The 57,671-nt window shown below is 57.1% G+C and carries 53 protein-coding genes, 1 tRNA gene, 1 CRISPR repeat array and 1 riboswitch (1 of these 56 running past the window's edge); of the genes, 31 read left to right on the plus strand and 23 right to left on the minus strand.

What is annotated here, in order from left to right; genetic code table 11:
- Positions 1–139 precede the first annotated feature (139 nt).
- Together IE151_RS10800 and IE151_RS10805 are read right to left on the minus strand one after the other, a co-directional pair.
- Positions 140–1,951, minus strand: a complete 1,812-nt coding sequence (locus tag IE151_RS10800) for an ABC-F family ATP-binding cassette domain-containing protein (protein ID WP_189490034.1) — start codon at positions 1,949–1,951, stop codon at positions 140–142.
- Between the two features lie 3 nt (positions 1,952–1,954).
- Entirely contained in the window at positions 1,955–2,611 is a 657-nt protein-coding gene (locus IE151_RS10805; RefSeq protein WP_189490035.1) for a thiamine diphosphokinase, read from the minus strand.
- 114 nt (positions 2,612–2,725) lie between these two features.
- Positions 2,726–2,831, plus strand: a riboswitch (TPP riboswitch).
- 38 nt (positions 2,832–2,869) lie between these two features.
- Here IE151_RS10805 and thiB point away from each other — a divergent pair.
- Entirely contained in the window at positions 2,870–3,862 is a 993-nt protein-coding gene (thiB, locus tag IE151_RS10810) for a thiamine ABC transporter substrate binding subunit (protein WP_189490036.1), read from the plus strand.
- A gap of 38 nt (positions 3,863–3,900) precedes the next feature.
- On the opposite strand, the gene pyc is transcribed toward thiB, so the two are convergent.
- The 9 genes from pyc to IE151_RS10855 form a co-directional block, all read right to left on the minus strand.
- Positions 3,901–7,359 carry a pyruvate carboxylase gene (gene pyc, locus IE151_RS10815; RefSeq protein WP_189490037.1) on the minus strand — a complete coding sequence of 1,153 codons (3,459 nt, stop codon included), beginning with the start codon at positions 7,357–7,359 and terminating at the stop codon, positions 3,901–3,903.
- Positions 7,360–7,581: 222 nt separating this feature from the next.
- A complete protein-coding gene (locus IE151_RS10820; protein ID WP_189490038.1) occupies positions 7,582–8,715 on the minus strand; it encodes a branched-chain amino acid ABC transporter substrate-binding protein in 1,134 nt (377 codons plus the stop codon).
- A 148-nt stretch (positions 8,716–8,863) separates the two neighbouring features.
- Positions 8,864–9,217 (minus strand): DUF6867 family protein, encoded by a 354-nt coding sequence (locus IE151_RS10825; RefSeq protein ID WP_189490039.1) that lies wholly within the window; start codon positions 9,215–9,217, stop codon positions 8,864–8,866.
- A 42-nt stretch (positions 9,218–9,259) separates the two neighbouring features.
- Entirely contained in the window at positions 9,260–9,988 is a 729-nt protein-coding gene (locus IE151_RS10830) for an ABC transporter ATP-binding protein (RefSeq protein WP_189490040.1), read from the minus strand.
- Entirely contained in the window at positions 9,985–11,040 is a 1,056-nt protein-coding gene (locus IE151_RS10835; RefSeq protein ID WP_189490041.1) for an ABC transporter ATP-binding protein, read from the minus strand. Before IE151_RS10835 ends, IE151_RS10830 begins: the two co-directional genes overlap by 4 nt.
- On the minus strand, positions 11,040–12,434 hold the full coding sequence (gene livM, locus IE151_RS10840; RefSeq protein ID WP_189490042.1) for a high-affinity branched-chain amino acid ABC transporter permease LivM: 1,395 nt from the start codon (positions 12,432–12,434) through the stop codon (positions 11,040–11,042). The genes IE151_RS10835 and livM overlap by 1 nt, the downstream gene beginning before the upstream one ends.
- A gap of 3 nt (positions 12,435–12,437) precedes the next feature.
- Complete coding sequence (locus tag IE151_RS10845) at positions 12,438–13,340, minus strand: branched-chain amino acid ABC transporter permease (RefSeq protein WP_189490043.1); 903 nt, start codon at positions 13,338–13,340, stop codon at positions 12,438–12,440.
- Between the two features lie 312 nt (positions 13,341–13,652).
- Positions 13,653–14,654, minus strand: a complete 1,002-nt coding sequence (locus IE151_RS10850; protein ID WP_189490044.1) for a 4-hydroxyproline epimerase — start codon at positions 14,652–14,654, stop codon at positions 13,653–13,655.
- Between the two features lie 11 nt (positions 14,655–14,665).
- Complete coding sequence (locus IE151_RS10855) at positions 14,666–15,913, minus strand: NAD(P)/FAD-dependent oxidoreductase (RefSeq protein ID WP_189490045.1); 1,248 nt, start codon at positions 15,911–15,913, stop codon at positions 14,666–14,668.
- A 132-nt stretch (positions 15,914–16,045) separates the two neighbouring features.
- On the opposite strand from IE151_RS10855, the gene IE151_RS10860 reads away from it, so the two are divergent.
- From IE151_RS10860 to IE151_RS10885, 6 genes are all read left to right on the plus strand, one after another.
- Entirely contained in the window at positions 16,046–16,708 is a 663-nt protein-coding gene (locus tag IE151_RS10860) for a GntR family transcriptional regulator (protein WP_189490046.1), read from the plus strand.
- Between the two features lie 132 nt (positions 16,709–16,840).
- The gene (gene cysP / locus IE151_RS10865; RefSeq protein ID WP_189490047.1) at positions 16,841–17,827 is read left to right on the plus strand and encodes a thiosulfate ABC transporter substrate-binding protein CysP; all 987 of its coding nucleotides are present in this window, start codon (positions 16,841–16,843) and stop codon (positions 17,825–17,827) included.
- A gap of 13 nt (positions 17,828–17,840) precedes the next feature.
- Positions 17,841–18,665 carry a sulfate ABC transporter permease subunit CysT gene (cysT, locus tag IE151_RS10870; RefSeq protein ID WP_189490048.1) on the plus strand — a complete coding sequence of 275 codons (825 nt, stop codon included), beginning with the start codon at positions 17,841–17,843 and terminating at the stop codon, positions 18,663–18,665.
- Entirely contained in the window at positions 18,662–19,552 is an 891-nt protein-coding gene (gene cysW / locus IE151_RS10875) for a sulfate ABC transporter permease subunit CysW (protein ID WP_189490049.1), read from the plus strand. Before cysT ends, cysW begins: the two co-directional genes overlap by 4 nt.
- On the plus strand, positions 19,549–20,568 hold the full coding sequence (locus tag IE151_RS10880; RefSeq protein WP_189490050.1) for a sulfate/molybdate ABC transporter ATP-binding protein: 1,020 nt from the start codon (positions 19,549–19,551) through the stop codon (positions 20,566–20,568). The genes cysW and IE151_RS10880 overlap by 4 nt, the downstream gene beginning before the upstream one ends.
- Positions 20,569–20,678: 110 nt before the next feature.
- On the plus strand, positions 20,679–22,010 hold the full coding sequence (locus tag IE151_RS10885; protein ID WP_189490051.1) for an FAD/NAD(P)-binding protein: 1,332 nt from the start codon (positions 20,679–20,681) through the stop codon (positions 22,008–22,010).
- Between the two features lie 49 nt (positions 22,011–22,059).
- On the opposite strand, the gene IE151_RS10890 is transcribed toward IE151_RS10885, so the two are convergent.
- A complete protein-coding gene (locus IE151_RS10890) occupies positions 22,060–22,245 on the minus strand; it encodes a hypothetical protein (RefSeq protein ID WP_189490052.1) in 186 nt (61 codons plus the stop codon).
- Between the two features lie 21 nt (positions 22,246–22,266).
- Complete coding sequence (locus IE151_RS10895; RefSeq protein ID WP_189490053.1) at positions 22,267–22,590, minus strand: BRA0787 family protein; 324 nt, start codon at positions 22,588–22,590, stop codon at positions 22,267–22,269.
- Between the two features lie 424 nt (positions 22,591–23,014).
- Between IE151_RS10895 and IE151_RS10900 the strand changes: the two genes are divergently transcribed.
- Positions 23,015–24,073: a siderophore-interacting protein gene (locus IE151_RS10900; protein WP_189490054.1), complete on the plus strand. Its 1,059-nt coding sequence runs from the start codon at positions 23,015–23,017 to the stop codon at positions 24,071–24,073.
- Between the two features lie 7 nt (positions 24,074–24,080).
- Here IE151_RS10900 and fhuB read toward each other — a convergent pair whose 3' ends face one another.
- The 5 genes from fhuB to IE151_RS10925 all read right to left on the minus strand — a co-directional run bounded on the left by fhuB (position 24,081) and on the right by IE151_RS10925 (position 31,358).
- Positions 24,081–26,045: a Fe(3+)-hydroxamate ABC transporter permease FhuB gene (fhuB, locus tag IE151_RS10905; RefSeq protein ID WP_189490055.1), complete on the minus strand. Its 1,965-nt coding sequence runs from the start codon at positions 26,043–26,045 to the stop codon at positions 24,081–24,083.
- Positions 26,042–26,908 carry an ABC transporter substrate-binding protein gene (locus tag IE151_RS10910; protein WP_189490056.1) on the minus strand — a complete coding sequence of 289 codons (867 nt, stop codon included), beginning with the start codon at positions 26,906–26,908 and terminating at the stop codon, positions 26,042–26,044. Before IE151_RS10910 ends, fhuB begins: the two co-directional genes overlap by 4 nt.
- The gene (locus IE151_RS10915; protein WP_189490057.1) at positions 26,905–27,696 is read right to left on the minus strand and encodes an ABC transporter ATP-binding protein; all 792 of its coding nucleotides are present in this window, start codon (positions 27,694–27,696) and stop codon (positions 26,905–26,907) included. Before IE151_RS10915 ends, IE151_RS10910 begins: the two co-directional genes overlap by 4 nt.
- Positions 27,697–27,717: 21 nt before the next feature.
- Positions 27,718–29,892, minus strand: coding sequence for a TonB-dependent siderophore receptor (locus IE151_RS10920; RefSeq protein WP_189490058.1), 2,175 nt, complete (start codon positions 29,890–29,892; stop codon positions 27,718–27,720).
- Between the two features lie 170 nt (positions 29,893–30,062).
- On the minus strand, positions 30,063–31,358 hold the full coding sequence (locus IE151_RS10925) for a PQQ-dependent sugar dehydrogenase (protein ID WP_189490059.1): 1,296 nt from the start codon (positions 31,356–31,358) through the stop codon (positions 30,063–30,065).
- 484 nt (positions 31,359–31,842) lie between these two features.
- On the opposite strand from IE151_RS10925, the gene cas9 reads away from it, so the two are divergent.
- The 3 genes from cas9 to cas2 are packed head-to-tail and all read left to right on the plus strand — an operon-like array spanning position 31,843 to position 36,493.
- Complete coding sequence (gene cas9, locus IE151_RS10930; protein WP_244636714.1) at positions 31,843–35,184, plus strand: type II CRISPR RNA-guided endonuclease Cas9; 3,342 nt, start codon at positions 31,843–31,845, stop codon at positions 35,182–35,184.
- A gap of 27 nt (positions 35,185–35,211) precedes the next feature.
- Entirely contained in the window at positions 35,212–36,147 is a 936-nt protein-coding gene (cas1, locus tag IE151_RS10935; RefSeq protein ID WP_189490060.1) for a type II CRISPR-associated endonuclease Cas1, read from the plus strand.
- Positions 36,128–36,493 carry a CRISPR-associated endonuclease Cas2 gene (gene cas2, locus IE151_RS10940; protein ID WP_244636715.1) on the plus strand — a complete coding sequence of 122 codons (366 nt, stop codon included), beginning with the start codon at positions 36,128–36,130 and terminating at the stop codon, positions 36,491–36,493. The genes cas1 and cas2 overlap by 20 nt, the downstream gene beginning before the upstream one ends.
- 72 nt (positions 36,494–36,565) lie before the next feature.
- Positions 36,566–36,865: direct repeats of the CRISPR family, unit length 36 nt; unit sequence ATTCTAGCAGTTCAGAAAAAGCGGTCCAGCGGCAAC.
- 49 nt (positions 36,866–36,914) lie between these two features.
- On the opposite strand, the gene IE151_RS10945 is transcribed toward cas2, so the two are convergent.
- Positions 36,915–37,322 (minus strand): lysozyme inhibitor LprI family protein, encoded by a 408-nt coding sequence (locus IE151_RS10945; RefSeq protein WP_189490451.1) that lies wholly within the window; start codon positions 37,320–37,322, stop codon positions 36,915–36,917.
- Between the two features lie 211 nt (positions 37,323–37,533).
- Between IE151_RS10945 and IE151_RS10950 the strand changes: the two genes are divergently transcribed.
- The 3 genes from IE151_RS10950 (at position 37,534) to IE151_RS10960 (ending at position 39,871) form a co-directional block, all read left to right on the plus strand.
- Positions 37,534–38,826: an NCS2 family permease gene (locus IE151_RS10950; protein WP_189490061.1), complete on the plus strand. Its 1,293-nt coding sequence runs from the start codon at positions 37,534–37,536 to the stop codon at positions 38,824–38,826.
- Positions 38,827–38,958: 132 nt separating this feature from the next.
- Positions 38,959–39,252: a hypothetical protein gene (locus IE151_RS10955; protein ID WP_189490062.1), complete on the plus strand. Its 294-nt coding sequence runs from the start codon at positions 38,959–38,961 to the stop codon at positions 39,250–39,252.
- A 22-nt stretch (positions 39,253–39,274) separates the two neighbouring features.
- Positions 39,275–39,871 carry an IMPACT family protein gene (locus tag IE151_RS10960; RefSeq protein ID WP_189490063.1) on the plus strand — a complete coding sequence of 199 codons (597 nt, stop codon included), beginning with the start codon at positions 39,275–39,277 and terminating at the stop codon, positions 39,869–39,871.
- A gap of 71 nt (positions 39,872–39,942) precedes the next feature.
- Here IE151_RS10960 and IE151_RS10965 read toward each other — a convergent pair whose 3' ends face one another.
- The 3 genes from IE151_RS10965 to IE151_RS10975 are packed head-to-tail and all read right to left on the minus strand — an operon-like array spanning position 39,943 to position 41,752.
- The gene (locus IE151_RS10965) at positions 39,943–40,440 is read right to left on the minus strand and encodes a peptide deformylase (RefSeq protein ID WP_189490064.1); all 498 of its coding nucleotides are present in this window, start codon (positions 40,438–40,440) and stop codon (positions 39,943–39,945) included.
- Positions 40,437–41,075 (minus strand): class I SAM-dependent methyltransferase, encoded by a 639-nt coding sequence (locus IE151_RS10970; protein ID WP_189490066.1) that lies wholly within the window; start codon positions 41,073–41,075, stop codon positions 40,437–40,439. The genes IE151_RS10965 and IE151_RS10970 overlap by 4 nt, the downstream gene beginning before the upstream one ends.
- Before the next feature lie 8 nt (positions 41,076–41,083).
- The gene (locus IE151_RS10975) at positions 41,084–41,752 is read right to left on the minus strand and encodes an RluA family pseudouridine synthase (RefSeq protein WP_189490453.1); all 669 of its coding nucleotides are present in this window, start codon (positions 41,750–41,752) and stop codon (positions 41,084–41,086) included.
- A 222-nt stretch (positions 41,753–41,974) separates the two neighbouring features.
- Between IE151_RS10975 and IE151_RS10980 the strand changes: the two genes are divergently transcribed.
- The 5 genes from IE151_RS10980 (at position 41,975) to IE151_RS11000 (ending at position 46,659) form a co-directional block, all read left to right on the plus strand.
- On the plus strand, positions 41,975–42,634 hold the full coding sequence (locus tag IE151_RS10980; RefSeq protein WP_189490068.1) for a GntR family transcriptional regulator: 660 nt from the start codon (positions 41,975–41,977) through the stop codon (positions 42,632–42,634).
- A gap of 54 nt (positions 42,635–42,688) precedes the next feature.
- Positions 42,689–43,702 carry an ABC transporter substrate-binding protein gene (locus IE151_RS10985; RefSeq protein WP_189490070.1) on the plus strand — a complete coding sequence of 338 codons (1,014 nt, stop codon included), beginning with the start codon at positions 42,689–42,691 and terminating at the stop codon, positions 43,700–43,702.
- Positions 43,703–43,765: 63 nt separating this feature from the next.
- Positions 43,766–44,536 (plus strand): ABC transporter ATP-binding protein, encoded by a 771-nt coding sequence (locus tag IE151_RS10990; RefSeq protein WP_189490455.1) that lies wholly within the window; start codon positions 43,766–43,768, stop codon positions 44,534–44,536.
- A 4-nt stretch (positions 44,537–44,540) separates the two neighbouring features.
- Positions 44,541–45,377: an ABC transporter permease gene (locus IE151_RS10995; RefSeq protein WP_189490457.1), complete on the plus strand. Its 837-nt coding sequence runs from the start codon at positions 44,541–44,543 to the stop codon at positions 45,375–45,377.
- 10 nt (positions 45,378–45,387) lie between these two features.
- Positions 45,388–46,659, plus strand: a complete 1,272-nt coding sequence (locus tag IE151_RS11000; protein ID WP_189490072.1) for an FAD-dependent oxidoreductase — start codon at positions 45,388–45,390, stop codon at positions 46,657–46,659.
- 89 nt (positions 46,660–46,748) lie between these two features.
- Here IE151_RS11000 and IE151_RS11005 read toward each other — a convergent pair.
- Positions 46,749–46,838: transfer RNA gene (locus IE151_RS11005), tRNA-Ser, on the minus strand.
- 518 nt (positions 46,839–47,356) lie between these two features.
- Between IE151_RS11005 and rplU the strand changes: the two genes are divergently transcribed.
- The 12 genes from rplU to IE151_RS11065 form a co-directional block, all read left to right on the plus strand.
- Positions 47,357–47,746 carry a 50S ribosomal protein L21 gene (gene rplU / locus IE151_RS11010; protein ID WP_189490074.1) on the plus strand — a complete coding sequence of 130 codons (390 nt, stop codon included), beginning with the start codon at positions 47,357–47,359 and terminating at the stop codon, positions 47,744–47,746.
- A gap of 116 nt (positions 47,747–47,862) precedes the next feature.
- Positions 47,863–48,132, plus strand: a complete 270-nt coding sequence (gene rpmA / locus IE151_RS11015; protein ID WP_189490076.1) for a 50S ribosomal protein L27 — start codon at positions 47,863–47,865, stop codon at positions 48,130–48,132.
- A 124-nt stretch (positions 48,133–48,256) separates the two neighbouring features.
- Entirely contained in the window at positions 48,257–48,841 is a 585-nt protein-coding gene (locus IE151_RS11020; RefSeq protein ID WP_189490078.1) for a GNAT family N-acetyltransferase, read from the plus strand.
- Between the two features lie 126 nt (positions 48,842–48,967).
- A complete protein-coding gene (gene obgE, locus IE151_RS11025; protein WP_189490080.1) occupies positions 48,968–50,005 on the plus strand; it encodes a GTPase ObgE in 1,038 nt (345 codons plus the stop codon).
- Positions 50,006–50,011: 6 nt separating this feature from the next.
- Positions 50,012–51,169: a glutamate 5-kinase gene (gene proB, locus IE151_RS11030; RefSeq protein ID WP_189490082.1), complete on the plus strand. Its 1,158-nt coding sequence runs from the start codon at positions 50,012–50,014 to the stop codon at positions 51,167–51,169.
- On the plus strand, positions 51,153–52,433 hold the full coding sequence (locus IE151_RS11035) for a glutamate-5-semialdehyde dehydrogenase (protein ID WP_189490084.1): 1,281 nt from the start codon (positions 51,153–51,155) through the stop codon (positions 52,431–52,433). The genes proB and IE151_RS11035 overlap by 17 nt, the downstream gene beginning before the upstream one ends.
- Before the next feature lie 59 nt (positions 52,434–52,492).
- On the plus strand, positions 52,493–53,092 hold the full coding sequence (locus IE151_RS11040; protein WP_189490086.1) for a nicotinate-nucleotide adenylyltransferase: 600 nt from the start codon (positions 52,493–52,495) through the stop codon (positions 53,090–53,092).
- 62 nt (positions 53,093–53,154) lie between these two features.
- Positions 53,155–53,640: a ribosome silencing factor gene (rsfS, locus tag IE151_RS11045; RefSeq protein ID WP_189490089.1), complete on the plus strand. Its 486-nt coding sequence runs from the start codon at positions 53,155–53,157 to the stop codon at positions 53,638–53,640.
- Positions 53,641–53,787: 147 nt separating this feature from the next.
- On the plus strand, positions 53,788–54,270 hold the full coding sequence (rlmH, locus tag IE151_RS11050; protein WP_189490091.1) for a 23S rRNA (pseudouridine(1915)-N(3))-methyltransferase RlmH: 483 nt from the start codon (positions 53,788–53,790) through the stop codon (positions 54,268–54,270).
- A gap of 133 nt (positions 54,271–54,403) precedes the next feature.
- The gene (locus IE151_RS11055) at positions 54,404–55,744 is read left to right on the plus strand and encodes a murein hydrolase activator EnvC family protein (protein WP_189490093.1); all 1,341 of its coding nucleotides are present in this window, start codon (positions 54,404–54,406) and stop codon (positions 55,742–55,744) included.
- A complete protein-coding gene (locus tag IE151_RS11060) occupies positions 55,734–57,071 on the plus strand; it encodes a S41 family peptidase (RefSeq protein WP_189490095.1) in 1,338 nt (445 codons plus the stop codon). The genes IE151_RS11055 and IE151_RS11060 overlap by 11 nt, the downstream gene beginning before the upstream one ends.
- Positions 57,072–57,249: 178 nt before the next feature.
- Positions 57,250–57,671, plus strand: the beginning of a protein-coding gene (locus IE151_RS11065) for a divergent polysaccharide deacetylase family protein (RefSeq protein WP_244636716.1). The gene runs 820 nt beyond the window's last position; 422 of the gene's 1,242 nt are visible here — the first part of the coding sequence; its start codon is at positions 57,250–57,252; its stop codon lies beyond the right edge, outside the window.

Consider the following 57,671-nt stretch of genomic DNA (forward strand, 5'->3'; position numbering starts at 1 on the left):
GCGCCCCGTCGATGGCCACCTTCTAATCCCACAAACACACTCATGTCAAACACAAAAATCAAAAAAACCCCATGAATTTCGATTTTTCTCGTTAGCCACCTTAGAACCCCTTGCAGCACAAGGGTTCTCGCCCTGATCATCAGCCTTCAATCGCTTCGCGTAGCATTTCGAGCTCGAGCCACTCCTCTTCCATCATCGCTTTACCATCCCGCTCGGCTTCCAGTTGAGCCGAAAGCCCGGCGAAGCCCGACGGATCGCGCTGATAGAGCGTCGGGTCGGCCATCCGACGTTCAATCTCGACGATCTTTTTCTCCGCAGCCTCAATTTTTCCCGGCAACGTCTCCAGCGCAAATTTCTGCTTGTAGGAAAGTTTCCTGGCACCGACCGTGGAGGATTTGACTTGCTCGACCTTCGGCTTATCGTCGCGCCTGCTCTGCTTGATGGCCTTTTCATCGAAGCTCCTCTGCCTGCGCTGCGCTAGCATGTCGGAATAACCACCCGCATATTCGATCCACATGCCATCGCTCTCAGGCGCCAGCACGCTCGTCACCGTCCGGTCGAGGAAATCGCGGTCGTGACTGACGAGAACGACCGTACCGGGAAAGCCCGCAACCAACTCCTGCAACAGATCCAGCGTCTCCATGTCGAGGTCATTGGTGGGTTCGTCAAGCACAAGCACGTTGGCAGGTTTTGCCAACGCCCGCGCAAGCATGAGTCGAGCACGTTCGCCGCCTGACAGTGCCTTGATCGGTGTGCGTATCTGTTCCGGTTTGAACAGGAAGTCCTTCATATAGGAGGCTACATGGCGCTGCTCACCATTGATGACGAGGCTTTCGCCGCGCCCGTCCGTGAGATAATGCGCAACCGTGTCCTCCGGATCAAGCGAGCGGCTCTGATCGAGCGTCGCCACCTCCAGATTGACACCGCTGCGCACACGCCCTTCATCCGGCCTCATGTCGCCGATCAAGAGCTGCAAAAGCGTGGTTTTACCTGCCCCATTTGGGCCGACCAGACCCAGCCGATCGCCACGCTGGATGCGGATCGAAAAATCGGTGACGATCTTGCGTTCCCCATAGGCTTTCGAGATATGCAGCGCCTCGACCACCAGTTTGCCGGACTCCGCCGTCTCGGCAGCAACCATCGAGGCTCCTGCCTCCTGGCCGCGATAGCTCTTGTGCCTGGAACGCAGTGCAGCCAGCTCCGCGACACGACGCATGTTACGCTTGCGCCGCGCCGTCACGCCATAGCGCATCCAGTCTTCCTCGCGGGCGATTTCACGGGCGAGCTTGTGCTGATCGCGCTCTTCTTCCTCGATGACCTTGTCACGCCATTCCTCAAAATGCGCAAAACCTCTTTCCATGCGTCGTGTGGTGCCGCGATCCAACCAGACGGTCGATCGGGTGACATTGTCCAGAAAGCGGCGATCATGGGAGATCAGAACGATGGCCGAGGATGAGCGCTGCAATTCCTCTTCCAGCCACTCAATAGTTGAAAGGTCAAGATGATTGGTGGGTTCATCGAGGAGCAGAACATCCGGTTCCGGGGCCAGAACGCGGGCGAGCGCTGCACGTCGCGCTTCGCCGCCGGAAAGCTGGCCGGGCGCCTCTTCACCGGTCAATCCGAGATGATCGAGCAGATAATGCGCACGATAGGCATCGTCTGCCGGCCCAAGACCCGCGATGACGTAATCATGTACCGTCTTGTATGCGCTCATGTCAGGCGCCTGTTCGAGATAACGAACGGTAGCGGAAGGTTGGCGGAAGACTTCGCCATCCTGGGGCTCGACGAGGCCGGCAGCCATCTTCAATAATGTGGACTTACCCGAGCCATTGCGTCCTACCAGAGCGATGCGCTCCCCGGGGGAGACCGATAATCCTGCATCGGTCAATAGCGGTGTCCCACCAAAGGTGAGCTTGATGGCATCGAGGCGGAGAAGCGGCGGTTGAGCCATATGCTAAAAATCCTGTGCAGGATGCGGGTGAGCGATCAGCATCGCCCTGCCCGCCTTCAGAGTTACAACGAGATGCGTCGTTACCCGATTTGATAAAGTAAGCGACGAACCGAAAACAACATGTCGCTTGTTCAAGGGCCATTTCGCGCCATCGAGATCGAGGCCATCGAGATCGCCGAAAGGTAAAATGGAGAAAATGGTTCCGGGCGCATAATCGAAAGCGCGCGTTTCGTGACGCAGAGGAATACCTTCCTGCCTGCCGCTGGTTAGCAGCACCTCGATCCCGCGCTGCGACAGCCGAAGAGCGCTCGCCAGATGCGAAAAGGCATGATCGCTACGCGCTCCGCCAAAGGCACCTACCAATATAAGTCGTCTCGCACCCAGAGCAAGCGCACGATTGATGGCGAGTTCGCCGTCTGTCTGGTCTTTTTCGGCTGGAAAAGATTCTCGCCTCAGATCTTTATAGGAGTCGATCATTTCGCTGTCGGCAGAATCGAAATCGCCAACCCATGCGTCGACGGCCACACCAAGGGTCATCGCATGACGAATGCCGGAATCCGCTGCGATGACGAAGGCACCGGATATCTGCTCGCGCAGCCGCTCAGTCGGGAAAACCTCGCCACCGAGCAGGATGACGCAATGGGAAACAGGGTCGCTCATGTCGGCGGAAAATCCGGTTGATGTCGTCGATATCGATCTGTCGCAAGCCTCTAGCATGCACAGCCCCACCCGCCAACAGCGCTTGCGCTACGAGGGTACGGGCAGTATTCCTAATAGTGCTAATCGGGGTGCCGTTTCATACGGCTGAGAGGCAACGCGATGCCAACCCGTTGAACCTGATCCGGTTGAAACCGGCGGAGGGAATTAGACGCGCGGTATGACTGCTCGCGCTTTCTCTTCGAAATCTGGAGGATAGTGATGCGAAGATCGATTCCGCTTGCTTTTGCTGGTCTGGTGTTTGGCTCTTCTGCCATGGCGCAGGACCTGACGATCTACACTTATGAGAGCTTTAATTCGGACTGGGGTCCGGGGCCGAAAGTCAAGCAGGCTTTTGAAGCCGAGTGCGGTTGCCGTATCGACTTCGTTGCGGTGTCGGATGGGGTGGCGCTGCTTAACCGGATCAAGCTGGAGGGGGTATCCTCGCGAGCAGACATCGTACTGGGCCTCGATACTAACCTGACGGATGAGGCGCGCAGCACGGGCCTCTTTGTCCCTCACGCGGTCGCAACCGATACTCTCTCGCTGCCAAACCCTTGGATCGACGACACTTTTCTACCTTTCGACTACGGCTATTTCGCCGTGGTCTACGATAGCGAGAAGCTGAAAAATCCGCCAAAGAGCCTGAAGGATCTAGTCGAGGGTGATCCAGGTGAAAAAATCATCTTGCAGGATCCGCGCACTTCGACACCCGGCCTTGGCTTTCTGCTTTGGATCAAGGCGGTGTATGGCGATAGTGCCTCCACTGCCTGGCAAAAACTAGAGGATCGCGTGCTCACCGTGACACCAGGCTGGTCGGAAGCCTACGGCCTGTTCACACGCGGTGAGGCGCCTATGGTCGTCTCCTACACGACTTCGCCAGCCTATCATCTGATTGCGGATAATGAAGATCGCTACAAGGCAGCAGCGTTCGAGGAAGGTCACTATTTACAGATCGAGGTTGCGGCGCTGACGAAGAAAGGTGCCGATAATTCCCACGCCAAGGCCTTCATGACCTTCCTCACCAACCCGCAGTTCCAGGATATAATTCCCCAGACGCAGTGGATGCTGCCGGCCGCCAGGACGTCGAAACCTTTGCCCGCAGCGTTCGAGACATTGGTGAACCCCACCAAAGCATTGGAGATCGCGCCAGGCGAGGTCGCGAGAAATCGCGCTGCCTGGATCGACGAATGGCTACAGGCGATGAGCCGTTAAACGAAGAATGCCGGCAGAGAAATCCACCGGCTTTCTATTCATGCAGCATAAACAACCAGGAGATCTTTCGCGTCAATCTGATCGCCTGAAGAGACAAGCACTTCCGCAATCTCGCCGTCGCGCTCGGCATGAAGGGCAGTTTCCATCTTCATGGCCTCGATCGACAAAAGCACGTCTCCGGCCGAGATCTTCTGGCCGGGCTTGACGGAGAGAGTTGAGACTACGCCCGGCATCGGCGCGCCGACATGCGCCTCATTGCCTGCTTCCGCCTTACGCCGCGCCTTCGAAGCGCCCGCCATATTGCGATCCGGAACCTTGATACGCCGCGGCTGACCGTTCAGTTCAAAGAAAACCGTGACCATGCCCTGATCGTCGGTCTCACCAATGGCAAGGCAACGCACCACCAACGTCTTGCCGCGTTCGATTTCCACGAAGATTTCTTCTTCATGGCCCATGCCGTAGAAATAGACCGGTGTGGGCAAAACGCTTACCGGGCCATATTCTTCTGAGGCTGCGGCAAAATCAGTGAACACCTTCGGATACATCTGCCAGGAGACGAACTCCTGCTCCGTGACCTTGCGCCCGAGCCTTTCCTCCAGATTGGCCCGGTCCCGCGCCATGTCCGCAGCGTCGAGAAGCGAACCGGGACGCACCGTGATGGGCGTCGCGCCCTTCAGAGCCTTCTTCTGTAAGGTTTCTGGCCAGCCGCCGGGTGATTGCCCGAGGTCCCCGCGCAACATTGAGATGACGGAATCGGGAAAGGCGATGTCCTTGGCTGGATTTTCGACATCCGCCACCGAGAGATCCTGGCTCACCATCATGAGCGCCATGTCTCCGACAACCTTGGAAGACGGGGTTACCTTGATGATGTCACCGAACATGAGATTGACATCATGATAGGCCTGCGCGACCTCGTGCCAGCGCGTCTCCAGCCCGAGCGAACGCGCCTGCTCCTTCAGGTTGGTGAACTGACCGCCCGGCATCTCGTGCAGATAAACTTCCGAGGCCGGTCCCTTCAGATCGCTTTCAAAGGCCGCATACTGGTTGCGCACGGCCTCCCAGTAGAATGAAATGCGGCGGATAGCTGCGGGATCGAGACCCGTATCGCGGTCATCGCCGCGCAGCGCCTCGACCAGGGAGCCGAGGCAAGGCTGCGAAGTATTGCCCGAAAACGCATCCATCGCCGCATCAATGGCATCGACGCCCGCTTCGACTGCGGCCAGCACAGTCGCAGCGGCAATGCCGGACGTGTCATGCGTGTGGAAATGGATGGGCAGATCCGTCTCCGCGCGCAGCGTCGCAAAAAGCTTTTTCGCAGCCGCTGGCTTGAGTAGCCCCGCCATGTCCTTTACGGCGATGATATGCGCGCCCGCCTTTTCCAGAGCCTTGGTCATGTCGACGTAGTAGCGCAGATCGTACTTGGCCCGATCAGGGTCGAGAATGTCACCCGTATAGCAGATTGCCGCCTCGCAGAGCTTGTTCTCCTCCAGCACCGCATCCATCGAAACACGCATGTTCTCGACCCAGTTCAGGCAGTCGAATACACGGAAAAGATCGATGCCGCCCCCGGCCGCTTCGCGCACGAAGTTCTTGACGACATTATCGGGATAATTCGTATAGCCGACACCATTTGCGCCGCGCAGCAGCATTTGCAGTAGAATATTCGGCGCCTTTTCACGTACCAGAGCCAACCGCTCCCACGGATCTTCCGTGAGAAAGCGCATGGACACGTCAAAGGTCGCCCCACCCCAGCATTCGAGCGATAGGAGTTGCGGCAACGCCCGGGCATAGGCGTCCGCTACGCCGACAATGTCGAAGGTACGCATGCGGGTGGCGAGAAGTGACTGGTGACCGTCCCGCATTGTTGTGTCGGTTACGAGAACCTGTTTCTGCTTCCTCATCCAGTCGGAAAAGCCGACGGGGCCAAGCGCGTCGAGGCGCTGGCGCGTGCCGTCGAGGATGGGCTTGTCAAAATACGGAGCGACAGGCGCGGCGCAATCCTCCTTGGGCGCATTGCGACCCCGCGTTTCCGGATGACCGTTGACCGAGACATCGGCAAGATAATTCAAAAGCTTGGTTGCGCGATCCTGGCGCTTGACCTGCTGGAACAGTTCCGGCGTGGTATCGATGAACTTGGTGGTATAGGTGTTGTCATGGAAGCTCTGATGAGTGACGATCGCCTCAAGGAAGGTCAGATTGGTGGCAACGCCCCGAATGCGGAATTCGCGTAGTGCGCGGTGCATGCGCGCTATCGCCTCCGACGGAGTAACGCCCCACGCCGTGACCTTTTCAAGCAGCGGATCGTAATAACGGGTGATGACAGCGCCGGAATAGGCCGTACCGCCATCAAGCCGAATGCCGAAGCCAGTCGCGCCGCGATAGGCGGTGATGCGGCCATAATCGGGAATGAAATTCTGTTCCGGATCTTCTGTGGTAATCCGGCATTGCAATGCGTGGCCGTTCAGGCGGATATCTTCCTGAGCGGGAACACCCGACTCCGGCGTGCCGATTGCAGCCCCTTCGAGTATTTTGATCTGCGCCTGCACAATGTCGATGCCCGTTACCTGTTCAGTTACGGTATGCTCGACCTGGATACGCGGATTGACCTCGATGAAATAGAAGGCTTGTGTATCGGCATCCATCAGAAATTCAACGGTACCTGCCCCGATATAATCAGTGGCTTGTGCGATCTTCAACGCATATTCGGCTAATTCCGCCCGTTTGGCATTATCAAGATAGGGTGCAGGCGCACGCTCTACGACCTTCTGATTGCGCCGCTGGATCGAGCAATCCCGCTCGAACAGGTGCACAGCATTGCCGTGCGTGTCTCCAAGCACCTGCACCTCGACATGGCGCGCACGTTCTACGAGCTTTTCCAGATAGACCTCGTCCTTTCCGAACGCCGCCTTGGCTTCGCGCTTGGCTTCCGTCACTTCGCGGGAGAGATCAGCTTCGGCGCGGATAACGCGCATGCCACGACCGCCGCCGCCCCACGACGCCTTGAGCATCAGAGGATAGCCAACTTCGGCAGCAAGCCTTGCGACCTGGCTCATGTCGTCAGGCAGCGGTTCGGTAGCAGGAACGACCGGTACCCCTACTTGTGCCGCGAGATTCCGCGCCGCGACCTTGTTGCCCAGGCGACGCATGGTTTCAGCTTTGGGACCAATGAAGATAATGCCAGCTTGAGCGCAGGCGTCTGCAAATTCAGGGCTCTCGGAGAGCAGCCCGTAACCTGGGTGGATTGCATCGGCACCCGACATCCTGGCAACGCGAATAACTTCCTCGATCGATAGATAGGCCTCGATCGGTCCAAGGTCCTTTGGCAAATGGGGTCCACGTCCGACCTGATAGGATTCATCTGCCTTGAAGCGGTGTAAGGCGTATTTATCCTCTTCCGCCCAAATCGCCACCGTTTTGATGCCAAGTTCATTGGCCGCACGAAATATGCGAATCGCGATTTCGGACCTGTTGGCAACAAGCAGTTTGTTGATCTTCATGCACGCCTCCCACGCGAACTTTAGTATCCACAAAAAATCAATTGTTCAGCGCACTCTAGCGCGCGTTTCGCCCAAGGCAAGGGATATAAGATGATGCGATGGCCGGGACTGCAACGGCAAATCTACAAGAAATGTCGATCACTCGATCAGCAAAGATTACAAACACAAAGAAGCCGCCGCTCGGAAGCGACGGCTTCTTTCATCTTTCTAAACGCTCAGCGGTCAGTTGCTGGCAGCGTCCAGTTCCGCATAGGTGTATCTGCCATCTTCACCCTTTGCCCATTTGTAGAGAACATAGTCGGGCCGGGTGATGTCGCCCTTCGGGGTAAACGAAAGTTCGCCGATTGCGGTCTTGTAGGTGCCGCCCTTCTTGATTTCCTCGGCAACTTTCTGAGGATCGCTAGCGTCACCCACGGCCTTGGCAGCCTCTGCGATGACCTGTAGCGCGGCATAGGAGTAGAGCGTGTAGCCTTCCGGCTCGACGCCTGCTGCACGGAACTTCTCGATCAGTTCTTTGGCATCTTCCCGCTTGCGAGGATCCGGCGCAAAGGTCATCAACGTGCCTTCCACCGCATCACCGGCAATTGAGGCAAGCTCGTTCGAGACGATACCATCGCCCGACATGAAGGTATTGGTCAGTCCCTGATCCTTTGCCTGGCGCATCAGGAGCCCAGCTTCCGTATGCAGGCCACCGTAGTAGATGACGCTGACGCCGGCGTTCTTCATCTTGCCGACGAGAGCACCAAAATCCTTGTCGCCAGGATTGATGCCTTCATAAAGCGCTTCGGTCACGCCTTCTGCGTTCAGTGCCTTCTTGGTTTCATCCGCAAGACCCTGACCATAAGGCGTCTTGTCATGGATGATCGCGATCTTGGCGTCTTTGAAATTATCGGCCAGATATTTGCCGGCGACAGCGCCCTGCTGGTCGTCACGGCCACAAGTGCGGAAGGTGTTCCACAAGCCGCGCTCAGTGTAGGTCGGATTGGTTGAGGCAGGCGAGAAGGAAAGAATACCGTTCTCGGCATAGACTTCCGAAGCCGGGATCGATACGCCCGAGTTGAAATGGCCCACGACGTATTTCACGCCATCCGCAGCGAACTTGTTGGCTACCGAAACCCCTTGCTTGGGATCGGAAACATCGTCGCCGATGACGATCCGGATTTGTTCACCATTAATGCCCCCGGCTTCGTTGAGGTCCTTTGCAGCTTGCTCCGCACCCTTTTGCAACTGCGCGCCGAACGCCGCATTCGGTCCCGTAACCGGGCCACCGACGCCAACAATGATTTCTGCCCATGCCGCACCTGAGAACGCCATCAGCGCACCGGCGGCCACAGCCGACATAAGATAATTTTTCATTGAAACGCTCCCATTGATGAAGGTGAGATTGGTGTTTTCACTTTCGCGTCTCACCCAGCCGCTCCAGTGGAAATCTTGCGCGCTGATCGGCCGTTTGTCACGTGCTCTTTTAGGCGCAAGATTATCTGAAAATTCCGCTTTAAAAGTCTTAACTCGCCGCCTTGTCCTTCCATGACAGAGGCGACGTCTTCTCGTAAAGCCAGCTGTACTGGCTGACCATCTGATGCGTCCGCGTGAAGCGGAACGCGATCAATCCAAAGATCAGAAGGATTACGGTATCCACCAGATAGTAATGCAGAGAGGTCAGAGAGGCCTGAAACAGCGCGTAATGGATGAAGCGCACGAACAGCCCGAGCAGCATCAGGTAAGGAATGAGCTGCACGACCGGCCGCCAGGTCCGGGCACAGGCTCGGCCCGTCATCCACGCAGTCCAGCCGCCAAGGACGACAGTTACGAAAAGAAAGCTCCAGAGAGAGGTTTCTTCGTATAAAATGCCCTGCATGTCAGCGTCCTCCTGCAAGTGTTGAAGTCGAGGGCGAAGCCATCAGTGACGCCCTCCTTCCAGATAGGCGGCGCGGACTTCCGGGTTGGTCAGCAGTTCGCGACTCTGTCCGCTCATAGTGACCCTGCCATTAACCAGAACATAGGCGCGATGTGCCAGCTTGAGGGCGGCAAACGCGTTCTGTTCGACCAGAAACACGGTTAGACCTTCCGTTCGGTTCAACTCACGGATCGCGTCGAAGATTTGCTTGATGATCAATGGGGCCAGCCCAAGCGACGGTTCGTCAAGCAAAAGCAGCTTTGGCCGTGCCATCAGAGCGCGTCCGATCGCCAGCATCTGCTGCTCTCCGCCCGACAGCGTGCCGCCGCGCTGATTGATACGCTCCTTCAACCGCGGAAACAGCGTGAAGATGCGCTCGACGTCTTCATCGTAGTATTTCAGATCGTCGAGGCTCGCGCCCATCTGCAAGTTTTCCCGCACCGTCAGACGCGGGAATATTCGGCGTCCTTCTGGCGATTGCGCGATACGCATGCGCGCAATCTCGTGCATCGGCAGGCGGGTTATGTCCTGCCCCTGGAAGGTAACAGAGCCGCTGCGCGCTTGGGGAGAGCCACAGATCGTCATCATCAGGGTGGACTTGCCCGCACCATTGGACCCAATGAGCGTAACGATTTCACCCTCATTGACATCGATGCTCACCTTATCGAGCGCACGAATGCTGCCGTAATAGGTTTCGATAGCATCAACCTTCAAAAGCGGTGTTGCATTCATTTGTCTTCTTCTCCGCTTTTCTTGGTCGCAGGCGTAGCTCCCTTTTCGACCTGCGCAGCCTTCGATGCGGCCGGCGACGCAGCGGCATCACCGTCGTCTCGCTCGATACTGCCAGCGACAGGTGGCGCGAACATGCTTGCAGAAGCTTGAGGAGCCGCATCGCCCACGGGAACAGATTCGAGTTGCTCCAAAATCTGTTCATCCCCGACTTCGACGAGAACTTCTTCCACCTCCTCGTCCTCAACGCCGAGATAGGCGGCAATAACCTTCGGATCGTTCTTGACGCTTTCCGGATCACCATCGGAGATCTTGCGGCCATATTCGAGCACGACGACGTGATCGGAAATCTGCATGACCACCGACATGTCGTGCTCGATGAGCAGAATAGACGTATCGCTTTGGTCGCGAATGAACCGGAGAAGAACATTGAGTTCCGCCGACTCACGCGGATTCAGACCTGCAGCTGGTTCATCGAGACAAAGCAGTTCCGGTCTGGTGCACATGGCGCGCGCAATCTCCAGGCGGCGCTGCGCCCCATAGGAGAGGTCACCGGCCGGATCATCCGCGCGATCTAAAAGATCGGCCCTTTCGAGCCAGTAGCTCGCAAGTTCGATTGAAGCCTCGTCGGCATTCCGATAGCTGCTAGAGCCGAGCAAACCGAGAATCGTGAAACCCGAAGCCTTCATCAACGCATTATGCTGCGCCACTAGAAGATTTTCGAGCACAGTCATGCCGGAGAACAGCCGTATATTCTGGAACGTCCGCGCCACTTTGGCGCGCGCCGGGATTTCGTAGTCAGGCAAGCGCTCGAGCAGGAAAGCATGGCCATCCTTGCGCTTGAGCGTCAGCATGCCCTCGGTCGGCTTGTAGAAGCCCGTGATGCAGTTGAACACCGTCGTCTTGCCAGCACCATTGGGGCCGATCAGCGCGGTGATCTCGCCCCGGCGAACGTCGAAAGACAGATCGTCAATAGCCTTCAACCCACCAAAGCGCATGGAAAGATGCTCGACCGACAAAACCACGTCGCGCGCAATTGTTACCGTTTCAACCATCAGCCGTGGCCCTCCTTGGTGAAGGCACTGGAAACGGCCTTGCGTTCTTTCAGAAATGCCGTCGGCTCACGACTTGATACGAAGCCGCGCGGTTTCCAAACCATGACGATAACCATGGCAAGACCGAAGAGCAGCATGCGGTAGAGCTCCGGCGTAAAGCCGGGTCCAAAGATCAGCTTGAGGAATTGCAGTTCGCGCAACAGCTCCGTCCCGCCGATCATGATGGCAGCAGCAATCGCAATGCCGGGCAGAGATCCCATGCCTCCGAGAACCACAATTGCCAGAATAACCGCGGATTCGAGAAAGACAAAGGATTCTGGGCTGACGAAGCCCTGTCGGGCAGCAAAGAAAGCACCCGCAAAGCCACCGAACATGGCGCCCAGCGAGAATGCCGTTAATTTCGTGTTCGTCGTATTGATGCCCAGCGAGCGGCAAGCGATCTCGTCTTCACGCAGCGCTTCCCAGGCCCGGCCGATCGGCATTCGCCGCAGGCGGATCGTGACATAGGCGGTCAGCAGCGCCAAAAGAAGGATCAAGTAATAAAGAAAAATCTTGTAATAGACGCCTGAAGGCGGAAGATTCAGGATCTTGCCTATATAGACCGGGGACGAAATGTCGAAGGCGATGAGGCCGAAAAAGTCGACCTTCGGAATGCCCGAGATGCCAGCCGAACCGTTGGTCACTTCGCGCCAGTTGATCAGCACAAGGCGAATAATCTCACCAAACGCGAGTGTCACGATCGCTAGATAGTCACCCCGCAATCGCAGCACAGGGAAACCCAGAATGATCCCCCAGAAGGCAGCCATGATGCCAGCCGCGGGTAGAAGCAGCCAGAAGGACAGCCCAAACTCCGACGCCAGCAGCGCATAGGAATAAGCACCTACCGCATAGAACGCAACATAGCCAAGATCGAGCAGACCAGCGAGTCCCACAACAATATTGAGGCCCCAGGCCAGCATCACGTAGATCAGGATCTGGATGCCGAAATTATCGACCCATTTCAAGGAGCCCTGCAAGCCAAAGAGCATGACCATCAGGGCGGGATAGATGAACAGAAAAAGGATGCCTATGCGGATAAGATTCCTGCGCAGGAAGGTGGCTTCTGTTTCGACGACGACCGTCTTCGCCTTCACTGCCTTGCGTGCCGCAATGGCTGGAGCGATGAACGCAGTGATGACGAAGCGGCCCACCATTACAAGGGCGACCACCACGGCAAGCGTGCCCCAGCGGTAGCGCAAAATCAGCTGGTTCTGCATGTTCTGATCGGTTTGTAGACCAATCAGCATGACGAAGAGACCGAAGGCGATCAGGCCACCCCAGAGAGCATTGCGAAACGCTTTGATATAGATGGAGCCGTCAGCTTTGGCCTGACTGGAAATAGAAGAGAGGGCCATGACTTACACCTTCTCCACTTCCGGTCGCCCGAGTAGTCCGGACGGCATGAAGATCAGCACGATGGCAAGGATCGAAAACGCCGCTACATCCTTGTAATCGATAGAGAAATAGGCGGACCAAAGCGACTCGATCAGGCCGATCAGCAAGCCGCCGAGCACGGCACCCGGTATGGAGCCTATGCCACCGAGCACGGCAGCCGTAAAGGCTTTCACGCCTGGGATGAAGCCGTCTGAAAACACGACGACGCCATAGTAGACGAGGTAGAGCGTACCTGCGACCGCAGCAAGCGCGGCGCCCATGATAAATGTAATGGAGATAGTGCGGTCCACGTCAATGCCGAGCAAAGCGGCCATCTTGCGATCCTGCTCGCAAGCGCGCTGCGCACGACCGAGAGGCGTACGATTAACAATGTACCAGAAAATCGTCAGCAGAATAATGGTCACGACTACGATAACGATCTGCTTGAGCGAGATCGTTAGACCACCGACATTGTAAACCGACGTGACCAATGGCGGGATCGGCTTGTTGCGCGGGCCCTGCGTGACCTGCACAAAGTTCGACAACGCGATTGACATGCCAATTGCCGTGATCAACGGCGCGAGGCGAAACGATCCGCGCAGTGGACGATAGGCCAGTTTTTCAATGACCCAATTGTAGAGGCTAGTCAGAAGCATCGCCACGATCAGCATCAGCAAGATGGCGATGGGAGCCGTGATTGACACGAAAAGTCCGACTAGAACAAGAAAGGTAATGAGGGCACCGAAGGCACCGATCATGAAAATATCGCCATGGGCGAAGTTGATCATGCCGATAATGCCATAGACCATCGTATAACCGATGGCGATCAGCCCATAGATCGAACCGAGCGTCAGCCCGTTGATCAGTTGCTGTATGAAATAATCCATGTTTACGTCGCTCCCCCAGAAATGCGCGGCGCGGCGCACGCAAGCATCCTGGAATGTTCCCCTGATCCAGAGGCGACGTTTACAGGCGCGACATCGATCGACGTAGACAAAAGCTAATATGAGCTGATGTGCCGAACGGTCGTTCCCCCGAAGCCGTTGCCCCTGACTAAGGACCAGCCTCCGCCGGTCGCATTCCCCTTTATTCTTCAAAAACCAGACTGATACGCTTTCTTCTGATGCGCTTTCAATCGGTTTTGTTCCCATTCTTCAGCCTGCACATTTCCAAATGCCGCGCAAGTCCTATTGCATGCCTCAAGCGACCACAAATCCGTGTGCGAACGGGTCGCGATCATCAATAAAAATCGTGTTATAGCCGGTAGTTCGGGCCCATCCGCCGATTGAAGGCGTTATCGCCAGCCTGTCTTCTACTTTCGTCTCATTCTCGATCCGACCGTAAAAAAGCGAGCCGATAATCGATTCATGCACGAAATCCTCCCCAACCTCGAGCCTACCTTTGCCGTGCAGCTGTGCCATGCGCGCCGAGGTTCCTGTGCCGCAAGGGGAGCGGTCGATCGCCTTGTCTCCGTAGAGCACGGCGTTACGCGCATCAGCTTGCTCGTGCTGCGGCTTACCGGTCCATTGGATATGGGTCAGGCGATTAATGTCCGGCCGTGTGGGATGCACGAAGCTGTAGACTTCGTTTAACCTGTCGCGCAGCACACGGCCCCAAGCAACGAGATCCCCCGGTGCGTAATCGGCCATATCGCTGTAATTGGCCTGCGGCTCGACAATGGCATAAAAATTGCCGCCATAAGCGACATCTACCGTCAAACGCCCCAGAACCGGGCATTCCACGGCAAGCTCCTCAGCGTAAAGGAATGATGGCACATTGGTGATGCGCACTTCCTCGACATATTCGCCTTCCTGTCGATACGCGGCGAGCACGAGGCCCGCCGGCGTATCAAGCCGCAGCAGACCCGGCGTCTTCGGACGAACGAGACCATGCTCTAGTGCCATCGTTACCGTTCCAATCGTGCCGTGGCCGCACATGGGCAGGCAGCCGGACGTTTCGATAAAAAGAACCCCCACATCACAATCGTCGCGCGTCGGTGGATAAAGGATTGATCCCGACATCTGATCATGCCCCCGCGGCTCAAACATCAACCCGGTCCTGATCCAATCGAAGTCTCGCAGAAAATGTGCTCGTCTCTCCATCATCGTCGCCCCGTCGAGTAGAGGGCCTCCGCCGGTAACGAGACGAACCGGATTGCCGCAAGTATGGCCGTCGATGATATGGAAAGAATGCTTTACCATGAGATGAGCTTTCAGAAGCGGGTGGCGGAGAAGGGAGAAAGGTCAATGCCGGCAACTTGATTGGTTGCAAGTTCGCTGACAAGCTTGGCAGTCGCAGCCGCCTGTGTCAGGCCAAGATGGCCATGACCGAAGGCGTAGATGACTGCCCTCGAGCGCGAGGCGTAATCAATGACGGGAAGCGAATCCGGCAGGGAAGGACGATACCCCATCCATTGCCTGCCTCCGGAAATGTCCAGATCGGGAAGAAAGGTTTTCGCCTTCGTCAGCATGGCTTCCGAACGACGATAGTCGGGTCCGCGTTCCAGCCCACCAAGTTCGACTGCCCCACCAATCCGGATGCCGATGGAAAGCGGGGTCATGACAAATCCATGTTCAGAAAAGATCAGCTGTCGCTTGAGATCCAGAGCCGAAAGCGGCAGCGTGCTATTGTAACCGCGCTCCGTCTCCAATGGGATCCGATCACCAAGCTGTCGCGCCAACTGGTGAGACCATGCTCCGGCGCAGATGACGACTTTGTCTGCCGTGAGCGTCCTGCCATCCGCCAGATGCAGGTTGGCATATGTCTGCCCCGTCGAAAGTCCGGCGACCTCCGCCTGCTCGAACACTGCGCCAAGGCTTTCGGCATATTTCCAAAGCACTTCGCCTAATAGCTTCGGATCGTCGACAGTTTCCCAGCCTGGCACGAACGTGCCGCGCCGAAAGCGCTTGTCGAGACCAGGTTGAAGCTCGGCCAGGCGCGCTCCCGACACATGCTCGAAAGAGATGCCGTTACGTACCCGAACATCCCAACCTGGAAGAGACGCGCGAAATCCCTGTTCCGTCTCGTATAACTCCAGCGAGCCCTCTGCGCGACGCATGCCACTTGTGCCCGAGCGCTGCATCAAGGCATACCATTCTTCACGGGCAAGGGCCATCAACGAAGCCTGCGCCGTGATTGATCGCTCGCGGTTCTTTACCTGACTAGCGCGCAGGAAGTGCCCGAACCACGGCAGAAGCTTCGGGAAGTATGCAGGCGGAATTGAAAGTGGCCCGAGCGGATCGGCAAGCCATTTCGGTATCTTGGTCAGCACCCCCTTCTGCGCCAGCGGCAGGAGATCGCTGAAAGCGAAGGCGCCTGCATTACCCGAACTGGTTCCCTCGCAGATTCCGAGGCGATCCACGACACGTACCTGATGACCACGGCTCGCAAGGGTGCACGCGCTTGCAATGCCGATAATGCCAGCGCCGGCGACCAAGACCGACGGCTTCAATTCTCCCATATCATCCCCGCTTCCGGCGACATCCGCCTTCTATGGTTTGATATATTCTTGAAAAGGATCTCCACGGAAAGAGGTGCACGTCGAATATTTTTGATATATCATTGCCAAGCAGATGTTTCGAAAGTGTACCGCATGCCCTCATCCCATAGCCCGACCCCCGGCACGGTCGCAGCCTCGGAAATTGCCTATGTTCGCCTTCAGCAGATGATTGTGCGTCTTGAGCTCCTGCCCGGAGCGCTGATGACGGAAGGAGCCCTCATTGAGCGGCTCGACATGGGACGAACGCCCGTTCGTGAAGCGCTGCAACGCCTCGCCCTTGAGGGCTTCGCGGAAATTCGCCCGCGTTCAGGTATCGCAATTAGCCCACTGCACATTTCCGACTGGCTTCAGGTTCTGGATGCGGCTTTTGGGCTAAAGATCGTTCTTGCGCGGTCGGCCGCACGATTCCCGCCCTTGGAGAACGACCTTTTTCGCAAAGCCGCTCTAAATATGCAGCGTGCCACCGTCTCAGGCAATGTCGTCAGCTACCTGGAAGCTGAGTCCAATCTCGATCTGGCGATCGCTCAGGCATCCGCAAACGGTTTCGCTGCACGCGCCGCCGCCCCACTTCAAGCGCATGCGCGACGCTTCTGGTATCGTTTTCGTTCAGAACAAGGCTTGGCGAGCGTCGCGGAAAAACACCTTGCACTCATAAATGCGATCATGAGCGGAGACGTGACTGGAGCTGGTCAGCGCGCGGAGGAGTGTCATCTGACCGTACGTCGCATGGCCGAACAGACCGCCTCTGCACGCTGAGAGAATAGATTTCTAAAATTCCTTCACATTGAGAACTCTATTGCGAAGATAGATTGGAAGGCGCCAAATTCGATCTCTTCCGCAGGGAAATCATTTTCTATCTTAGAAAAAATTGCTTTCCCGGAGTTCTCGATGAAACGCACTCTTCTCGCGTCTGCCCTTCTGGCGGCATCCTTGGTTATTCCTGCCAGTGCGCAGGAGAACACCAAGCTGCTCAACGCCTCCTATGATATCGCCCGCGAACTCTTCGCCGCCGAGAACGAAGCCTTTACCAAGGGGCATCCAAACATCACCATCGATCAATCCCATGCCGGCACCTCCAAGCAGGCTCGTGCCATCGTGGAAGGACTCGAGGCAGACGTCGTCACCTTCAATCAGGTCACAGACATCGACTTCCTCGTCAAGAACGGCTTCGTCTCCGAAGACTGGCAGGCAGATTTTCCGAACAACGCATCACCCTACTACTCCTTCCCGTCTTTTCTGGTGCGCCCCGGCAACCCGAAAAACATCCAGAACTGGGACGATCTGGCCCGCGAGGACGTGAAGGTCGTTTTTCCGAACCCGAAGACATCCGGCAATGCACGCTATACCTATCTGGCTGCTACCGCTTACGCCAAAGAAGCCTTCAACGACGACCCTGAGAAGGTTCAGGATTTCGTAAAGAAGATCTTTGCCAACGTTCCTGTCTTCGACACTGGCGGCCGCGCCGCCACAACCACTTTTGTTGAGCGCAATATCGGCGACGTTCTTGTGACCTTCGAAGCGGAAACACGTGGAATCGCGCGTGAGTTTGGGGCGGACAAGGTCGAGGCCGTTGCCCCGCAGGTCAGTCTTCTTGCCGAGTTTCCGGTCGCAATCGTCGACAGGGTTGCGGAGAAGCGCGGCACGCAGGAAGCTGCAAAAACCTATTTGGATTTCCTTTACACGGAAGAAGGCCAGCGCATCGCTGCCCAGCAAGGCCATCGCGTACACGATGAGAAAGTTTCCGCCGAGTTCAAAGAGCAATTCCCGGAAATCCGTCTCGTCAACGTGGACGATGTTTTCGGCGGATGGGACAAAATCCAGGATGAGCATTTCGCTTCCGGCGCTCAACTCGACCAGATATACGGCAACCGCTGAGTAAGGATCTGAGGTGAAACGTCGCATTCTGCCGGGTTTCCCGCTGGCCCTCGGCATAACCCTCTTCTATACAGCCCTGATCGTCGCTTTGCCGATCGGGGCACTGCTGTTCAAGGCCGCGAGCCTTGGGCCTGAGCAATATTGGAACATTGTCTCTTCCGCACGTGCCGTTGCGACCTATCGAGTCACCGTGACAAGCGCCCTTTTCGCTACCCTTTTCAACCTTGTATTCGGCTTGGCACTGGCATGGGTTCTGGTACGCTATGAGTTTCCCGGCAAGCGTCTCGTCGATGCGTTGGTCGATCTGCCATTTGCGCTGCCTACGGCCGTGGCCGGCATTGCGCTGACGACGCTGTTTGCCTCGAATGGCTGGTTCGGGTCGCCGCTGGCGGCGATCGGTATCAACGTCGCCTATACACCACTCGGTATAATGATTGCGATGGCCTTCACCAGCCTGCCCTTCATCGTGCGCACTGTGCAGCCAGTTCTGGAGGAACTCGATCCGGCGCTGGAAGAAGCCGCACAATCACTCGGCGCATCCGACGGAACGATCTTTTCAAAAGTCATGATGCCCATTCTTCTGCCTGCTCTTCTCGCCGGCACTTCCCTGTCCTTCGCCCGCGCCCTCGGCGAATTTGGTGCAATCATCTTCATTGCCGGAAACCAGCCCATGGAGACGGAGATCACCGCTCTGCTAACCTTCATTCGACTTGAAGAATATGACTACGCTTCTGCATCGGCAATCGCCTCGGTCATACTGATATCGGCCTTCGTGATGCTTGCAGTGACCAACATGGCGCAGTCCCGGGCCCTCCGCTATACGGAGAACAGCCAATGAGCGCCATCAAACGCAACAGGCCACCACGCGTCGGCGATGATCCGCGTACCAGAGGCTTCCTGCTCGCCTTCGTGTTACTGACAGGTGCGATCATCGTGGTGGGGCCGTTGGCCATTATCTTCAGTCAGGCCTTTGGGCGCGGTGTGCCGGTGTTTCTTCAGGCCATCGCGCATCCCGATACGCAAAGCGCCATCGCCATGACGCTCATTACTGCGCTGATCGCCGTTCCGGTCAACACGATCTTTGGCATCGCGGCAGCCTGGGCTATTACCAAGTTCGATTTCATGGGCAAGCGCCTGCTCTTGCTCATCATCGAAATCCCCTTTTCGATTTCGCCGATCGTTGCCGGCGTGGCCTATCTCTTCGTTTATGGTTTGCAGGGCCTGTTCGGACCCGCTTTGCAATCCGCAGATATAAAAATCCTCTTTGCTCTTCCAGGCATCGTGCTTGCTTCCATGTTCGTCACAGCACCCTTCGTTGCCAGGGAACTGATCCCGCTGATGCAGGCGCAGGGGCGCGATCTGGAGGAAGCTGCAACGTCGCTTGGCGCCTCGGGCTGGCGCACATTTCTCATGGTTACCTTGCCGAACATTCGCTGGGCCCTGCTTTACGGCGTAGTACTCTGTAATGCCCGCGTAATGGGCGAGTTCGGTGCCGTCTCCATTGTCTCCGGCAATATTCGCGGCCAAACGAATACCCTGCCGCTGCACATCGAACTGCTTTATCACGACTACCAGACGGTGGGCGCCTTTGCCGCCGCGACAATATTGACATTGCTCGCACTCGTCACCATCGCCGCCAAGCTGCTGCTTGAGCGCTACGGAGCAGGCCACCGCACCCGTCCCATTCTGGTTGCGAAACCGGCTGCCATCGAGGAGAAATCATGAAAATCAAACTCGATCGCGTCGAAAAGACATTCGATACGTTTCGCGCCGTAAGAGGCGTTTCACTCAATATCGAAAGCGGCGAACTCGTCGCGTTGCTGGGCCCTTCCGGGTCCGGCAAGACGACAATACTGCGCATGATCGCCGGGCTGGAATATGCCGATGCCGGACATATTTATTTCGGAGAGCAAGACGCAACCGAAATTTCCGTTGCCAACCGCGGCGTTGGCTTCGTCTTCCAGCACTACGCACTTTTTCCGCACATGACGGTGGCACAAAATATCGCCTTCGGCATGAAAGTCTCGAAGACCAGGCGCAGCAAGGACGAAATCAATCTTCGCGTCGCAGAACTTCTCGACCTTATGCGTCTGAAGGGCCTCGGGGAACGCTTTCCCGCTCAGATCTCCGGCGGTCAACGTCAGCGTGTCGCCTTAGCGCGCGCTCTCGCCGTGGATCCAAAGGTTCTTCTCCTCGACGAGCCCTTCGGCGCACTCGACGCCAATGTCCGGCGTGAACTGCGTCGCTGGTTACGCGAGATTCATGACGAACTTGGCATTACGACGCTTTTCGTCACGCATGATCAGGAAGAAGCACTAGATCTGGCCGATCGCGTGGTCATTTTGAGAGAGGGCGAGATCGTGCAGCACGGCAGCCCCTATGAGATTTGCCGCCACCCGAATTCCGCCTTTGTGACGCGTTTCCTGGGCGACGCGAACCGTCTGGAGGTACGCGTTCACAATGGCGTCGCGCATATTGCCGACCTGCGTATCGCAGCACCTGGTTGCATTGACGGCCCGGCCGAGCTTTATGCGCGTCCCGGTGATCTGGCGTGGGACGGAAAAGGCATTGCTGCAACCGTATCTCGCGTCATCGATCGCCCTGGTTCGCGACGCATCGTAGCCGATCTCGACACCGGCGAGACGGTTGAGCTCGATGTCCCCCCTGATGTTCCGGTCAATGCCAAGGATCGCGGTGCAATTGCCGTTACTCGCGCCAGCATATTTCCATTGGCAATGTGAGATAACGGCATTCTGAGGAATTGCATCTTCCGTCGGGGAAAGAAGTGGAATAGGTAGAATAAAATCCAACGATGATTGCGTTCCTGGAACGCAGAGCGGGCAGTACGTGCATGAGCGAGATCGAGACGACCACTATCGCCATTGTCGGTGGCGGTGCGAGCGGCGTCATTCTCACCAATCACCTCCTGCAAAGCGACCGGGATGATTTGCGCATCGTCCTCATCGAGCAGAACAACGAGGCCGGGTTAGGCCTCGCTTACGGAACCAATCAGCCAGAGCACATCCTGAATGTCCAGGCTGCCCGGATGAGCGCACTTGAAACTCGTCCTGACGATTTCATCGATTGGCTACGTGATCACGGATATGATGACGTCGACCTTCCCACCCGCTACATGCCACGCATGCTCTACGGCAACTACCTTAAATCCATCATCGAGCGGCACAAAGCTGATCCGCGATTTTGTATTTTCAAGGCGAAATGCGTCGCGATAAAGGAAAATGACACGCAGGCAGAATTAATTTTCGACGACGGCACCAAGATGGGCGCGACGTTCGTTGTACTTGCGACAGGCCATGACGAGACACCCTCGCCGGCTTTCAAACATTCGGTCAAATTGGGACGCGCCGGCGACAACTCGAGGCCCTATGATGGCGATACGCTTATTGTCGGCACAGGCCTGAGCATGATCGACACCTGGCTGGAATTAGAGAGCCGTAGTCAGGCCGGCGTCATTCGGGCCGTATCGCGTCGCGGCCTGACGCCGCTGTCGCACGGCCCGACAAAACCGACTCCTTTGGAGGACGACGAGATACCTTTTGGCGCACCGCTTTCCGCCATCATGCGATGGCTGCGGACAAAAGCGTCCCTGCACATGGAGAATGGCGGCAGCTGGCGTGACGTGGTTGATGGGCTTCGCCCCTTCACGCAACGCCTCTGGAAAAGCCTCTCGATCGCGGATCGCAATCGTTTTCTACGGCACGGAAAACCCTACTGGGATGCGCACCGACATCGCCTCGCTCCGCAGTTACGCGACCGTCTGGATGCAGCGATCGCCAGCGGCCGCGTAGAACTCATTGCCGCTAAGCTCGGAGAAATTTCGCCAGGTGCGAATGGTTATGAGGTCGCTTTGCGCCGACGTGGTGCGACAAGAGCTGAAAAGATCGACGCCGGCCGCATCTATGATTGCAGCGGCATCATTCGCAATCTGGGGCAGAGCCCCAATCCCGTGATGCGTCATCTGATCGAAACCGGGATGGCCAAACCAGATGAGGTACCTATAGGTCTTGCGCTCAGCAAGGATGACAGCTTGCTCAACCACGGGAACACCTCGTCCAGGCGTCTGTTCGCGATAGGCCCGCTCGCCCGCGCTTCCTACTTCGAAATCGATTCCGTGCCAGACATCCGCCCTCAATGCGAGGCCCTGGCGAGACGCCTCCTATAGCCTCAGGCGCAATGCCACTTGTTCGCGGCATTGCGATTAGGCAAGGCGATCACTCGCCTTGAGGCGTGAAGCTTGCCTGATGCACCGGCCCACCAGCAATGCTATGCCCTGAGGATGCAGGATCGGCTCCTGGCAGAAGTCCCGATACAAGAGCAACAGTGAAGCCGACGGCCATGATAAGCCCGGCGATGGGCTTCAGGCGCCCCGGTCCAATGAGTTTTCGAACGGAAAACATGACGGCTCTCCTCGATCATAATCAAGAGACATGCCGCAGACGTTCCACGCAACGCGTGCGCAAAACGGCGGCAAGCTGATCATAAGTGACGCCATAGGCGAGATCGTCGCCATGTTCTCCAAGAACATCCTTGGCTGGAGCGAAAACCGTCTCCGGCACGATATCAGTGCAGGTGCGCATACGTCCGAAGACCGAACTTACCGGCACGTTCTTCTGGTCGATCGGCACCGATGGCTCATCTTCGTAGATGTTCCAATTCTCGAATGCCTCGACTGCGTTCTTGAATGCTTCCTGCAATGCGATGGGTGCATGACCTTCATGAAGTGGGGGCAGTACACGTTCCATGTCCGTCTCCTTTCAGGGTTGCAGTCATACGCAAAACTGTTTTGACAGCTGTGGTCGCTCTTCTCGCTTTCGTTCAATGGACGATGCGGTGACGTAATTTACGTTCTTCGAGTTCGAATGTTCCTCTGGATCATAAAGTCATCTGCATCGAGTGTGACACTCGAACCTGGAGATGAAAACCTGCCTAAGGTTGAATAGAGATTTCGAAAGGTTAATGATGGACGAACCGGAGCCACTTCGCAAACGTGCATTTTCCCCTATTACCGGGGCATTTTCGACAAGAGGATTTTTGACGAGCCCTCATTTCTGGAAACGCTTTTCCTAAATATGTCCAGACCGTCTACAACCTTGCGCCGAGCGTAGAGGAAAGTTGACAGCCAATGTCATAAAATCTATCCGTTCCCGTAAGTGATGGGGTTGTTCTATGCTTCAGGCTGCTAGTGAGATTTATCTCGATGATCCGGTTGGTATCGCTGAACGTCTTTGCCGCCATTATAACGAACATGGCACGGCATCGATGGCTGGCACAAAAGGGCTGATCGAAACCATCTACGGTCGGGCGTTCCTGGTTGCCGATGATGGTCGTTTGTCTTTTCGGGTTGAGGCGGATGACGACACATCGCTAATCTACATGAAAATGGGCATGATACATCATCTGCGGGAGTTCGCGGGTGATGACATGGCCACGCTGGCATGGACAGGCGACGGCCTGACGGGTGGTTACCCGCCCTTCTTCCGGGAAATGAAGGTCGTTGAAGCCTATGATATCACCCCGAAGATGCGACGGGTTGTGCTCAAGGGAGAAAATCTCGAGCGCTTCACACACAACGGCCTGCATATACGCCTGATCTTTCCGCCCGAAGGACGGAAGCCTGTCTGGCCGGTTCTCGGTACTGATGGTTGCCCGATCTGGCCGGAGGGCGAGGATGCACTGACGGCGCGCGTCTATACGATCCGTTCGCTCGATCTGGTCAAGAGCGAGATGGCGGTCGACATTCTGCGCCACGATGGTGACAGTACACCCGGCTCTGCCTTTGCGATCGGTGCTAAGCCCGGTGACGTCGTGGGCGTTACCGGGCCCGGTGGCGGCGGCATTCCGGATTCGGGGTCGCTCTTCCTGTTTGGAGATGAGACGGCCATTCCTGCCATAGCCCGCATTCTCGAAGATGCCGGCCATAATTCCAGCATCCGTGCCTACATAGAGGTGGCGGACGAATTTGAAGAACAATCACTTACCTGCAAGGGCCGGTGCGACATCGAATGGTTGTATCGCGCGCGGGGCGAACGACTTGTCGATGCCGCTACGGCAGTGACACTCGATCAAATCGGTGACGACACGTTCTTCTGGGCCGCTTGCGAGTTCTGTGATTTCAAGACGATCCGCAAGCACTGCCGCACAACGCTGAAATTGCCGCGCGAACGGCATCTGGTGGTTGCATACTGGCGCAAAGATTTGCCGGCGCGTCCCGCAAAAGCAGCCTGACGAGGGTCTATCGTGCTCGACGATTGAGTGCCCAGAGAAGATAAGGCGCCCCAATCAGCGATGTCATCAACCCCATCGGCAGCTGATAAGGAAAAGTCAGGTTGCGCGCCATCCAGTCTGAAAAGATCATCAGCAGAGCGCCGGCCAGTATGCTGGCAACCAATTGTTGCGCCGGACGCACAAACCCGGCCAGCCGGGCCAGATGCGGCGCCATCAGCCCAACGAAGGACAGCGGTCCGACGAACAAAGTCGCAGCCGCCGTCATGCACGCAGCAAACGCAATGAGTACACCGGTTGCCAGACTATGCTTCAGCCCAATTGCCTTTGCTACCGGTGCGCCCAGTGGCAGGATAGCGAGCCAGCGCAGCAAAAAAAAGAGCGGCGTGATGAAGGTGGCAGCCAGCCCCGTTACCAGCACGGCCTCCCACGGCGTAACGTTCTGCGTCGACCCGCTCAGCCAGGCAAGCAGGAGCATCGACTCCGGCCCGCCACGGGCGATCACGATGGTGATGATCGATCCGCACAGGGCACCGACCGCGATGCCTGATAGAAGCAGGCGTTCCGACCCAAAGCGATAGCGAGCCGAGAGGAAAAGCACAATCGCCATTGCCGCGAGCGCACCGACGAAAGCGCCGGAGAATTGTGCACTACGCCCAATGTCCTGAGAGAAAATCAGAAGGGTTGCAAGACCAACGCCGGCGCCGGAGGCAACGCCCAGAACTTCCGGGCTAGCCATCGCATTACCGGTGATGCGTTGCATGGAAAAGCCTGCTGCGGCCAGCATACCACCCGCAACCGCACCGGCTAGCACGCGCGGCCACCGCCACTCGAAGAGAAGATCGAACATCTCGCCCTGAGCTATATGCCAGCCTGTGCCGCTACGCCCAATCAATATCGCAGCCACTGCAAACGTGATAATGGCCAGGGTCAAAGCAGCAATCATGCCTCGCGGGTGACCTGTCCGGCTTACGACGTTCAACTGCCCCGAAGGTTGCAGCTGCGTTTTTAGCCGCGGCAGGAGCCAAAGCAAGAACGGGCCGCCAAGAAGCGCAGTCGCAGCTCCCGTCGGCAAAAGCTGGGTGCCGCCAAAGGAAACGCTCTGCACGACCCCATCGGCCAGAAACAGGATTGCCGCCGCAATCAGCGGCGAAATCACCAACACCTGTCGTAGAGTGCGTGCTCCAGCTAGCCGCGCCATATTGGGTGCTGCCAATCCGACGAAACCGATCAGCCCGACCTCGGACGAAACGCTCGCAGCGAGAAACACCGCAACGCCCAGCGCACAGAAACGGGTCGCCGTAACGCCCAGACCAAGAGCCCGTGCATTGGCATCGTCCAGCGCCAGCAGAAGCAGAGGGCGATACAGCAATGCAACTGCTATCGCCGCTAACACGAGCCGAATTGCTAAATTGTTGGCCGGGGTCCAGCTCTGCTGCTCCATTGCGCCGCTGCCCCAAATGAACAGCGACATCATGTACTCGCCATTAGCAAGCACAATAGTGGAGCTGATTGAAGCGGCCACCAGCGAGATCAGCATGCCCGAAATCACTACGGTGACTGGATCGAGCGAACGTCGCCATGACAATGCGAGCACAAGCCCGAGGGCAATCGCTCCACCGGCGAAGGCGACCGGTTCGCGCGCATATTCCATCCATGTGGGCGCGTAAATTGTCGCTGCCGTCATTGCAAGTTGCGCACCAGAGGCAACGCCGACCGTCGAGGGATCCGCTATAGGATTACGCAACACGCGTTGCATCAGTGCGCTGGCCAAGCCCAATGCCGCCCCCGCAAGCAATGCAACCGCGCCACGCGGCAATGTGCTGTGGTAAAATACAATAAGACGCAGCAAATCGCCGTCGCCCGGCCAATCACGCCACAGAACATGGCCAAAGAATACAAGCGCTAAAGTTCCGACGCCAAAGAGAATGAGCCGCACCGGATTCTCGCCCCCGGTTCTGATGTCCGCGCTCATGCCGCAGCCCTCAGTGCTTCCTCCAGAAGTCGCGCAAATCGGCGCGCTGCCGGAAGACCACCGAACGGATTGATCGGCTCCAGCACGAAAGATCGTCCTTCGCGCACCGCCGGCATTACTTGCCAGAGCGCACTTTGTGGCATCACACGCTTCGCGTCGGGCGGAATAGGCGAGATCATGATGACGATCGCCTCTGGATAATCCGCAAGCACCTCAAGTCCCACCGGTGCTGTCGCGCTATAGCTTGTCTTTATGCCCCAAGCATTCTCAAAGCCCATTTTCGTGGCAACATCCCCGAACATGGAATCGCCGCCGAATGCACGAAAATGACGCGGATCGCCAATATTGATAATGAGGAGCGGGCGGCTTCTATGCTGCGCCAGCCTTTCTCCGCGTTTCGCCAGCTCGGCATCGGTGGCACTAATATAATCTTCGGCTTCCCTTTCCAGAGCGAAATCCGCCGCCATTTTGCGCATGGCAGCTTGCGCCTTGGCAAAAGGCTGTTCGCCGCTCACGTAGATCGGCAAGGATCTGACCGGTGCGATCCGCTCCATTTGCGGATGCGCCCAGGCGCTGTAATTGCTGCCATAGATCACATCGGGTGCGACGGCAGCGAGAAGCTCGAAGTTCACCGATCCGCGAAGCCCCAGATCCAGCACTTCGCCTGGCACGGCGGGCTCGATGACGACCTGGCGATAGAGCATTAGTTCGACCGCTGCCGCCGGGACGATGCCAAGCGCCAGTGCTGTTTCCAGCAAAGCCCAGTCCACAATGGCGATTTTCGGTGCAGCCATAGCGGCGTGCGGCGCAAGCGCCGCTGCGCAAGCAGCACCAGCCAGAAAACTGCGCCGTCCGAGCATCATAGAACGTAGCCCACCGGCGTACCGTTTGAGGGATTGGTGAAGATACCCATCGAGATGCCGTAGATGCGCTCAAGTACTTCGGTCTGCATAATCTCGCTGGGTACACCGTCGGCCACCAACCTGCCATGCCCGAGCGCCACCAGTCGATCGCAAATTCGCGCCGCCATATTGATATCATGCAAAACGATGACAACGCTCAAAGCTCGCTCATGCGCCAGCCGATGAACCAGTTCCAGCATCTCCGCCTGATGAGAAATATCGAGCGCCGAGGTCGGCTCGTCGAGCAAGAGACACTTTGTATCCTGCGCAAGCAGCATAGCGAGCCATACGCGCTGGCGCTCGCCCCCCGAAAGCGTATCGACAATGCGGTTGCGAAAGGCCTCGACGCCCGTTTGCGCCATTGCTTCCTCGACTTTGCGCGCGTCTGTTGCGGTGAAGCGTCCAAATGTTCCATGCCAGGGAAAACGTCCCAACGCGACGAATTCTTCCACCGTCATGCCATCAGTGGTCGGCATGAATTGCGGCATGTAGGCAAGTTTGCGGGCGAATGTGCGATCTGTATCGACCCCAATATCCTGTCCCAGGAAACGTATGGTGCCACGATCCGCCGCCTGTTGACGAGCCAGCATCTTGATCAGCGTCGATTTACCCGAGCCATTCGGCCCGATCAGCCCCGTAACCTCGCCCTGTTCGATTGTCAGGTTCAGGTTCTCGATGATTGAACGTCCAGGCACACGGAAATGTGCAGCCTCCACTTCGAAAAGCGAAGGCCGCACATCTTTGCTCATAGGAACGCCCGACAAATCCACTTACCACTTATAGCTCAGGTTGCCCACGACGGTGCGGCCCTCGCCATAGAAGCAACCGAAGTTGCAGCTCGCGACATAGTGCTCGTCGGCGATATTCTGCACAGCCAGCGATGCCTTGAAATTTTTCTTTTCGAAAGCGACTGAAGCATCGAAGACGATGTTATCGGGAAGTTTGACCGTGTTTGTATTGTTGCCATAACGCTCGCCGACATAGCGCGCGCCCGCGCCGAGCTTCAGACCTGCCAGCGTCGTATCCTCCCGGAACGTATAGCCAAGCCAAAGCGACGCGGAATGAAGCGGAATATCTTTCAGCCGATTGCCGGTCGTTGGAAGCAATGTTCCATTCGGGCCATCGAGTTCGTCTCCGCCATCCATGATGCGCGTATCCGCATAGGTATAGCTTGCAATCAGATCGAGACCAGCCGCCAGATTTGATTTTGCCTCCAGCTCGAAACCACGCGAGCGGGCCTCACCGACCTGCGTTGTGACAAAATTCGTAGTCGTGGCGATGTTCGTCTTCGTTAGTTCATAGATGCTGGCCGTCAGAAGCGTATTCGAGCCTTCCGGCTGATACTTGATGCCGCCTTCGATGATTTCCCCTTTGCTGGGGTCCAGTGCCCGCTGCGTCGCCGTAACAGTACCTGATTGCGGGTTGAACGAAGTCGAATAGTTGACATAAGGCGCCCACCCACTATCGAAAAGATAAAGAACACCGACACGTCCGGTCAGCGCCTGATCCTTGACCTCGGAAAGAGTTGTGGTTTTCGTTATGCCCTTCAACGAGCTGTTGTCGATGTCGAACCAGTCCTGGCGCAGACCGAAATTCAAACGCAAACGATCTATCGCGACCTGATCCTGAGCATAAATGCCGAGGGTACGGATCCGCGAATTGGTTATATCCGCCAGGCTGGTATCCACGCTCGGCACCGCACCGTAAACGGGATTGAAGACGTCGATCGGTGTAATCGTTCCGGTAAAATTAGACGAACGCCATTGCTTGTTACTGCGATAGTCGAGACCAAGAAGAGCTGTATGCGCAGCGATTCCGGTATCGAATTTTGCTTCCAACTGATTATCGACAGCAAAGCTATTCGTCGTTTCCGACTGGACATTCACGCCGCGGTTCACCGTCCGATTGTCCGCAGCCAATGAGGAGAAATAGAGATTGTTGAAGTCTGCATCGAAATGTCCGTACTGTACATTCTGACGGAACTCGAACGTCTCGTTGAAACGGTGCCGGAACTCATATCCGAGATTGCCATAAAGGCTTTCGGCATCGTTGAACCCAGGTTCGCCAATATAGCGATTAATCGGAATCACACCGTTCGGGTTGAAATCGAGCGTTCCGGACTGTGGCAATCCCAGAGGAGACGTGCCCGTATCATATTGAAGCGCGCCCAGAATGGTAAGCGAAGTGTCCTCGTCTGGCGCCCAGGTCAGGGACGGCGCAAAATAGAAGCGGTCATCGCTGGTGAAGTCCTGCTGACCATCGGCCAGACGCCCCAGAGCCGTCAGTCTATAGGAGAGAACGTCGTTATAGGCGTCACCACCGTCGAATTTAAGAACATACCGATCATTGGTGCCCACTTCCGCGCCTGCCTCGATGAAGCGTTCAAAGGTTGACCGTTTTGCCACCAGATTGATCAGCCCGCCCGGCTCCCCCTGACCATAGAGGACGGATGCCGGTCCCTTGATAACATCGATACGCTCCTGGCCGAACGTCTCGAAAGCGATAGCGCTGAAGTCACGGATAAAACGGAAGGAATTGAGATAGACGCTGTCCTTTGCGTCAAAGCCACGGATGATTGGGTTGAAATAGCGCGCGTCGGTGCCAAAAGGGGACGCAACAACGCCAGCAGTATATCCGAGAGCCTGATCGAGATTCTGCACCCCACGATCTTCGAGCTGCTGCGTCGTGATGACGGAGATCGACTGCGGCGTCTCGATCAGCGGCGTCGTTGTCTTGGTGCCCGTCGCGCTCTGCGCCGCAACGTAGCCTTCAACCGGTCCCGTTACAACGGCAGCGTTGCTGAACACCGAAGCACCGCCCTCGCCTTCAATGACGATGCGATCCAGCTCGACCGGGTCGTCGCTTTGCGCGTGTGCGCCCGAGAGGAAGACAAGAGAAGACGCCGAAAGACCGAAAAACGCTTTGAAGGAAATGAGACGGGACACGGAAGATATATCCTTTTGAAAAATATCGCTCCTTATGTCAGATGAAAGATGAACTAGAAACTCCTCTTTTACGCTTAAATCGTTTGTTTCTCCCGCTGTGACCGACTTGCCACAAACTGGATACGAAGTGCGCCGTCTGGATGGGCGCACAGCGAACGCAGATATTGAGCTTACTTTGCTTTCGTCAGCTTGATGATGGTTGAGCCTCCCATCATGCGCGACTCGGTTACGGCATAAACGGCGCCATCCGGCCCAACCTTCACGTCACGGATACGCGCATCAAGCGGCACCCGCTCCTCGTAGACTACCCGATCTCCGTCGAGATGCACGACGACAATACCCTGCGTGCCTAGCCCACCGATCAGAAACGCGTCCTGCCATTCAGGAAACGCATCACCCTGATAAAGTGCCATGCCTGACGGTGCGATAACGGGATCCCAGTAATAAACTGGCTGTTCTGTACCTTCGCGTGCCGTCTCGCCCTCTCCGACCGGGCTCCCGCTATACTCGATACCATAGGTCACCTCCGGCCAGCCGTAATTTTTGCCTGCCTCGGGACGGTTCAACTCGTCGCCGCCTTTCGGTCCATGCTCAACAATCCAGAAACGCCCCTGAGCATCGAGCGCTGCCGCCTGCGTGTTGCGATGGCCGTAGCTCCAGATCTCGGACAGCGCATTCTCCTGATCGGCAAAGGGGTTGCCCTCAAAGGGCTCGCCGTCTTGCGTCAGGCGGAAGACCTTTCCAAGACCGCTGGACAAATCCTGCGATTGAATACGGGGCTCAACATCCGAGCGCTCGCCGACGGTAACAAACAACGCACCATCATTGTCAAAGACGAGACGCGATCCAAAATGCTTGTCCCCGTCATAAGTCGGCATCTGCTGAAAGATGACCTTCACATCTTCAAGCCGATCACCGCCATTTTCATCGCTCACAAGTGTTGCGGAGGCAACGGAGGTGCCATTGCCGCCATCGCGCGGCTCGGAAAACGAGAAGAAGATACGATTCGAGCTTTCGAAATCAGGGGCCAAAGCCACATCGAGCAGGCCGCCTTGTCCGCGGTCATCGACCTCGGGCACTCCCTCAATGGCAGGCCCCACTTCCCCATCAGCCACAATATGAATCGCGCCCTCCTTAGCCGTCACCAGCATGCGGCCATCCGGCAGAAATTCCATCGCCCAAAGCTTAGGCAGCCCTTCTGCCACCACCTCAACCGTAACTTCCGGCATGATCTCAGGTTGTGGAGCGCGGGTCTGCCCCTGGAAGGCGGGCCGTTGATCCGGGGCATTGGCGGCTTCCCTTTCCGCCGGTGTACCACCCGGACGCTGCTCAGCACCTGAAGCGGGGGACTCGCCCTCGGCGCTCCCTGTAGCAGCCGCGCCGCCATTGGTCTGCGCATATGCGCCACCGAGAGCAATAGCGGCAGATAGCATCGTGCCGGCGAGAAGGAGAGAAAACTTGGTCATGAATGGCTCCATCGATACACGAGCGGCTTCTTGCAATGAGACGCTCCTACGAAAAGTGCACGGCCCGCCGGACGGTCGGTCGCAATCAGCTTGCAACACCAACCGCCAACGCGTCCATTGGTTCACGCCCAATGATTCAAGAAAAATTTATCACCCCTGCAGATCATCGGGTTTGCAAAGCGCATGAAATATGCTTAGAAGAACTATACATAGCAGTTCAGAAAAAGCGGTCTGGCCGTTAACAAGCTTAGACAGCACCAAATAAGGCGCACCCTCCGGGGTGCGTTTTTTGTTATAGAATACTGCACAGTCGAGACCGCACAGTATTCTATAAGTTCAGAAAAAGCATGTCTAACGGCAACTACGCGAACAATTTTTGCTTTAAAAACAAAACATATCGTGTAATCTCCATTTTATGCCAGTGAGTTGTTGCGCAACGCAGAACGATGGCGCAACAATTTCATATTATTATGGAGAATCTGGCATGAACATCCATGAATTTCCCTATGCGAATAATTTGCGCTCCATGAGCGCTGCACCTCTCTTACTGGCATTTGATCTCGGGACTTCTTCCGTAGGCTGGGCGGCCTTCGACATCGACACCGCAGGCACCCCCATTCGTCTTCTCGATGCCGGCGTGCGCCTATTCGGAGATGGCCGCGAACCGAAGTCGCGCCTGCCGCTCGCTGTTGGCCGCCGCATCGCACGCGGCATGTCGCGGCGGCGCGACCGCTACAAGCGCCGCCGAAAAGCCCTTTTGCGCACGTTGATCGAATTCGGACTCATGCCAGAACATCGGCCGGCTCAACTCGCCCTTATAGCAGAAACACGAGACAGCGCCCTGCCTTCCGATGTCTATGCATTGCGGGCCCGCGCGCTTGACGAGGCCCTGAGCTTATATCAGATCGGCCGCATATTCTTTCATCTGAACCAGCGCAGAGGCTTTAAAAGCAATCGCCGTACTGACAGCCGAGACAACGAACAAGGCATGATTGCGCAGGGAATCGCCCGCCTGCACCAGGAACTGCTCGCCCATGACGCTCGAACGCTTGGCGAGTTGCTTTTCAAGCGCCGCGGCACCGATCCGAAAAACCGCGGCACAGTGCGTGTCCGCGCACAGACCATAAATGTCGAAGGCAAGGATGAGCAGGGGTACGGCTTTTATCCCGAACGCAGCTTTTTGCAGCACGAGTTCAATGCGATTTGGGATGCGCAAGCGAAATTCTATCCCGATCTTCTGACCGAGGAACGGCGCGCTCATCTTCATACGGTGATTTTCTACCAACGGCCGCTGAAACCTGCCAAACCCGGCAAATGCAGCTTCTTTCCTGATGAGGATCGCCTGCCGAAAGCGCATCCGCTATTTCAGGAGTTCCGCCTCTTCAAGGAAGTGAACGAGCTGAAGCTAAAACCGGACTTCGGGGATGCGTATCCCTTGACGCTCGAGCAGCGCGATCTTCTGATTACCGTTCTTCGTCCAGCGCATTCATCCAAGTACACGGCATTGCGCAAGAAACTGCTGAAGGCGTCACAAGGCATCAAGTTCAACAAGGAAAGCGAAAGCCGCCTTTCCATGAAAGGTGACGAAGTCTATGCCACTATGAGCGACAAGAGCCGTTTCGGCGCGCTCTGGAGCGGCTTTTCAGTCAAGGAGCAGACGCAGCTTGTCGAGAAATTATATCAAGAAGACGATCCTCTGGCACTGGATACTTGGCTGGCCAACCGCTACCCGCTGCTCGAAGCGAGCCAGCGCGACGCGATCTCGGGTGCGAATCTGCCTGAAGGTTTTGGACGCCTCGGCGTCTCTGCGCTGGAGACCCTGCTTGTCGAGCTTAAAGCTGATGTCATCACTGAATATGAGGCCATTCAACGAGCCGGCTTGAAAAATGCAGAAGTGCATGACGGCCACGCGCTTCTGCCGCCCTATCAGGAAGTTCTTGCCAAGCGCATTCCCGCCGGCACCGGGGATGACGACGATCCTTATGATATTCGCATGGGCCGCATCACCAATCCAACGGTGCATATCGCGCTCAACCAGCTGCGTCGCGTCGTCAATCTATTGATCCAGCGATTCGGCAAACCGGAGAAGATCGCCATCGAACTGGCGCGAGACCTGAAACTCTCCGAAGAACAGAAGAAGCAGGTCAACCATACCATCGCGAAGAATACGCGCGCCAATGAGTTGCGGAGCGACAAGCTGCGCGACCTGGAAAGAAAAGGCACCTATTTCAACATCGACAACGGCTATAATCGTTATCTTCTGAAACTCTGGGAAGAACTCGATCCGGCCCAGCCGCTAAATCGCAGATGCATCTATTCCGGCAAACCGATCAGCATCGAAATGCTTTTCAATGGTGAGGTGGATGTCGATCACATCCTGCCTTACTCACAAACTCTCGACGACAGTCAGGCCAACAAACTGCTCTGCCTGCGAGATGCCAACCGGATCAAGAAGAACCGCCCTCCTTCAGAAGTTGCGGAATGGGTGCACGAGTATGACGGCATCCTCGACCGGGCCAGCCGCCTTCCTGCCAGCAAGCGCTGGCGTTTCGCTCCCGGCGCGATGAAACGCTTCCGCGAGGAAGAAGGCTTTCTCGCGCGCCAGCTCACCGATACCCAGTATCTCTCGCGTCTCGCACATGAATATTTGGCCGCGCTCTACCCGGATGAAGAACCGGATCAGTGGGGCGTCTTCGTCAAAAAAAATCACGTACGCATCAATCCCGGACGCATGACGCAGATGCTGCGCCATCACTGGGGACTAAACGAACTGATCGGTAAGGCCGATGCGAAAAATCGCAATGACCACCGCCATCATGCCATAGACGCGGCGGTGATCGGCGCAATCACGCCGGCCATGCTCAATCGCGTTTCAAGAGCAGCAGCCAGCCGCGAGGCGCAGCAACTAGAAAAGAGCATTGGCGACATCGACCTGCCTTTTCCGACATTTCGTGAAGAATTGGAGAGAATCGTCAGCCGCATCGTTGTCAGCCACAAGCCTGATCATGGCACTTTACCCTCAACGGAAAGCGCCAGCTCCACCGCGGGCCGATTGCATAATGATACGGCTTACGGTTTGACTGGCGAAACCGATGCGAAAGGCGTGCCTATCGTCGTGCGCCGCAAGAGCTTCCTTAACCTACAACGCAAGGACATCGCCACTATTCGCGATGAAGAGCTGCAGGCCGCCATCCTCAAAGCAACAGACAGCGTTTCCGACAAGGACTTCCCAGCAGCACTTGATCACTTCCGCAAGCAGGGGCCGAAGCAGTTTCGTGGCATCCGCCGCGTGCGCGTCATTGAAACACTGAATGTCATCCCGATCCGCGACGAGCATGGTCGCGCCTACAAGGCCTATAAAGGCGATGCCAATTATCGCTACGACGTCTGGGAACTGCCCAGCGGCAAGTGGGTTGAGGAACTCGTCTCAATGTTCGAAGCACATAAGCTGGGCTGGCAATCCGAGATACATAAGAATAATCCGGCGGCGCGGCGCGTGCTCAGCCTCCATAAGGACGATATGGTTGCCTACCGGAATCACGACAACGAATACACGGTCGGTCGAGTGGTGAAATTCTCGAAGGGAAGTATCTGCTTTGCCAGCAACCGTGAAGGTGGAGCCCTGAAAGCTCGGGACGCGGATAAGACGGACCCATTCAAATATTTCATAAAATCAGCCAGTTCGTTGAAAGACGCCCAGGCACGCCAAATCCGTGTGGATGAAACAGGTCGTGTTTTTGATCCTGGTCCGCAAGACCGTCAGAGCCGCGCCATCCGAAAACAGAATGGAAACATTAACAATAAAACCGAAATCTCTTTTTCTTGACCAAGAAGAGATGGCATATTTCGCGTTATGGAGCGGGTAATAGACATACAAACGGACGGAGTTTTTCTTTCCGTCCATCGGGGTTTTCTTATAGCTGATTTAGCCGGTGAAAACTTCGGGCGTATCGCGCTGGACGATATTGGTGCGCTCATCGTGCACGCACACGGCGTGAAATGGTCGAACACCGTCTTTACTCGCATGAGCGAACGCGGCGTACCCGTGGTGATTTGCGGCAGCAATCATGCTCCGATCGCCTGCATCTGGCCTCTTGATGGGCATCATCGGCAAGCTGCACGCATGCGGGCTCAGATTGCTGCACCGAAGCCGCTCACCAAACAACTATGGCGACAGGTAGTCACAGCAAAAATCCGCATGCAGGCCGCTGTGCTGCAACGTTATGACGTTGAAGCCGGCGGCCTCTTGAGACTCGCTCGCACCGTGCGGTCAGGCGATCCTGGCAATATTGAAGCTCAGGCCGCCCGCCGCTACTGGAAAGCACTGTTCGGCCCCAATTTCTCACGCGATCAGAATGCAGACGGCATCAATAGCTTGCTCAATTACGGTTACACGGTTCTGCGGGCGCTTGTCTCGCGCGCCATCTGCGCTGCCGGCCTTCATCCCACCATCGGTATTTTTCACGCCAACAGCGCAAACGCCTTCGCGCTCTCTGATGATTTGATGGAGCCCTATCGCCCGCTGGTCGACATGCTTGTCCGCGATCTGGTCGATAAGGGGCACGACAGAGTAACACCGGAGACCAAGCAACAACTCGCCAGCATCGGCACGCTCGACCTCATAACAGAAATTGGCACGTCGCCCCTTTCCATTCAAACGCAACGATTTGTCTATTCCGTTGTCACCAGTTTCGAAATGAAGGTGCCGATGCTCGACCTACCCGATCCCTCCATTATCGCCACAAGCTCGGTCGTCGAGGAGGTCCCCCATGACGCGCTGGGAACATAAAGCAACCTCTGGCCTCACCCATCTTAACGGATATCAGCTCATGTGGATGCTCGTAACGTTCGACCTGCCGGTCGAGACCAAGGTGCAACGTGCCGCTGCCTCGAAATTCAGGCTCAGCTTACTGGACATGGGTTTTGAAATGAGTCAACTTTCCAACTATTTGCGCTTTTGCAACGGCAAGGAACAGTTCGAATCATATGTGCGCAAGATAAGCGCCATCCTCCCTGACAAAGGCGACGTCTATGTCTTTCAATTCACAGACAGGCAATATGAGAACATCGTCCGCTACAGCGACCAGAGACGCAAGGCACGTCAGAAAAATCCACAGCAGCTCATTCTTTTCTGACTGCCTCATTCCGTTTTTCAAAAATGAAACGGCTGATTCTCTTTTTAAGATCAGAGAGATCAGCCGTCATCTATTCTAGCAGTTCAGAAAAAGCGGTCCAGCGGCAACAGGAACGATGGAGGAGCGCCGCACGGATATATTCTAGCAGTTCAGAAAAAGCGGTCCAGCGGCAACTGAATAACCTTTAACTGCTTGTCAGACATAATTCTAGCAGTTCAGAAAAAGCGGTCCAGCGGCAACCTAACGATGCGACAATTCAAAATCCAGTTGATTCTAGCAGTTCAGAAAAAGCGGTCCAGCGGCAACGTTGTCCCCGATGTCGTAGTTTCCTGCGAGATTCTAGCAGTTCAGAAAAAGCGGTCCAGTGGCAACCTTCCGAGTTTGTCGTCGCGGTGGCCCACTCCCTTTCGTTGGCAGATGATCAGCGCGCAGGGACAGGACAGCTGAGATCGCCTTCCTCACAATTGGCATAATATTTCAGCTGATCGACGCGCTGCTTGGTAAGATCGGCCATGCATTGCAGCTTGACCATCGGCTGGGAACTGCCGCCTTCCGTCAGGTTCGCTTGAAAAGCGCATTCCTTATTGCGGAAGGTGATCCAGGCGCGTTGTGTGTCGGCCAGCATGTTGCGCGTGTCGCTGCCCTTCTCCAATCGGTGGACGATCTCGGAGTAAAGCGCATTCAACTCCTTATCCGCGGACTCATACGCTTTTGCGGCGCAGGCATTCATGTCGCCTTGTGTCTGAGCGTTGGCGCAATCCTGCGGTTGCGCGGAAAGAAGGGATGTCGAGCTCAGAACAATAAGCGGGAGAAGCAACCGGTAAAGCATCATGACCTCCTTTGATCTGACATTTTTGAAACAGTAGCGAAATAAATGTCCCCGTAACATCGAATGCGGGACAAAACCGGTTAATTTTCTACCAATTTCGTATGTCGTCCCTTTGCACAGCCGTTTATAGAGGCTTGATCCTCCTGTTTGAAACATGCTGGAGGACGGCTGCCCGCATCCTCCTGTCTCATGCGGGCCTTGAGGGGATCCTATGCTCGAAAAACTCTTCCAACTGAAGGAGAATGGTACCACGGTTCGCACCGAACTCGTGGCCGGCCTCACCACCTTCCTCACCATGTCTTATATCATCTTCGTCAATCCGAATATTCTTTCGACGACGGGGATGGATGCAAACGCAGTCTTCGTTGCCACCTGCCTTGCGGCGGCCCTTGGTTCGATCGTGATGGCACTGGTCGCCAACTGGCCGATCGGCATGGCCCCCGGCATGGGGCTAAACGCATTCTTCGCCTTTGGCGTCGTCGCGGGCATGGGCTTCACCTGGCAGCAGGCACTTGGTGCGGTCTTCGTTTCCGGCATCATTTTCCTCATTCTGACCATTACCGGTATCCGATCCTGGCTCATTGACGGCATTCCGCAGGCGTTGCGGAGCGCCATTGCTGCCGGTATCGGCATGTTCCTGGCGATCATCGCATTGACCGGTTCCGGCATCGTGGTGGATAATCCGGCAACGTTGGTCAGCCTTGGTGACCTCCACCAGCCCGGCCCTCTTCTCGCGATCTTCGGCTTCTTCCTCATGGCCGTGCTGGATGCGCTGCGTGTTCGCGGCGCGATCCTGATCGGCATTCTCGTTGTCACGATCCTGTCGATGCTGCTCGGCGTCAGCCAGTTCAATGGTGTCGTCTCGGCTCCGCCAAGCCTTGCACCCACATTCCTGCAGCTAGACATTATGGGCGCGCTTGGCACCGGCCTTATCCATGTCATTCTTGTGTTCGTTCTAGTCGAAGTTTTTGATGCTACAGGCACGCTGATCGGCGTCGGCAAACGCGCCGGTCTCATTCAGGATGAAAAGAAGAGCCGCCTCGGACGCGCCCTCTTCGCCGATTCCACCGCCATCGTCGGCGGCTCGCTCCTCGGAACATCCTCAACGACCGCCTATGTTGAAAGCGCCGCCGGCGTCCAGGCAGGGGGTCGCACCGGCCTTACCGCCCTTGTCATCGCCGCACTCTTCCTCTGCGCACTGTTCTTCTCGCCGCTCGCCAGTGCCGTTCCGGCACATGCGACAGCACCCGCGCTTCTCTATGTCGCAACGCTAATGATGCGCGAGCTTTCCGAGATCGACTGGAAGGACGTCACCATCGCCGCCCCGGCAGCCCTGACGGCGCTCGGCATGCCGCTGACCTACTCGATCGCCAACGGTCTCGCCTTCGGCTTTATTTCCTACGTCATCCTCAGGGCCGCAACCGGTCACGCGCGCTCCATTCACATCGCCACCTGGGTCATTGCGGCACTCTTCATTATCCGCTTCGCCTTCTTCCCTGAATAAGCAACTACCGGAAATTACAGTACAAAAGGGCTGGAGCAATCTGGCCCTTTTGTTTGAGCGCTATCCGATTTTAAGGACTGGACATCTCTTGCACAGTCGTTACGAAGGCAGCAACAAGGAATGGAGATATTCATGAAACGACCTGTTCGCCTACTCATCGCCGCAGCCGCAGCTCTCGTCGTCGGCTTCGGCTTCATGCAAGTGGACAAGATGCGGGGCGCCGAATGGGTCGTATCTCCCGAACAGATAGAGCAGGCCAAAGCAGGCGGTCAGGCAGGCGTCGAATCACGTCCCGGGACGGTCACGGTCTTGCCTATCCGTAGCGAGACCGCGGATGCATTGCCGATTAAATGGGCGCTCGCTGGTCTGGCCGCAGGATTTATTGCGTTCCGCGCAACCGGCAAGAAGAAGACTGCGACAGCCTGACCGGGCGGAGGCAAAAAGCACGATGACAGAGCGGTTCACCCTGCGGAAGCCGCATGAAGCGCGCCAGGAAATCAAGAGAAGCCGCTTCGCCACTTTTGCTGCACCCGTCGCTGACGAAGATACGGCAAAAGCCTTCATCGCAAAACATTCGGATCCGAGCGCCACACATAATTGCTGGGCCTGGCGTCTCGGTCAGGCCTATCGGTTCAATGATGATGGCGAACCGAGTGGCACGGCAGGCAAACCCATCCTGCAAGCCATCGACGGACAATCTCTGGATCATGTCGCCGTACTGGTCATACGCTGGTTCGGCGGTATTCTTCTCGGCAGCGGCGGCTTGATCCGCGCCTATGGGGGCAGTGCCGCTCTTTGTCTGCGGGAAGCGGAGAGAATACCCCTCGTTGAGAGCACTGCCGCAACGCTTGACTGCATCTTCTCAGACCTGGCGCTCCTACAGGCGAAGCTGTCTGCATTGCCACATGTTGCCATTGAGGCGCAGACCTTTACCGCGACCGGCGCCATTTTATACATGCGCATCCACACGGCCATGATCGAAACCGTCGCAGCACTGATCAACGACATGACGAGCGGACGCAGCCAACTGCGATGTGACGCCTAATGCCACACGTTCTTTCCTGAGAGGTTTTCCCGCTCAAATCGTAGATAATGAGCTCAGGTCGTCGCCGATTATCAAGCCTTCGCCATTTTCTGGTAGCGCCTCAGGACGCGTTCACGTCTCAGCCGCGATAGTCTCTGAATCCAGAAAATGCCATCGAGCTGGTCGATTTCGTGCTGATGACAGACTGCGAGAAGACCCTCGGATTCTTCTATGTGCTCGCGGCCTTCGAGATCCTGATAACGCAGACGGATGGATGCTGCCCGCTCCACTTCCTCGACCACTCCGGGCATCGACACGCTGCCTTCGGGGTGACGAACCCGCTCCTCCGACATCCAGATGATCTGCGGGTTGACAAACACTTTCACACCCGTTTCAGGAGACAGCTCGAGCACAACGACCCGCTTTTGAACGTCTATATGCGACGCAGTGATTCCGATGCCGGGAGCAGCACGCAGCGTATCGAGAAGATCATTCGCCAGTTCACGCAGCGACACGTCGAACACGGTCACCGGTTGCGCCACGATCTTCAGACGTGGATCGGGATATTTAGTGATCGTGCGAATGGTCATTCCTCATGCTCCCCGGCAAGTGGAATCTTGGCCTTGACGAAGACGTCATAGCGCGTGCTTTTTCCAAGAATTTGGTGCGACGGTCTGCGCAGACCGGCCATCGGTTCAGCCCGCAGGGGCCACTTCAGCACCACACGAGCCTGCGCCGCTTCGAGCGCAACCTGCATGAGCTTTTCAGCATCCGGATCGGTACCGACAATTTCGCGGATCTGGCGCATTTCCTTTTTCACTAGCGCAGTGTTGCCACGCGGCGGATGCATCGGATCCACCAGCACGACCTGCGGCTTCAACTCAGGCAAAAGCAGACAGGAGTCGCCGCGCAGCAAGGTCATGCGCGCCACAGTATCGGCATAACGACCGCCTTCTGCGGATGCGCGCTCAAGACCTTCCGCAAGCAGCGCATGCATTTTCTCCGAACGTTCGATCAACGTGACGGCGGCCCCCAGCGAAGCGAGAAAGAACGCATCGCGCCCCAGCCCAGCCGTCGCATCAACGATCTGCGGGGTTACTCCCTTCGTAAATCCTGCCGCCTTGGCAAGCGGTTGGCCACGTCCCTCGCCGGAACGGAAGCGATGCCCCACCGCCCCGCCGACGAAATCGACTACCAGCTCTGATGAATCAACTTTCTGCGCCATACATGATCTCAGAAAGGGCAAGGAACAGTGAAGGTCATGATGGACCCGTCGGGATGCTGAAAACGCAGCATTTCAGCGTGCAGAAGCAGCCGCGCCGAAGCTCCCAGCGCCTCGCCCTCGGCATAAAATGCATCCCCGAGAATCACATGCCCCGCCGCCTTCATATGCACGCGCAGCTGATGCGTACGTCCCGTCAGAGGAAAAAGCTGTAGGCGCGTGGTCCCGCCGCCCCGCTCCAGAACACGCCAACGCGTTTGAGCAGGCTTTCCATTTGCGTGATCTACACGATGACGTGGTTTGTTTTCGGGGTCGATTGCCAGCGGCAGATCGATCAGCCCGTCATCGGCTTCCACGATCCCCCAGACAATGGAAACATATGATTTTTCCGTCTGCCGCGCCTCGAACTGCGCAGCAATATGCGCATGGGCGCGCCGATTGAGCGACATGAGCACAAGGCCCGATGTATCCTTATCGAGCCTGTTGATCATCTGGCTTTTGGGGAATTGCGCACGTACGCGGGTCGCCAAACTATCCGACAGCGCCGGATCTCGCCCGGGCACGGACAAGAGTCCGCTCGGCTTATCCAGCACAAGAATATCCGCATCCTGATGGACGATCGAGACATATGGCTCGAGCGGCGGGTTATAGACAGGCGATTGGGCTATCGAGGCACTCATGAGCGGCATTTAACACAGCCGCCATGAAAACGAGAAGCATACATAGAGGAAAACACCACCTGTAGCAGCCGATACGCCCGGAATATCTGCCGCTCATCCCACTAGTTCAGTTCTTGGCGCCCGCATCTCCACCGCCTCCTGCGACCCGTCGCTTGACGGCACCACGCATAATCCATAACAGGCGAAATATTGAATATTTTCTCGCGCGTTGGAGGAGAATGCGTGTTCGGGAGGAAAAGCTCCGATTCTGGAACGGTCGTTCGGGTGCTTGCTGAGCAAGTCCGCCGCGATATCTCGACGGGCCGTCTCGAGCCCGACGCGAAGCTCAAGATCGATGAGTTGCGCCAGCGCTATGGCGGATCGGCGCATTCGTTTCGGGAGGCGTTGACTCAACTGGTCAACGAAGGTCTCGTTGAGGCCAGTGTCCAGCGGGGCTTTCGCGTCGCCTCGGCTACCCGGTCTGACCTTGAGGATATAGTGCGATTGCGTGCCGAAATCGAAACGCTCGGACTCGGTTGGTCGGTCAAGCATGGCGATCTGGCATGGGAAGGCGCGGTTCTCGCAGCCTTCCACACATATTCGCGCCTATGCGAAAAAACCGCTTCGGATCGAACCGGGCTGGCTATTGAGTGGGACGAAGCCGGACGCCATTTTCACGCTGCGCTTGTCTCGGCCTGCCGCTCACCGCGACTGATTGATTTTCAGGCCCGCCTCTATATCCAGAGCAGGCGGTTCCGCTATGTCGAGCTAATTGAGGGGCGGGTCGATCTCGACGTAGAAAAGTCCGACCTTCGCGAGGTAGTCGACGCTGCCATAGCCCGCGACGCCGCGGCGGCGCGCCATGCCCTGTCGCATCATATTCTCGGCGCTCTCGGGCGCTGAGCATCCGGCCATCACGGCCATCCGAGTGAAAGCACCGTCTCAGGGAGGAAATTCATGCTTTCGATGACACGTAGAACCTTCGGTCTCCTGGCCGCAACGACAATGCTCATGGCAACGAGCGCTACCAGCGCAGAGCCGGTGAAGATCGGCATCCTGTCACTGACATCGCATTCGCCATCGATCATCGCCGAGGGTAAGGGCTATTACAAAGAGGCCGGTCTGGACGTCGAGTTCGTGCCTTTCCAAGCGGCGCAGCCGATGGCTGTCGCGATCGCATCCGGCGATGTTGACTTCGGCTTGACGGCTATGACGGCTGGTTTGGTAAGCCTTGCGGAGCGCGGTGCAGTCAAGATCATCGGAGGGGCAATGGCCGAGGAAGAAGGTATCGAGGGTCACAAGATTCTCGTATCGAAAGCGGTCCACGAGGACGGCGCCACGACACCAGCCGACCTCGAAGGCAAGCGCTTCGGCATTACCACAGCGGGTTCGTCCTTCCACTATATGGCGCACAAGATTGCCGACGGCGAGGGCTTTGACCGTTCATCCATGCAACTAGTGCCCCTCAACAGCGTATCGGCAGTGATCGCGTCTCTGCGTTCGGGCCAGATCGACGCGTGGTCAATCCAACCCAACATCGCCGATGGCCTCATCGCCAGCGGCGACGTGTTTGAGGTCGGCCGTATCGGCGATTATATCGACAGCTATCAGGTCACGACGCTCTTCACGTCGAGCGACCTTGCTGCAAATAACCGCCCCCTGGTTGAAAGCTTCATTTCGGCGTTTTCAAAAGGCGTAGCGGATTATAATGCGGCCTTAGTCGACAAGACCATGCCGGAAGAGGAAACTGCCGAGTTGGTGGCGATGATCCATAAGCGGGTTTACAGCGACCGCCCGCTGGCCGATGCCGATCCGGCGATACGTGCTGGAGCAATGCGCATCAACCAGGGCGCAAAACTTAATCTAGCGAGCATCGAGGACCAGCTCGAATGGTTCAAGTCCGAAAACCTCGTACCGCAGAGCGCCTCCATGGAGAAGCTTGTCGATTCGAGCTTCGTCGAAACCTACTGATTTCAGGCGGCCGGCCTCAGGCTTCTGCTCGGAGCCGGCGCTGCCACAAACGCGGAGGCAATGATGGATATTGTGATCAACGATATCACCCATCGCTACGACCAGACGGACGTGCTGGAGAATGTGAGCTTCGAGCTGAAGAGCGGCGAGATCGTCTGCATCATTGGCCCGTCCGGTTGCGGAAAATCGACGCTGCTCCGGTTCATCGGTGGCCTGGAACGGCCGACATCGGGGCAGGTCCTGATCGCCGGGGAACCGCCTGCCGGTTCACTCAATCCGCTCACCTATATATTTCAGGATTTCGCCCTTCTGCCGTGGCGGACCGTCGAGGGCAATGTAAGTCTTGTCCTTGAGGATCACGGGATCCGAGGCCGAAAGGCCGAGGCGATCATCGAGGACGTTCTTCGCCGCACGAAGCTTCTCGACTTCCGCACCGCGCTACCGCGCCAACTCTCTGGCGGAATGAAACAGCGTGTCGCGATTGCTCGGGCGCTTTCCGTCAATCCCGCTGTCATGCTCATGGATGAGCCGCTGTCGGCGCTCGACAGCCAGACTCGCGAGCTTCTCCTCGACGATCTCGTCGAACTATGGGCGCGCGAACGGTTCTCCGCCTGCTACGTCACGCATAACCTTGCCGAGGCGGTACGCCTCGGCCACAAGATCATTGTGCTGTCACGCCGTCCAGGACGCATCCGGCAGGTGGTGGAGATCGATATGCCGCTTGGCGAGCGCGCGAACCGCCTGGCAGAACTCGAAGAAACGCAGCGCCATCTCTGGAACCTGATGCGCGACGAAGCGCGCGCCGCCGACATGGAGCTTTCCGATGTCGCTTGATGCCATGAACGCGACCCCCGACACGAGCACCGACGGAAAACACGCCGCGAGGCGCGATGCCCGACCAGTTCCCTTTCGCGGTGGGGGATTCCGTACGAAGAAGTTCGGATATGTGGGTCCGCTCATCTTCATCATCCTGATCGGCCTTTGGGAACTCGGTTCGCAGAGCGGCATCATCAGTCCTATTGCGCTGCCCGCCCCGAGCGAGGTGTTCGGCGCTTTCAAGGACCTGGTGCAAACCGGGCAAATATGGACACATCTTCAGGCTAGCCTCTATAGGCTCTCCGTCGGATGGTTCTTCGGCTCGCTGCTGGGCGTGGCTGCCGGTCTCGCCATCGGCCTTTTCTCCGTGGCCCGCGCCGGTATCTCGCCCATCGTTTCGGCGCTGTTCCCGATTCCCAAGATCGCCCTCTTGCCGCTCTTCATCGTATGGTTCGGCATCGGCGAAGGCTCAAAAGTCGCCACGATCCTTTTCGGAACTTTTTTTCCCATGGTTATCGCTACCTATGGCGGCGTCGACAATGTCGATCGCAATCTCATCCGCATGGGGCAGTCTTTCGGATTGTCGTGGCTCTCCATCGTTCGCAAGATCATCATTCCCGGCGCACTGCCGGCGATTTTGTCGGGTTTCCGTATCTCTGCCTCCATCGCGATCGTCCTGCTCGTCGCTGCGGAAATGATCGGCGCACAATATGGCATTGGTGCCTACATACTGACGGCCGGCGCGATTTTCGCGACCGACCAGCTCATTGCGGGCGTTGCGATGCTTTCGGTGCTCGGGCTCACAGTCGGCTGGCTGATCGGTCGGGCGGAGCAATATTTTCTCAACTGGCGCACGTGACGAACCGGACATGACCAAGAGAGTTGAAGCCGATTACGATGTCGTCGTATGCGGTGGCGGAGCGGCAGGCGTTGCAGCAGCCATTGGAGCGGCCAAAACCGGGGCTAAAGTCTGCCTCGTCGAGAAGTACGGCTTCCTAGGTGGAGCAGCGACAACCTCGCAAGTCTACGCCTATTGCGGTCTTTATCAGCAGGGCAGTCGCCCCATAAAGGCCGTTGAGGGGATAGGTATGGAGGTGATCGATGAGTTGCGCCGTCACGGCCTTGACGGCGAACCGTTCCGCTCCGAAACGACGGGCAATTGGATCGTTCTGCTCGATGGCGAAATCCTTAAGTTTGCTCTCGACAATCTCGTTTGCCGTTATGGCGTGGACGTGAAGCTACACACGCGTATCGCGTCCGTAGCACGCACTGCGAACCGATTGGAAGCCGTGACCCTTGCCGGCATGGGTGGGCGCACGCGCGTGGTGGCCGAAGCCTTCGTTGATGCGTCCGGTGATGCCAACTTGGCCATGCTTGCAGGCGTGCCTTTCCGCACAGGAGACTGCGAGGGCAAGCTTCAGGCGCTCACCATGCCGATCCGCGTCGGAGGTATCTCTCCCGAACTGAACATTGATCGGGCCGCTTTGAAGACTGCCATTGAGCGCTATAACGAGAAGGGCGCGCATCCTATCCAGAGAACGGACGGCGGCATCATCATCCGCCTGCCGCTATCTCATGATATGCTGTGGATGACGGTCGATGTGGATTTGCCGGATCTGACCTCGGAGAGTTTTACATCTGCGGAAATGGAGGCGCGTGTCCGAGCCCACGACTATGTCGCGATGCTGAGGCGCGAGATATCCGGCTTCGAGCGCGCCTATCTCGTTGCCACTGGTCCACAAATCGGTGTGCGCGAGACGCGTCATCCCGCGGCGCGCTACGAGATGGCCGGAGAGGATATTGTATCAGGGCGATTGCGGGACGACGGCATTGCACGCGCCGCCTGGCCGATCGAATTGCACGGGGAGGCTGGCAAGCCGAGTTACACGTCGATTGGCGGAATTGGCTATTGCCATATTCCCTATGATGCCATTCGCGCCAAGGATCTCGACAATCTCTGGTATGGCGGCCGCGTTATCGGTGCCGACCCAAACGCCTATGGTTCGATCAGGGTGATGGGTACTGCTTTCGCGACAGGCCAAGCCGCAGGTGTCGCGGCTGCCGATCATGTCGACGCGGATCATCGCGATACAGTTACAAGTGTTCAGGCGCGGCTTCACGGGCAGAACGCTCTCATATAGCGAATCACAGACAAAACGCTGGAGCGGCTTTAGAGGATGCAAATGGAGGTCAGACGCCCACAAGATAAGACGGCGGGAGGCGAGTAAACTGGCGGAGAGGGGGGGATTCGAACCCCCGATGGAGTTGCCCCCATGCCGCATTTCGAGTGCGGTGCATTCAACCGCTCTGCCACCTCTCCGCAGGGTGACGCGTGGAACGCGCTCGGCGGGTCTCTTAGCGAAGAGCGCAATGCGGCGCAAGTCCCAATTCAACAAGCCGGCTTGTTTTGTGCCGGCTGTTTGTGAGGCATGATCGATTCAGCCACCGGCGTGTATGTTTCCGGAACCGCAAGAAAGCTCTCGTACTCTTCATCTGCTGGCTTTGAAAATGGCCAAAGCGGCGCGCACATGTTCATGCCTTGCTCTGGAAGCCAGCCATGCCTCTTATCTGAACTTGACGGCAAGCCCAAGAAGCCAGACCAGCACCGGCGCGTACAACGAAGCCCGGCCCCACCGCCAAAACGCCAAATACAGGTGCTTTTGTTTGACTCCGTGGAAAGCTTCCTGTATGCGCTGGTTTGTTCTGGCTGGTTTATTCTCGCCGGAGATGTCTTTTCGTTCGCGAATGCGACCATAGAGACGAAGCTCGTAACGACTGATAAAAAGACGGCCTGGAGCGCATACTTCAAGAGCCGGACCGAACGTGAAAGGTTCAAAAATGTTCGCAGTCATCAAAGCGGGCGGCAAGCAGTATCGCGTTGTCGCCGACGATGTCCTGAAGATCGACCGTATTGCTGGTGAAGTGGGCGATGTCGTCCAGCTTGGCGAAGTTCTTGCCGCAGGCGAAGGCGAAAAGATATCGCTGGGTCTGCCTTTCGTTTCCGGCGCGACTGTCGCTGCCGAAATCGTAGAGCAGAGCCGCGGCGAAAAGGTCATCGCTTTCAAGAAGCGTCGCCGCCAGAATTCCCGCCGCAAGCGCGGCAACCGTGCGCTGCTCACCACGCTGCGCATTACCGAAATCCTGCTCGACGGCGCAAAGCCTTCGAAAAAGGCCGCTGCAAAAAAGGCTCCTAAGGCTGAGGCAGCTGCTGCGGAAGCAGGCGAGTAATTGAGCGTAGCGCAGCTGGGCGAGCAGAACAGGCTTGCCGGAGGTTGCGCCATCTAACGTATTGACGCATTGGTTACCGAAATGGATTTTCGAGCCAATGCCGAAGGAGAACAGCAATGGCACACAAAAAAGCTGGCGGCTCGTCGCGTAACGGTCGCGATTCAGAATCCAAGCGCCTTGGCGTAAAGAAGTTCGGTGGCGAAAAAGTCATTCCGGGCAACATTATCATTCGTCAACGCGGAACCAAATGGCATCCGGGCGCAAACGTCGGCATGGGCAAGGACCATACCCTGTTTGCAGTCGTTGAGGGCAATGTGGCCTTTGCGAAAAAAGCCAATGGTCGCACTTTCGTTTCGGTCCTCCCGATGGCCGAGGCAGCGGAATAAGCCGGATCCGCGATCACCAACTCCGGCACCCCTCTTCCGAGGACCGGCGTTGGAAAACCAAGCAGGATCAAAAAGGGAGATGGGGTTTCCGTCTCCCTTTTTTCATGCCTGCGAGGTGAATGCCATGATTGCAAGGAACGTCCCCGACCTCGAAACGTCGCTGGTCATCGACTGTCCTGTCCTGGTCACGGAGCGGCTCGTGCTGCGTCCACCCCATGACGAGGACCTGCCGGAACTGATCGTCTATGCCAATAATGCGGAAGTCGCGAAGATGCTCTCCCGCATGCCGCATCCCTACGGCGAAACGGAAGCGCGTGCTTTCATCCAGGCTGCGAAAGCCGAACGCAGAGCGGGCATTACTTATGCCGTGACACTTGCCGACACGGGCGCCTTTATCGGCACTGCCTCCCTCATCCCGTCGAAGAGTGGAGGACTGGAACTGGGCTACTGGATCGGCCAGCTCTACTGGGGTTTCGGCTTCGCCTCGGAAGCCGCCCAGGCGCTGACCGAGCTTGCCTTCCGTACGACGACGCTCGACGTCCTGGAAGCAACGGCGCGCACGATCAACCCGGCCTCGCGCCGCGTTTTGGAAAAGTGCGGCTTCGTTTATAGGGGCGAAGGTGAAGTGTACTCGACCATGGCGGGGCGTGTAGCGGTCGATAAGTTCCAGCTTACGCGAGAGCACTGGCTCGACTTTGTGGCGACATGATAATTCGTTTGCGGGACGGCTTTGCTCCCGCAACGACTCGAAATGATTTTCAGTTTGCCGCAAGATGCTTTAGAGCAAGTCGGCAGATAATTGACACGGCGAAAGACCGGCAGAGTAGTTGAAACGATGAAATTTCTCGATCAGGCAAAAGTCTATATAAAATCAGGTGATGGTGGCGCGGGCTCCGTCTCCTTCCGCCGCGAGAAGTTCATCGAGTTCGGCGGGCCGGACGGCGGCGATGGCGGACGCGGCGGCGATGTATGGGCTGAAGCGGTAGACGGCCTGAACACGCTTATCGACTATCGCTATCAGCAACATTTCCGGGCCAAGACGGGCGTGCACGGCATGGGTCGCAATCGTACGGGAGCCGGTGGTACCGACGTCGTGCTGAAAGTTCCTGTAGGCACGCAGATCTTCGAGGAAGACAACGAGACGCTGATCTGTGATCTGACCGAGATCGGCCAGCGTTTTCGCCTTGCCAAGGGTGGCAATGGCGGCTTCGGCAACCAGCATTTCAAGACCTCTACCAATCAGGCACCGCGCCGTGCCAATCCCGGGCTGCCCGGTGAGGAACGCACTATCTGGCTGCGCCTGAAGCTGATCGCCGATGCGGGCCTTGTTGGCCTCCCCAACGCTGGCAAGTCAACCTTTCTTGCCTCGGTGACAGCTGCAAAGCCGAAAATCGCCGATTATCCATTCACGACACTGCATCCCAACCTCGGCGTTGCGCGGGTTGATGCACGCGAGTTCGTCATCGCAGATATTCCAGGGCTCATCGAGGGCGCACATGAGGGTGTCGGCATCGGCGACCGCTTCCTCGGCCATGTTGAGCGCACGCGTGTGCTGCTGCATCTCGTTTCCGCCCGTGAAGAGGATGTCGCGGAAAGCTACCGCGTGGTGCGCGGCGAGCTTGAAGCCTATGGCGAAGGTCTGGAGGAAAAGATCGAGCTGGTGGCATTGTCGCAGATCGACCTTCTTGACGAGGACGAGCGGCTCGAAAAACTCAAGACGCTGGCCCGAGCTTCGGGAACCCGCCCCTTCCTCGTTTCGGCCGCCACACAGGAAGGCGTCGAAGCTGTATTGCGTGAACTGATGAAGGTGATTGGTGAAGCGCGCGAGAAGGAAGCGCCGCCCGTCGAAGACGATCGCTGGTCAGGGATCTAAAAATCGATGCGTGCCCTGTCGAGCTACAAGCGCATCACCGTTAAGATTGGCTCCGCCCTTCTGGTCGACCGCAAGACGGGGCTTCGCGCCGAGTGGCTGGCAGCCGTGGTGCGCGATCTTCGTCAATTGCGCGAGGCTGGCGCTGACGTGCTCGTAGTTTCTTCAGGCGCCGTCGCGCTCGGACGCACCGTGCTCGGGCTGCCTGCGGGCCCATTGAAGCTCGAAGAAAGTCAGGCAGCCGCAGCCGTGGGCCAGATCGCTCTGGCAAGCGCCTGGTCGCAGGCGCTTGCCGAGCAGGACATCAAATCGGGCCAGGTCCTGTTGACACTTTCTGATACGGAAGAGCGCCGTCGCTATCTCAACGCCCGTGAGACGATCTCAACGCTTCTGCGGCTCGGCGCCGTGCCGATCATCAATGAGAATGATACCGTTGCCACCAGCGAAATCCGCTATGGAGACAATGACCGACTGGCTGCCCGCGTTGCCACCATGATGGGTGCCGACATGCTGGTGCTTCTTTCCGACATTGACGGGTTATATACGGCCCCGCCTGCCCTCGATCCCACTGCCAGACATTTGCCGGTCATCGAACGCATTACGCCGCAGATCGAAGCGATGGCGGGCGGCGCGGCCTCTGAACTGTCGCGGGGCGGCATGCGCACGAAGATCGATGCAGGCAAGATTGCGACAGCTGCCGGAAGCGCCATGATCATTACGCGCGGCGATCGCATGAATCCGCTGGCAGCCATTGATGCGGGCGAGCGCAAGAGCCTGTTTCTTGCGAGCAAGAGTCCGGTCAATGCCTATAAAAGCTGGATTTCCGGCCATCTTTCACCAGCAGGCAGGTTGATTATCGACGAAGGCGCGCTTGTCGCGCTACGTTCGGGTAAGTCACTTCTTCCGGCAGGCGTGAAGGATGTAGAGGGTGCGTTTTCACGCGGTGATACAGTTGCCGTTATTGGCCCGCGCGGGCTGGAGGTTGCCCGAGGACTCGTCGCTTATGACAGCGCGGATGCACACAGGATCGCCGGATTGAAGAGCGCCGAAATCGAGGCAACGCTTGGCTATCATGCACGTGCAGCGATGATCCACCGCGACGACTTGGTAGTGCGGTTGGTGGATGGAAATGAGGAGCGGGAGGAAAGCGATGCTGGTCACGTCTGAAACGCAAACCGTCGCAGCTCTGATGGCCGGCATCGGTGGTCGGGCGAAACAGGCTGCCCGAATTCTAGCGCTCGCTCCGACTGCGCAAAAGAACGATGCCTTGATTGCGATTGCCGACATACTGGTCGCCGACAGTGCCATCATTCTCGCTGCAAACGCACGCGACATGGCGCGCGGTTCGGAGACTGGTCTGAGCGCTGCTTCGCTCGACCGGTTGAAGCTCGATGAGAAGCGCGTAACGGCCATGGCCGAGAGCGTGCGCGCGATTGCGACGCTCGACGATCCGGTCGGCACCATTATTTCGCAATGGACGCGTCCAAACGGGCTTTCTATAGAGCGCGTTCGCACGCCGCTTGGCGTCATCGGTGTTATCTTCGAAAGCCGCCCGAATGTGACTGCGGATGCGGGCGCGCTTTGCTTGAAATCCGGCAATGCCTCGATCTTGCGCTGCGGCTCGGATTCGCGTCATTCGAGCGATGCGATTCACGCTGCTATAGTCAAAGGATTGATGAAGGCTGGCCTGCCCGCTCATGCGATCCAGCTAGTGCCCGTCAATGATCGTGCGGCGGTGGGCGAAATGCTCTCCGGCCTCGGTGGAGCCATCGACGTAATCGTCCCCCGTGGCGGAAGGAGCCTGGTCGCACGGGTGCAAACGGAAGCGCGCGTGCCAGTGTTTGCGCATCTTGAAGGTCTTTGCCACATCTATATCGATGCCTCTGCCCATCTTGGCATGGCAAAGGCCGTGACCTTGAACGCCAAGATGCGCCGTACCGGCATTTGCGGCGCGGTCGAAACACTGCTTGTTGATCGCCAGGCGGCCGGAACACATCTCATACCGGTGCTAGAAACGCTCAGTCATGCAGGATGCGAAATTCGAGGCAGCAGCGAAGTATTGGCGTTTCATCCGTTGGTCAAACCCGCCAGTGAGGCGGATTGGGCCAGCGAATATCTCGATGCGATCATCTCTGTGAAGCTGGTGGAAGGTATAGGCGGCGCGATCGACCATATCGCGCAATGGTCATCGCATCACACGGAAGCGGTGATTGCCGAGGATGAAAAGGTCGTGGAGCGCTTCTTCAACGAGGTCGATTCCGCTATTCTCTTGCACAATGCCTCGACGCAGTTTGCCGATGGCGGCGAGTTTGGCTTCGGCGGCGAAATTGGTATTGCGACGGGTAAGATGCATGCGCGCGGGCCGGTCGGAGTCGAACAGCTGACCTCCTTCAACTACCGCGTTCGCGGGACGGGACAAACCAGACCTTGACGCATCGCTTCGCCCCGACAGATCCTTTGTTGCAAGGTCTTCATCATGAGGATCTGCGTATGCCGCACGTGGAAAAGGGCATGGCGGTGGGTCTCTTTGGCGGCTCATTCAACCCCGTGCATGAAGGTCATGCGTTAGTCGGCGAAATCGCCTTGATGCGACTTGGGCTATCCCAGCTCTGGTGGATGGTGACGCCCGGTAATCCCTTGAAAAGCCGCACCGAGCTTAGGCCATTGGCAGAGCGGATCGCGCAATGTCGCCACGTCGCTTCAGACCGGCGTATCAAGGTCACGGGTTTCGAAGCGGCTCTGGGGCTGCGCTATACTGCTGACGTACTCAAGACTATTCGCACTCGTAATCCGGGTGTCCACTTCGTCTGGATCATGGGCGCGGACAATCTGAAAAGTTTCCACCGCTGGGAGCGCTGGCAGGAAATTGCCCGAACATTCCCGATCGCGGTCGTCGACCGGCCGGGATCGACGCTCTCTTATCTCTCGTCGCAGATGGCCAAGACTTTCGACTATGCCCGCATCGATGAGGATGATGCGCCCCGCCTGGCGAGGCTTTCGCCGCCGCGCTGGACCTTCATCCATGGACCACGTTCCTCGCTTTCCTCGACGGCACTGCGTGAGGCAGCCAAACCAGGAAGAGACCTTTAGCCTATCACGATCTCCTTGGTGACAAGATGTGATCGGCCCTCTGTCTTGAAAATACTACATTCATGAGCCAATCTTTATGCATCCGTCAAAATGAAGACGGGCAGGATGCTCTCAAACCGAAAGGAAGTACGCTGAGAACCGCATTCCGACAGAAGGACGAAACCGCTCCTTCACCAGCAAGCACCGCCTATGATCCGCTGCTTGCTCTCAAAACCGTCGTTGATAGCCTGGACGATTCCAAGGCTGAAAACATTGTCTCCATCGACATTCGCGGCAAATCGAGCCTGGGTGACCATCTGGTCATCGCGTCGGGTCGTTCGCACCGTCACGTCGCTGCCATCGCGGATCATCTGATTCAGGCGATTAAGGAACAGGCGAAGGAAGACGGGCGCGAGGTCTCGCTGCGTGTCGAAGGGCTGCAAAGCGCCGATTGGGTACTGGTTGATACCGGCGATCTGATCGTGCACATTTTCCGCCCGGAGGTCCGCGAATTCTATAATATCGAAAAGATGTGGCAGGCTCCGGACCTGGAAAACACGCGTCACTAGGACGCCGGGAGTCCGATGGCTCCCCCGTCGCGACGGCATCGTTCGCGCCGCCTGGATTGCAAGTCTGGCGGCGCAGGAGTTCGGATGTGTGCGCCAAAGGCACAAAACTAATTCCGTCCTTCGAACCGGTGGTATAGAACATACCTCATGAAAATCACCCTGCATGTCGTCGGCCGTATGAAGGCCGGCCCGGAGCGCGAGCTTGCCGAGCGCTATCTCTCCTTGTTTTCAAAAGCTGGACCTTCCCTCGGGCTGGATTTCACGGGCGTCTCTGAGCAGGTGGAAAGTCGTGCCCGTACGGCACCGGAACGCAAGAAAGAAGAAGCAAAGAAGCTCGAAGCCGCTTTGGCTGACGGCGCTCTGCTCATTCTTCTGGACGAGACGGGCAAGAGCATAGGATCCATCGAGTTCGCCGAACAGCTCGGAAAATGGCGCGATGCGGGCGAAAACCACCTTGTCCTGGCGATCGGAGGCCCGGATGGGCACGACCGCGCCCTGAAGGATGCCGCGCGCCTCGCGCTTTCATTCGGCGCCATGACCTGGCCGCATCAGCTCGTCCGTGTCATGGCGGCAGAGCAGCTTTATCGCGCCGCCACTATCCTCTCCGGTCACCCCTATCATCGGGCGTAGGGACCTCCCTATGCACATCTCTCATGGTTGATGAAACCTTAAGGAAATAGAGATAGTCTCAAACCAAAATCTGCATCAATTTGCCGAAATCGGCTGTCATGCGATGCAAGAACGGCTCGGGGAAGCTTAGTCGATGAAGTTCGGATACAAACGCATTCTGCTTGCAGCGGGCTTTTGCCTGACGGCTGGCTATGCGTCGTTTCCGGCCCATGCCGAGGATGAAGTTCCGGCACCGGACACAATCCGGGCCTATGAGGAGCGGCAAGCCGAAACGCGCACTCAATTCGAACAGGTAGCGCGCGATCTTGCCTCCTCGCATGGAAAGCTCGAGAAGCTGCGCGGCGAGATCGACGGCATCAAGAAAGACCACGCGTCACTGACAGCCGCCATGATCCAGGCGGCAAAGACCGAAAAGAAGCTCTCCGCCGATGTTGATGAAATCGGCGAACGCCTGACCGGTCTGGCAGACCAGGAAGAAGCGATCTCCCTTTCACTGGAATCGCGCCGCGAAGTACTGGCAGAAGTGCTCGGTGCGTTGCAGCGCATGGGACTCAATCCGCCGCCCGCCCTTCTCGTCACGCCGGACGATGCGCTTTCCTCCGTGCGTAGCGCTATTTTGCTGGGCGCCGTAGTCCCTGAAATGCGGGCCGAAACGCGCATCCTGATGACGGATCTTGCTGATCTCGGAAAGGTGCGGGCAAGCATTGAGGAAGAGAAGGAACGGCTCGGCAAGACCATTGAGGAGCAGGTGGCCGAACAACAGAGGCTCACCATGCTGATCGAGGAAAAAAACGCGCTCCAGGCGCAAAATCAGGAGACGCTCGAGGCCGAGCAGCTGCGCGCTGCCGAGATGGCCGAACGTGCGGTGACTCTCAAAGAATTGATCGCTGCGCTCGATACGCAAATTCTCGATGCACGCAGCGCCAAGGAGAAGGAATTACGCGCAGAGGAAGAGCGTCAGAAGCGCCGCGAAACGCTCGCAGCCTTGCCCGTTCCGGAGGCAAACCGTCTATCGATCGATATTCCTTTTTCACGTCAAAAAGGTAACATCCCGCTGCCCGTTTCCGGTCGTTTGGTTACCCGCTTCGGGCAAAGCGACGATCTCGGTCAGCCATCTCAAGGCGACACGCTTGCGACACAATCCGGTGCAATCGTAACGTCCCCGGCTAATGGCGATATTCTGTATGCTGGTCCGTTTCGTTCCTATGGTCAGCTCTTGATCCTGGATGCGGGCGACGGGTATCATATCGTGCTTGCCGGGATGGATCGTGTTAATGTTACGCCGGGCCAGGCGGTTCTGGCTGGGGAACCGATTGGTGCAATGGCAAATTTACAGGTTGCAAGCGCATCGTCGGAATTCGACAGTGTCGCAGCCGGTCGGCTTTATGTAGAATTTCGCAAGGATGGTGGTACCATCAATCCTGCGCCCTGGTGGTCATCGAACGTTTCGGGAAGGACGAAGAATGGTTCGTAAGCTGTCGCTTGTTTTTGCGGGTGCCCTGGTGGGCGCGACGGCTGTGGCCGTCGTCAATACTACGCCGCTGGGTTTTCAAGCCAATGCCGCAAATTCAAATGCGGCCGACACCTATCGTCAGCTCGCCATTTTCGGCGATGTCTTCGAGCGCGTGCGCGCCCAATATGTGGACGTTCCCGATGACAAGAAGCTGGTCGAGAGTGCTATCAATGGCATGTTGACCTCGCTCGACCCGCACTCTTCCTTCCTCAATGCGGAAGCCGCCCAGGACATGCGCGTTCAAACGCGCGGCGAGTTCGGCGGTCTCGGCATCGAAGTGACGATGGACAAGGAACTGGTCAAGGTCATTACACCGATGGACGATACGCCCGCAGCAAAGGCAGGCGTGATGGCTGGCGATTATATTACGTCGATCGATGGCCAGGAAGTGCGCGGACTGACCCTGCAGGACGCCGTCGACAAAATGCGTGGGCCGGTCAACACCCCGATCGAACTGACCATTATGCGCGAAGGTGTTGACAAGCCGATTAATGTTACAGTCGTGCGCGATATCATCAAGGTCAAGGCGGTCAAATACCGGGTTGAAAATGATGTCGGCTACATGCGCGTCAGCTCCTTCACAGAAAAGACTTCCGACGACCTAAAGGCGGCAATCGACGCCATCAAAAAGGAAGTTCCGGCTGACCAGCTGAAAGGTTATATTCTCGATCTGCGCCTCAACCCTGGCGGGTTGCTTGATCAGGCAGTTTCCGTTTCGGACGCTTTCCTTGATCGTGGCGAAATCGTCTCGACACGCGGCCGGGACGCCAAGAACATATCGCGCTTCGATAGTCAGGCGGGCGATCTGGCGGATGGCAAGCCGCTGATCGTACTCGTCAATGGGGGCTCGGCCAGTGCCTCGGAAATCGTTGCGGGCGCATTGCAGGATCACAAGCGCGCCGCCGTTCTTGGCACGCGCTCCTTCGGCAAGGGTTCCGTTCAGACTATTATTCCACTTGGCGAAAATGGCGCTTTGCGTTTGACGACCGCGCTCTATTACACCCCGGCCGGCAAGTCGATCCAGGGCCGAGGAATCACACCCGACATCGTCATCGAACAGCCTCTGCCGGACGAATTCAAAGACATGAACGTGACGCGCGGCGAATCCGCTTTGCGGGGTCACATCGTCGGCGCCGAAGAAAGCACAGAGGGTTCGGGTTCGTCGGCCTATGTCCCGCAGGAGCCAAAGGACGACGTCCAGATCAACGAGGCACTTGCTCTGCTGCGGGGAGAGAAAACCAACCCGGCCTTCCCACCCCAGCCGGACCGAGCAGAACTGAAACAGTAGGCTTCGTCTTGAAGCTGCCGGCGCTGAATGCTCCGGCAGCTTTTTTCTTTCGCAAGTAATCGTCGCACAAGCTTGATCTGCGTTAAGTGGGCACGTGTTTTTCGGTGCGCCAACTCATTTCATCTGCGCAATCGAATGGTTAGACCATTGGTCCTGCGGATCGATCAAGAAGGAAGCAATGAAGCGCGTGCCCGTCGTGGGGCAAGGGAGACGCTTAGTTGCGATGACGGCAAACATGCTCGACAAGAATTCAGCCAGTGATATTGATCGGCCGCTTGGCCTCGGTTATGACCGCCGCGCCGAGAAACGTCACTTTCCGCTTGTCGACGTCGTTGCCGCGTGTATCGGCATCTGTCTTTTCATCGGGGCCGGCATCATCGCCCTCCAGCCTAAGCCTTATGTCGATATGAATATCGACGTTCCGGGCACGGTCGCAATGAGCGAACCAGTGACGGAATTCCTGCCGTCCGAACGTCATTTGCCCTCTGTTGCGACACCTGGGCCGAAGATTATCAATGTTCCCCCGATAACCGGCATTAGCCCACTCTCCCCGGGCGCTACATCTTCGGGTAACTTCGTGGTAATTCGCGACCCATCCGA

The sequence above is a fragment of the Limoniibacter endophyticus genome (assembly GCF_014652835.1).
GTDB classification, from domain to species: Bacteria; Pseudomonadota; Alphaproteobacteria; order Rhizobiales; family Rhizobiaceae; genus Limoniibacter; species Limoniibacter endophyticus.

Bases quoted from the DNA above. Each gene is read 5' to 3' on its own strand.
- IE151_RS10990 (WP_189490455.1), top strand. From the start codon at position 43,766: ATGGATATTGTGATCAACGATATCACCCATCGCTACGACCAGACGGAC.
- IE151_RS10845 (WP_189490043.1), bottom strand. From the start codon at position 13,340: ATGGATTATTTCATACAGCAACTGATCAACGGGCTGACGCTCGGTTCG.
- IE151_RS10950 (WP_189490061.1), top strand. From the start codon at position 37,534: ATGCTCGAAAAACTCTTCCAACTGAAGGAGAATGGTACCACGGTTCGC.
- proB (WP_189490082.1), top strand. From the start codon at position 50,012: ATGCGTGCCCTGTCGAGCTACAAGCGCATCACCGTTAAGATTGGCTCC.
- IE151_RS10915 (WP_189490057.1), bottom strand. From the start codon at position 27,696: ATGAGCAAAGATGTGCGGCCTTCGCTTTTCGAAGTGGAGGCTGCACAT.
- IE151_RS11060 (WP_189490095.1), top strand. From the start codon at position 55,734: ATGGTTCGTAAGCTGTCGCTTGTTTTTGCGGGTGCCCTGGTGGGCGCG.
- rplU (WP_189490074.1), top strand. From the start codon at position 47,357: ATGTTCGCAGTCATCAAAGCGGGCGGCAAGCAGTATCGCGTTGTCGCC.
- IE151_RS10830 (WP_189490040.1), bottom strand. From the start codon at position 9,988: ATGAATGCAACACCGCTTTTGAAGGTTGATGCTATCGAAACCTATTAC.
- IE151_RS10955 (WP_189490062.1), top strand. From the start codon at position 38,959: ATGAAACGACCTGTTCGCCTACTCATCGCCGCAGCCGCAGCTCTCGTC.
- IE151_RS10825 (WP_189490039.1), bottom strand. From the start codon at position 9,217: ATGCAGGGCATTTTATACGAAGAAACCTCTCTCTGGAGCTTTCTTTTC.
- IE151_RS11000 (WP_189490072.1), top strand. From the start codon at position 45,388: ATGACCAAGAGAGTTGAAGCCGATTACGATGTCGTCGTATGCGGTGGC.
- IE151_RS10855 (WP_189490045.1), bottom strand. From the start codon at position 15,913: ATGGGAGAATTGAAGCCGTCGGTCTTGGTCGCCGGCGCTGGCATTATC.
- IE151_RS10835 (WP_189490041.1), bottom strand. From the start codon at position 11,040: ATGGTTGAAACGGTAACAATTGCGCGCGACGTGGTTTTGTCGGTCGAG.
- IE151_RS10850 (WP_189490044.1), bottom strand. From the start codon at position 14,654: ATGGTAAAGCATTCTTTCCATATCATCGACGGCCATACTTGCGGCAAT.
- IE151_RS10885 (WP_189490051.1), top strand. From the start codon at position 20,679: ATGAGCGAGATCGAGACGACCACTATCGCCATTGTCGGTGGCGGTGCG.
- cas2 (WP_244636715.1), top strand. From the start codon at position 36,128: ATGACGCGCTGGGAACATAAAGCAACCTCTGGCCTCACCCATCTTAAC.
- fhuB (WP_189490055.1), bottom strand. From the start codon at position 26,045: ATGAGCGCGGACATCAGAACCGGGGGCGAGAATCCGGTGCGGCTCATT.
- cysW (WP_189490049.1), top strand. From the start codon at position 18,662: ATGAGCGCCATCAAACGCAACAGGCCACCACGCGTCGGCGATGATCCG.
- IE151_RS10895 (WP_189490053.1), bottom strand. From the start codon at position 22,590: ATGGAACGTGTACTGCCCCCACTTCATGAAGGTCATGCACCCATCGCA.
- IE151_RS10805 (WP_189490035.1), bottom strand. From the start codon at position 2,611: ATGAGCGACCCTGTTTCCCATTGCGTCATCCTGCTCGGTGGCGAGGTT.
- IE151_RS11035 (WP_189490084.1), top strand. From the start codon at position 51,153: ATGCTGGTCACGTCTGAAACGCAAACCGTCGCAGCTCTGATGGCCGGC.
- IE151_RS11040 (WP_189490086.1), top strand. From the start codon at position 52,493: ATGCCGCACGTGGAAAAGGGCATGGCGGTGGGTCTCTTTGGCGGCTCA.
- cysP (WP_189490047.1), top strand. From the start codon at position 16,841: ATGAAACGCACTCTTCTCGCGTCTGCCCTTCTGGCGGCATCCTTGGTT.
- IE151_RS10860 (WP_189490046.1), top strand. From the start codon at position 16,046: ATGCCCTCATCCCATAGCCCGACCCCCGGCACGGTCGCAGCCTCGGAA.
- rlmH (WP_189490091.1), top strand. From the start codon at position 53,788: ATGAAAATCACCCTGCATGTCGTCGGCCGTATGAAGGCCGGCCCGGAG.
- pyc (WP_189490037.1), bottom strand. From the start codon at position 7,359: ATGAAGATCAACAAACTGCTTGTTGCCAACAGGTCCGAAATCGCGATT.
- cas9 (WP_244636714.1), top strand. From the start codon at position 31,843: ATGAACATCCATGAATTTCCCTATGCGAATAATTTGCGCTCCATGAGC.
- IE151_RS10800 (WP_189490034.1), bottom strand. From the start codon at position 1,951: ATGGCTCAACCGCCGCTTCTCCGCCTCGATGCCATCAAGCTCACCTTT.
- IE151_RS10985 (WP_189490070.1), top strand. From the start codon at position 42,689: ATGCTTTCGATGACACGTAGAACCTTCGGTCTCCTGGCCGCAACGACA.
- IE151_RS10820 (WP_189490038.1), bottom strand. From the start codon at position 8,715: ATGAAAAATTATCTTATGTCGGCTGTGGCCGCCGGTGCGCTGATGGCG.
- IE151_RS10945 (WP_189490451.1), bottom strand. From the start codon at position 37,322: ATGCTTTACCGGTTGCTTCTCCCGCTTATTGTTCTGAGCTCGACATCC.
- IE151_RS11020 (WP_189490078.1), top strand. From the start codon at position 48,257: ATGATTGCAAGGAACGTCCCCGACCTCGAAACGTCGCTGGTCATCGAC.
- IE151_RS11055 (WP_189490093.1), top strand. From the start codon at position 54,404: ATGAAGTTCGGATACAAACGCATTCTGCTTGCAGCGGGCTTTTGCCTG.
- IE151_RS10960 (WP_189490063.1), top strand. From the start codon at position 39,275: ATGACAGAGCGGTTCACCCTGCGGAAGCCGCATGAAGCGCGCCAGGAA.
- livM (WP_189490042.1), bottom strand. From the start codon at position 12,434: ATGGCCCTCTCTTCTATTTCCAGTCAGGCCAAAGCTGACGGCTCCATC.
- IE151_RS10965 (WP_189490064.1), bottom strand. From the start codon at position 40,440: ATGACCATTCGCACGATCACTAAATATCCCGATCCACGTCTGAAGATC.
- IE151_RS10975 (WP_189490453.1), bottom strand. From the start codon at position 41,752: ATGAGTGCCTCGATAGCCCAATCGCCTGTCTATAACCCGCCGCTCGAG.
- IE151_RS10970 (WP_189490066.1), bottom strand. From the start codon at position 41,075: ATGGCGCAGAAAGTTGATTCATCAGAGCTGGTAGTCGATTTCGTCGGC.
- obgE (WP_189490080.1), top strand. From the start codon at position 48,968: ATGAAATTTCTCGATCAGGCAAAAGTCTATATAAAATCAGGTGATGGT.
- thiB (WP_189490036.1), top strand. From the start codon at position 2,870: ATGCGAAGATCGATTCCGCTTGCTTTTGCTGGTCTGGTGTTTGGCTCT.
- IE151_RS10880 (WP_189490050.1), top strand. From the start codon at position 19,549: ATGAAAATCAAACTCGATCGCGTCGAAAAGACATTCGATACGTTTCGC.
- IE151_RS10910 (WP_189490056.1), bottom strand. From the start codon at position 26,908: ATGATGCTCGGACGGCGCAGTTTTCTGGCTGGTGCTGCTTGCGCAGCG.
- IE151_RS10995 (WP_189490457.1), top strand. From the start codon at position 44,541: ATGAACGCGACCCCCGACACGAGCACCGACGGAAAACACGCCGCGAGG.
- IE151_RS10925 (WP_189490059.1), bottom strand. From the start codon at position 31,358: ATGACCAAGTTTTCTCTCCTTCTCGCCGGCACGATGCTATCTGCCGCT.
- rpmA (WP_189490076.1), top strand. From the start codon at position 47,863: ATGGCACACAAAAAAGCTGGCGGCTCGTCGCGTAACGGTCGCGATTCA.
- rsfS (WP_189490089.1), top strand. From the start codon at position 53,155: ATGAGCCAATCTTTATGCATCCGTCAAAATGAAGACGGGCAGGATGCT.
- cas1 (WP_189490060.1), top strand. From the start codon at position 35,212: ATGGAGCGGGTAATAGACATACAAACGGACGGAGTTTTTCTTTCCGTC.
- IE151_RS10890 (WP_189490052.1), bottom strand. From the start codon at position 22,245: ATGTTTTCCGTTCGAAAACTCATTGGACCGGGGCGCCTGAAGCCCATC.
- IE151_RS10900 (WP_189490054.1), top strand. From the start codon at position 23,015: ATGCTTCAGGCTGCTAGTGAGATTTATCTCGATGATCCGGTTGGTATC.